The sequence below is a fragment of the Bacillus sp. SIMBA_005 genome (genome assembly GCF_046535585.1).
In the GTDB taxonomy this organism is placed as follows: domain Bacteria; phylum Bacillota; class Bacilli; order Bacillales; family Bacillaceae; genus Bacillus; species Bacillus pumilus.
In genome coordinates, this window is sequence record NZ_JAWRWI010000002.1 from 230,687 (window position 1) to 288,130 (window position 57,444).

Sequence of the window (57,444 nt, forward strand, 5' to 3'; positions counted from 1 at the left end):
ACAAGTCCTTCTGTATGGGCACCAGCTACATTAAAGTAGCGAAGAACCACGTATTCTATTCCATACGCTTCTTTAGACCACTTCAGCATTTTTTCAATCGCTAGTTTCGTTTCTCCATAAGGATTCGTTGGGTTCGTTTCATCCGTTTCAACGATCGGCACCCGCTTCGGTTCACCGTATGCAGCAGCAGTTGAAGAAAAGACGATGTGTTTCACATCAAATTCATTCATGACTTGTAGTAAAGCAGTTGCCCCACCGACGTTGTTGTCATAGTACTTAAGCGGGTCTGTTACACTCTCCCCAACAAGTGAATCTGCAGCAAAGTGCATGACCGCTTCTATTTGATGCCTTTTGAACACCTGTCTTAAAAAGACGTGATCTCGTAAATCTCCCTCCTCTAAGACAGCTCCTTCCAAAACAGCTTCTTTGTGGCCTGTCTGCAAATTATCCACTACCACTACTCGTTCGCCTTTCGCTAAAAGAGCCGCCACCGCATGACTGCCTATGTAACCTGCTCCTCCACAAACTAAAATTGTCATTACACTTCCTCCTTCGTGAGTTCTCTTGCGCCTCCTCCAATTCCAGCTGTGTAAAAAGAGGCTTGAATGCCTGTTTTCTCTTGATACATCGCACCAGTTTCTTCTATAAATGACGCCAGCATCTCTTCTTTCACAATACTGATCGTGCATCCGCCAAAGCCTGCACCTGTCATACGGGAACCAATTGTCCCAGGGTGACGCCAAGCCGCTTCTGCTAGTGCATCTAGTTCTTTTCCTGTCACTTCATAATCATTCTTTAAAGAAAGGTGAGAAGCCTTCATGAGCCCACCTAGTTCTTCCATTTTATCATCTTTCAGAAAATTTACTGCTTTCATCGTCCGCTCGTTTTCCGTCACGACATGTCTTGCACGTTTGCGGCATATGTCATCTTCTATCAAGTGGGCATGCCCTTCAAATTCATCCACAGTGAGCTCACATAGGTGGGTAATGTCAATGTCTTTTCGAAGATCATTTAAAGCAGACTGACACTCTGACCGGCGCTCATTGTATTTGGAATCAGCCAGTGTCCGTTTTTTGTTTGTATTGGCGATGACAAGCGACAGTCCCTCTTGCCGAAACGGACTATATTCAAAGGCAAGGATGTCACAATTGAGCAAAATGGCGTGATCTTCTTTTCCAAGGGCAATCGAAAACTGATCCATGATCCCGCAATTGACACCAATAAATTCATTCTCTGCACGCTGTGAAAGAAGAGCAAGTTCGACATTTGAAACGCTGAATGAATGCCATTCATTGATGAGAACAGCGGTGACAAGCTCTATAGAGGCAGAGGAAGACAGACCTGCGCCATTTGGAATATTGCCGCTGTACACAATGTCAAAGCCATCTTCTATCTTCATTCCTGCTTCTATAAACTGCTTGAACACACCCTTCGGATAATTTGCCCAGCCGTCCGACTCTACGTAAGCGATTTCAAAAAGATTGAATTCTTTCACACCATCACGAGCAAAGTTCAAGGAATACATTCTCACGCGGCCATCTGAACGCTTTGCACAGGCAGCATACGTTCCGAGAGTAAGCGCGCATGGAAACACATGTCCTCCATTGTAATCTGTATGTTCACCAATCAAATTCACTCTTCCTGGGGCAAAAAAATAGCGAAGTTCTTCCCTATCTCCAAATTGCTGGTGAAATGCCGCGCGTAACGTATCGATCATATCCATTCCCCTTTTCTCTTCTGATACTTTTATTTTAGTTGTCCCAGGAGCATCAGTTCAATGGTAAAAAAATCGTTAAAGAATACCCTTTTTTTGCTGTGAATGGTACGATGTGATATGAGGTGTAACATGATTCTAAATAGAAAAAGGTTGTTTTTTGCTGTGAAGGAGGGTTTCCAATTTGAAGAAAGAAGCATTTGCATTTCGTTTTCACCATTCTGATTTGACATTGCCGGCACAAATCTGGTCTGTTGGCTGGGAAGTTCAATCTTCTTCGTTATATAGCTGGAATGGCGTGGAGCGGAAGGATCAAGGCAAGTGCATCTTTCAGCTCACACTGTCTGGACATGGCATGATTGAAATCGGAGAGAAACGTTTCAAAGTATTGCCCGGTCAGGCCTTTCTCGTGAAAAGCCCAAGTGCCTACCAATATTATTTTCCAGAAGACAGTGAGCATTGGGAATTTCTCTATTTAACGCTTTACGGGGAAGCCTGCGATCTTTGCTTTGACCAATTTATTGACCAAGGAAAGCAGGTCATGCGTTTTCATCCGAATTCCAGACCGATCCGCCTGCTCAAGACCATTTATGATGAAGCCAGTGAAAGACGGATTACCAATCCATTTGAGGGGTCTAGCCTTGCTTATCAATTTGTCATGGAACTGTATTCATATTTGCCAAAGCTTGAGGGACAAATGGAGAAATGGCCCGAGCCCATCGTTCAAGCTGCCTTGTTTGCCAGCCATCATTTTCACGAGGAAATTGGCCCAGACGATATGGCAGCTGCGGCACGTTTATCCAAAAGTCATTTTACAAGGGAATTCAAAAAGGCCACTGGCTTCACACCTATTCACTATCTAACCAATATTCGGTTAGAAAAGGCGGAAACGTTATTGAAAACAACAAAATACTCGATTGAAGAAATCGCCATACAGTGCGGCTACAGAAATGCGAATTACTTGAATAAAGTTTTTCGAAAGAAAATCGGCATGTCTCCAAAGCAACTGCGGGAAACAAGCGATGCATAATAAAAAGCAGCCGCTTTCACAATTGGCTGCTTCTTTTACGCTTTCGTCAGGTCAACATGAATTCTCCCTTGTCTTAAAACAATGGTCATTTGCGTGTCAGGTGTCATTAAGTTTTCCAAAATGTCCGTTGCTGTTTGAAGCGCAATGTCCATTCGGTTGATCTTTTCCTTTTCTTGTTCCGAAAACGATTCTGGATGTGCGGTCAATTCTTTGACTAACCTCAGCACTTGTTCATGCTGCTTTTCTGTTTGCTGATATATGACATCATATAATTCGTCTGGCCTGCTGCTCATTTCACATCACCTATCTTTTTTCATGTGTTAAATCGCATCTTCTTTTGTTTTCTTGAAGACGAACCATTTACTGGCGACATAATTCACGACCACAATCACAAAGTTGACAAGAATTTTTGCGACAGTTTCATTGAGCGCCATTTGGCTCACAAATAAAATCATCAGCCCTAGATCTACGCCGAGAGACATGAGACGAACACTAAAAAATGAAGAAAGCTCACGCATAAGGCTTTTCGTATCACGAGCCTTTTGCTTGAAGACATACTTCTTATTGGTGATATAAGCAAAGAGAACAGCAAAGACCCATGAAACAACTGTAGCTGTTTTATAATCCATGGAAAACATCTCAACGAATAAGTAGAAGCTGACTATGTTGACGATGGTTGTACACACACCCATCACAAGATACATGACAACTTCTTGATACTTTTGAAAAAGGCTATACATGTCTTTCTTCATTCCTTCTTGGTGGTTTCTGTTTCTCTTAGAATACCATCTTGAGAAGAACTTCCCAAACGAACAATATGTACGTCCTGCACAGATGAAATTTGTTCTACTCGATGGCAAATGTCAACCTAATTGGTTTATATAAGCCAAATGTTTTAGGTCTTTTTCATTATTTTAATTTATAATCTTTTAACTGACTTTACAATTGTTTATTATTAGAAGTAAGAAATCAATATTTATGGGTTTTTTAGTCATTTTTTTAGGAACGTGGTAGGTGATAGATTTTACAAAATAGGTTAAATGTCATCATTTTTCGACAAAATCTATTTTGCGCTGTTTTCATCCACACGTACAGTTACTAGACGGTTTGTTCAAGTCATTGGTTGCAGATGAATATGTCTTATTGAACTGGAGGATATTATGGATACGCAAGTGAAAAGAAGAGTTGACGAAGAGTGGGTTTATTTGATTCAGGAAGCGAAAAAAATGGGACTAGCCATCGAAGAAATACAAGCTTTTTTAACATCCAACGGTGATCAGAAGATGATAAACAAACCGTAAATCAACGCCGTTATCCTTTGTCTTTCAGACTGCTTTGGCTAAAAGTTCTGACTTGTCAATTGACCTTTTGAAAATCCTTTCATGACGATACGCTACAGTAGAACACCCCTTCATACCAATCCCTTCCACTCATGGGGTTCTGTCTTTCTATATTAGGAGGACAGTCCGTTTCCCGTTCTTTATATGATCCCTTTTTAGCCACTATTCATGAAAATTGTCCTTCTCTCGTTATAAAACCAAGCTCCCCACCCATATATTAAGCATGAAAGCATTGAGAAAGCAGAGAGGTGGGTAGAGCGTGAGTTCAGATTCCCTTTCCTATTATCACCAAAAAAAGGATCAGTATTATCATGGCGTGAACCCGGTCATTGTCAGCCGTATCCGCGCGGAATGGACGTCTTTATTGGATATCGGATGCGGCACAGGCAAGCTTGGAAAAGTCCTGAAACAAAAGGACCGGACCATTTATGGAATTGAATCGTTTGAGGATGCAGCAAAAGAGGCTGAGCAGGAGCTAGATCATGTGCTATGCGGAAATATTGAACAGATGACGCTCCCTTACGAACAGGAACAATTTGACTGCATCATATTCGGAGATGTCCTTGAACATTTATTAGACCCGTGGGCCGTTTTAAAGAAGGTCAAACCCTTCCTTAAAAAAGAAGGAGCCATCTTGTCATCCATTCCGAATATCGGTCACATATCAACCGTTTTAGAATTATTAGCCGGCAGATTCACTTATACAGATGCAGGATTAATGGATCAAACTCATTTACGTTTCTTCACTCTTCATGAAATTCATGCACTCTTTCATTCAGCAGGCTTTCGTATTCGCGAACTCGAAACCATTCGCGTACAGCACCCTTCCTACGAGAGCGTGATGAATGATTTACATGAATTACTCATGAAGCATGGCATTCGTTCAGATTTTCATGAGGCCGCTACCGCCTATCAATATGTGGTTGAGGCGGTTCAGCTTCATGAGTAACCCCACCATCCTGTTTGTTTTATGTGTAAATGATGAGTCTATGTTTCAGGCTTGCTTTCGGCAGCTCGCTTCACTTCCCGCTCCCCATGGATATCATGTGGAGGTTTTGCCGATTAGACATGCATCCAGTATGACCTCTGCTTATAATGAAGCCATCACTCATCCAGCTCAGTTTAAAATTTATCTTCATCAAGATACATTGATTGTCAAACAGCATATGCTTCTTGAGTTGATCCCGCTTTTTTTACAGCATCCATCACTTGGGATGATTGGGGTCATAGGTGCAGAAAGCGTGCCTGACAATGGGATCTGGTGGGAAAGTTCTGATTGCAGGGGGAAAGTCATTGAATATCGTCACGACACTTATCAGCTACTTTCATTTGAAAGTGGTCGTCAACAGGCAGACGCGCAAGATTACATGAACGCTTCGGCGATTGATGGTCTTTTCATGGCGACGCAGTATGATGTGAAGTGGCGTGAGGATCTCTTTGATGGCTTTCATTTTTATGATGTTTCGCAATCCTTTGAATTCATACAACAGGGCTATGAGGTTGGCATTGTGAGGCAAGAAGAGCCTTGGTGCATCCACAAATGCGGAGATCATTTTGATGCGGAAGCGTATGAAAAAGCGAGACAAACATTTCTTGCAAATTATCGATAGAAAGCACCCTTTTCGGGTGCCTTTTTTATGATATACTGTCATAAACAACCAGATCGTCTCATATGCATTGGAGTACCTTGTCCCTAATTCGTACAAAGGAGGAAACAATGGCAGACAAAAAAGTTCATTATAAGAAGGTTGCCGCTTCAGAGGATTTTCGAAAACTTCTTGAGGAAAAACGCAGATTTATCGTACCGATGACGATTTTCTTTTTTCTCTTTTACTTTTCACTTCCGGTTGCTACATCCTACTTCACCTTTTTGAACACGCCGGCAATTGGTGCGATTTCATGGGCGTGGTTATTCGCCCTCACACAATTTGTGATGACCTGGGTATTATGTGGACTTTATGCGAGGAAAGCTGCTCAGTTCGACAAATATGTAAGCGCTTTAAAAGTTGAATCAAGAGGTGATGACAAATGAGCATGACCGCTTTTATTTTATTCATTGCGATCGTAGGGCTCACATTGGTCATCACATATTTTGCTGCGAAAAAAACGAGCAATGCGAGCGATTTTTACACAGCAGGCGGAGGTCTGACTGGGTTTCAGAACGGCCTTGCCATCGCCGGGGACTATATGTCTGCCGCTTCATTTTTAGGGATCGCTGGAATGATCGCTTTAAATGGATTTGACGGCTTTTTCTATAGCATTGGCTTTCTAGTGGCGTATCTTGTCGTTCTTTACGTTGTGGCCGAACCGCTTCGAAATCTAGGAAAATATACGATGGCCGATATGATTGCTGCACGATTTAAGCGTCCTGCCATTCGAGGGGTAGCTGCGTTTAACACAATCACAGTCTCTACTTTTTATATGATTGCACAGCTTGTTGGGGCAGGTGCATTAATCAAGTTGCTTCTTGGCATTGATTACTGGATTGCGGTGCTGATCGTAGGTGTCCTGATGACCATTTATGTCGTGTTTGGCGGCATGATCGCAACCAGCTGGGTACAGATCACAAAGGCTGTGCTTCTCATGCTTGGGACACTGATTATTTCACTGCTTGTGTTTGCGAAGTTTGATTTTAGTCTACTGAAGATGTTTGAGGAGATGAAAACAGCGACCCCGCTCGGTGGGGCATTTCTTCACCCGGGAAATAAATATGATGTGCCTTTAGAGACCCTGTCTTTGAACCTTGCTCTAGTGCTTGGGACAGCAGGTTTGCCGCACATTTTGATCCGGTTTTATACGGTGAAGGATGCCATTTCTGCGCGTAAATCGGTTCTATCCGCTACGTGGATCATCGGTATTTTCTATTTAATGACGGTATTCCTTGGCTTCGGTGCTGCTGCCTTTGTTGGAACAGACGCGATCACCGCAGCAGATGCAGCAGGAAATATGGCCGCTCCCCTGCTCGCTCAAGCCCTTGGAGGAGATTTGTTATTTGCCTTTGTTTCCGCTATTGCCTTTGCGACCATTTTGGCGGTCGTTACTGGTCTCGTCCTATCTGCTGCGTCTGCCTTTGCGCATGACTTTTATAGTCAGATCATCCGCAAAGGGAAAGCGAGCGAACGGGAACAGGTGAAGGCGGCACGCTTTGCTTCCATAGGCGTGGCCATTCTTTCTATCATTCTCGCATTATTTGCCCAATCGTTAAACGTTGCTTTCCTTGTGTCACTTGCTTTCGCAGTGGCAGCGAGTGCAAATTTGCCATTGATTATCTTCACTGTCTTTTGGAAACGATTTAATTCTACGGGTGCCATTGCTGGGAGCTTAGTTGGACTTTTGAGCGCACTGATTATCGTCTCGCTCAGCCCAAGCGTCTGGGACCCATCGGGAGCAGCCATCTTTACAGGAGACCCGCTCATCCCGCTGTCGAACCCTGGAATTATCTCGATCCCGCTCGGATTCCTTGCCGCTTACTTAGGCACGATCTTCTCCTCTGAAAAAGCTGATGAAGACACCTTTACGGAAATTCAAGTAAAGGCACATACAGGAATGCATATGGACACTGATTCATAAGGAAATGCCGGCCTCAGATTGTTGACAAAGGGCTAAAAATGATCTTGATTTTAGCCCTTTGTCTTCTTTTCAGCGTGAAGAAAACCTTTGCAGCCCTAGGAAGGACGAGTACTGGCGCGGAGCGAATTTGACATTCGTGAGCACCAGCACGCAGGACTGACACCGAATGCGAGGGTTTGTCTACACGCTGGAGCCGGCTTTTTTGTGTTCTTCTTTTCCTTAGTAAGGTATAAATTGACCCTTCAACTTATTTTTATACTTTTCTAACCTGGCAAATTTTCTACACGTAATAAGAGAGCATAAGGTGACGATGATCAACAAAATTTCATGCGTTTCTCCTCTATTATCAATCACTTTCTTCATGCCTATCCCCCTATTATTGATCTATTTCTCCTACACTACGTCATTCATATGTTATCATTTTATACACATACTGGAAATCATTTCACACGTTGAGACACTCATATTTGTACAATGATAAACTGCAAGAAAGAAGTGACATTACTTATGCTTCAGATATATTCTGCCAAGTTATTATTTGAATCCATCTCATCACCAAGCAATATGCCCGATAAAATATTTGAAGAACGAATCATTTTGGTGCGAGCCAAAAACCATCGTAAAGTAAAAGATATCGTCCAAAAAAGCTTTCCAGAAGAAACCTTTGATAATGCTGAAGGTGGACAAACGACCATAAAATTAGCAGCCATATTAGATGTCTTTGAGCTTGTAGATCACTTAGAACAAGAATCGCTGCATTTAAGTGAGGTGTACAGCCGCCACCTTATTTTTGATAAAGAAACTTCGGCGAAAGAAGCCATCGAGGCTTATTCTTTAGACAAATAAAAGAAGCCGGCTGATGAGCCGGCTTTTTAATAGCGCTGAAATAACTCTGGATTTTTCGGAACGTTTTCTAAATAAACGATCTTTCCTTTGTCGTCTAGTTCTGCAATATCAATTCCTTCTGCTGTATACACACGGCCATCCGAAAGTTTTCCACAAACGGCCCAGTTGGTTTCATACTTGCCATCTTCTCTTTTTTTCCATCCATCCCACATATGCTTGATGTCTTCATGCACGTGGAAAAATGTGTTTAAAAACTGTGTAAACGCTTGGATACCAGGCTTCTCTGCACCATTTAAGACAATCATGACATCGTCAGAAAACAATGCGAGCAATTCATCCATTTGCTCCTGCCCTTTTCCAGCTTCATCGTAGCGGCGAAAATACGTATCGAGCACTTCCATTGTTCATTCTCCTTTATTTACCTTTCATTTCGATAACAATCGAACAATTCGATTGTACACAATTGTTTCTCACCTGTCTATTTTCCCCGAAATCAGAAAAGACATGAATTGAGTCAATCCATGTCTCCTACAAATTAAAAAGATGCTTTTTCCGATGCAACAAGTGCTTCCAATTCTTCTGCTGCTTTTTTAGGATCAGCGCTCTGGCTAATGGCGCTGATGATGCTGATACCATCTGCCCCTGCTTGTATGACTGGTGCTGCATTGCCGTATGTGATACCCCCGATGCCAACAATCGGAATATGAAGACCATGATGACGTACTTCAGTGATCAGTGATACTCCTTGGACACTACGTGTATCCTTTTTCGTTTCTGTTGGATAAACTGGACCCATGCCGACATAATCTGCGCCGTCCTTCATGGCTTGTTTCACTTCATCTAAGTTATGCGTAGACACACCTAATATTTTATTCCCGATTTTTTGTCTGACGTCTTCTGCATTTGTATCTTCCTGTCCAACATGAACGCCATCTGCATCAAGATCTATCGCTAGCTGCACATCATCATTCACAATAAAAGGAACATTCGCTTCTTGGCAAAGTACTTGAAGTTGGCGAGCCAATTGTTTCTTCTCTTCTCCTTGCAAGGCTCCCTCGCCCTTTTCTCGAAATTGAAACATGGTGATTCCGCCTTGAATCGCCTCTTTCAAAACATCAAGCGGCTGCCGGCTTGTATTCGCTGTTCCCATAATAAAATAAACCGATAATTGCTGTTTGATTTGCTGTTGATCAGCCTTTGTCATGTGACATTCCCCCTATTTTCCCCAGTGTTAACACATCATCGCCAGTTGTATGTGTGAGTGCATTGAGCAATTCCATTTGAAACGTACCTGGCCCTTTATTCTGCGTGTACTGAGCTGCCTTTTCAGCTGCGACACCATAGAACAATAGAGCAGCTGCCGACGCGTGAAGCGGCCTTTCACCTGCTGCACAAAATGCCCCGATGACAGACGTCAGTAAACAGCCTGTTCCCGTCACCTTGGTGAGCCATTCATGTCCATTATAAATAGACAACACGTCCTCTCCATCTGACACCACATCGACTTTCCCAGTGATCACCACAACGGTTTGAAGTGTCCTCGCTGCTTGTTTGACTAGTGCCGATACATCTCCGTTCGCTGCTTTCGCATCCACGCCTTTTGACTCCCAGCCATCTACTTGAAGTAAATGAGCAATTTCTGCAGCATTCCCTCTGACAACGGTCATGTTCACTTGCTCTAACAGCTGTTTTGCCGCTTTCATTCGGAACGCTGTCGCACCGACGCCGACAGGGTCTAATAGAACAGGTATCCCCTTTTTATTGGCAGTTTGTCCAGCCAGAATCATGACCTCCACCGTCTCCTTGGTCAGTGTGCCAATATTCAGCACAAGCGCATCGGCTAATTGCGCCATTTCAGCCACTTCTTCTTTGGCATTTGCCATGACTGGCGAAGCGCCTAAAGCAAGCAGACCATTTGCTGTAAAGTTCGTCACGACTTGATTGGTGATATTATGAACAAGTGGATTTTCCGCTCGAACCTTCTCCAATAAATGAGATGCGCTGCTTGTTTTCATCCGTATCGTCCTCCCTTTTACTCTGCTCCCCATACATAGGATTTCGTATGCTTTAACCATTCTCTTGCCGCAAACGACAAATAGCGGTCTTTTCGCCAAATGACGCCTAAATGCCATGGGATTGACGTATTTAAGGAAATGACTTTCACCTTTTCTGGATCAAGATCACGACAGATCCGCTCAGGCAGAAGGCCAATTCCCAAGTTCTCGGCTACCATCTCACTAATGAAATCCCATTGAGACGTTTCATAAATAACATTGGGACGGAAACCCGCATTCATACATTCATTCAATATCCGGCTATGCAGAACAAAGTCTTCTCGAAAGAAAATAAAAGACTCTTCCTTTAAATCAGCTAAATCAACCTTATCTCGACCTGCCATCGGATGTGATGGATGCGTCACGAGCTTCATGTCCTCTTTAATAATGGTGTATGTATGAAAGATTTTATCATTTGCAGGCAGAACAATGACACCAATATCTAATGAACCATCTTCGACCCCTTCCTCTACTTTAATAGAGCCGTGCTCCACTAATTGAAATGTGACATCAGGATACTGCTGGCGAAATTCTCCCATAACGTTCGGGAAAAAACTCGATCCAATCATCGGCGGCAGCCCGATGCGAATATGCCCTTTTTTGACATTCATTAAATCATTTAGCTCGCTCGTTAAATTTTGAAATGATTGTGTGATTTCACTCGCCTGGGTATACATCGTTTGTCCAGCATCTGTCATTTCAACCTGCCGGCCATTCCGATAAAACAACTGCACCCCAAGCTCATCCTCGAGATTTTTGACCATCTTGGAAATGGTAGGCTGCGACACATAAAGAGATTGTGATGCTTTTGTGAAGCTTTTTAACCTCGCCACCTCTAAGAAATATGTTAAATGTCTAATGTCCACATGACTCACCCTTCCTATAGACAAAAGGAATACTAATTATTCGATATATGTATTTTACCTATAACTGAACGTGCTGTACACTTTAAAGTAAGCTAATCAAATGGAACGTTGTCATGTTTTTGTGAAACAGTGAACAATATTTATATAGAAAAAGGAGTGAACAGAAAGTGAAATTGCTCAAAACGCCGCTGATTGCTGTCCTTCAGATTATGGCTTTGTTTGTTTTTGCGAAATTGATGAATGTGCTCGCGGCCTTTTTGCATTTAAGAATTCCGGGCACGATTTTAGGCATTCTGGTCATTTTCTTATTACTTCATTTTAAAATTATTCAATTAAAATGGATTGAACTTGGTGCCGTATGGCTGCTCGGAGAACTGCTGCTATTCTTTATCCCGTCAGCCGTTGGTGTCATTGATTATGGAACATTGCTTTCTCAATCTGGTACAAGTATTGTTCTTGTCGTCTTACTGAGTACCTTTGTCGTCATGCTCTCGACTGGTATCATGACGCAAATGATTGCGAAAAGAAAGGAGCGAAAAAAGCTATGTTAATTGGCGCATTATTTCTGATCTTAACGGTTCTTTTATATCTCGGATCAAAAGCGATATATAAACGACACCCGAAGGTTTATGTATCCCCATTACTTGTGACACCGCTTGTCCTTGTCGTCTTTCTGTTAATCGTCAACATTCCTTACGACGCATACAATCAAGGCGGGAAATGGCTGACGAATATGCTTCAGCCTGCGACTGTTGCTTTTGCCATTCCCCTCTATAAGTATTTTCACATTCTGAAGAAGCATGCAGTGGAAATCATTTTGAATGTGGCTTGCGGTTCTGTCATTGCGATCCTATCTACGGCATTTATCGCGAAGTTGTTTCATTTGGATACAGGCCTAATTGAAAGTCTTGTGCCAAGGTCGGTCACAACACCAGTAGCGATGAGTGTGTCAGAAATGATTGGCGGGATGCCGTCCGTTACGGCAGTATTCGTCATTTTAACCGCACTGTTTGGGTCAATCATCGGTCCAATGATCATTCGTTATTTCCGTATTGATAATGACATTGCCATGGGCGTCCTGCTTGGTACAGGTGCACACGGGGCAGGAACATCGAAGGCATTTGAAATGAGCTCCGTCTCAGGGACGATCTCAAGTGTATCCATGATTATTTCAGCCATTATTACTTTATGTGCAGCGCCCATCCTCATGTCGTTTGCCTTATAAAAAAAGCCATTTCCTTTAACGGAAAATGGCTTTTTTCTTATGTTTGTATGAAGACAACCTTTAAATAATTTCCTTCTGGATAATTCTTCGTCGTACGGAAATCCTCAGGAAGGGTATATTCTTCAAGAATACGATAGCTTTTCCCTGATTCTTTAAAGGCCTGCGCAATAAATCCTTTGAATTTTTTCATACCAAATGCACTGCTATTCGTTGATGCCACAATGACGCCGTTCTCAGCTGTGATTTGGATGGCTTCTTTTAATAGCTTCTTATAATCCTTCGCTGCACTGAATGTGTGCTTTTTCGTGCGTGCAAAGGAAGGCGGGTCTAAGATGACAAGATCATAGGTCCATCCTTTTTTCGCAGCAAACGGAAAGTACTTAAAGACGTCCATGACTTTAATATCCTGCCCGTCCACATCTATATCGTTGACTTCAAACTGTTCAGATGTTTTTTTCAAACTGCGGTTCGCGACATCTACACTTGTCGTCCGGCTCGCTCCGCCAAGCGCTGCTGCCACGGAGAATGCACCTGTGTAAGAAAATGTATTGAGCACGGTCTTTCCTTTTGCATAACGATCTCGAATTGCTTTTCTCACATGACGTTGATCAAGAAAAATGCCTGTCATCGCACCATCATTTAAGTAAACCGCTACATTCATGCCATTTTCTTTCACGATGAGAGGGAATTCACCTTTCTCTCCCTTTACAAAATCATCATCTTCTATATACTGTCCCGACGTATCAAATCGTTTCTTTTCATAAATGCCTTTATAGTCTGGATATACATGCTCAAGTGCACCCAATACTTCCGCCTTGAATGTATACACTCCTTCGCTATACCACTGGATGAGATAGAAACCGTCATAATGATCAATCGTGAACCCGCCTATGCCATCTCCCTCTCCGTTGAACACACGGAAAGCAGTCGTCTGTGCATCACGAAATAAATGCGTTCTGCTTTTCGCTGCCTGCTCAAGCTTGGAGACAAAAAAGGTATGGTCTATTTTTTCGTTGGCATCAAAGGTGAGTACCCAGCCGATCCCTTTATTTTGCACACCATAATATCCTTTTCCTAAAAAGGCGCCTCGCTCATCCACCCATTCAATCAGCTCGCCTTCTTTCACACTGCTTACATGCGATACAGCATCTTTAGAAATGAGTGGATATCCCTTATTCACTTGTTCTGCAAATGTTTGTTTTAATGAGATTTTTTTCATTTGTGTCATCCTTATCCTAAATTGACTCTCTCTATCCTATCATATGAATGTATACGTTACTTCTATTATGATAAGATGAGGAGAAAAATATCAACACACCATTGAGGAGGCTCTTTTTTTGACGACATTACGATTAGATCATACAGGTATTATGGTTTCAAATATTGATACGTCCATTGATTTTTATGAAAAGGTCGTGGGCATGAAATTAAAGGATCGCATCACTCATACAAACGGAGTGATTGAGCTTGCATTTCTCGGCTTTAAAGATGAGGCAGAAACGGAAATTGAGCTCATCCAAGGGTACAGCAGCGACCTGCCATCTGAAGGAAAGGTTCACCATCTTGCCTTTACAACAGACAATATTCATGCTGAATTCAATCGTATTCAAAAGCTGCAAATTGAATTGATTGATGAAGAAATTACGACGCTGCCAAATGGATACTGCTACTTCTTTTTCAGAGGGCCAGACCAAGAATGGATCGAATTCTTCCAGCGCTAATATTTCCTAGGAAATGAGGCTGGCTATGCCCCATAAAAGAAAAAGAGTAAGAGCATCCATATGCCCTTACTCTTTTTTTATAAGACCTTACTAAGAAATGATTTTGTACGCTCATGCTGCGGGTTTCCAAAGAGAGCTTCCGGTTTGTCTTCTTCGACAATATATCCACCATCCATAAAGATCACGCGGTCTCCCACCTCTCTCGCAAAGCCCATTTCATGTGTGACCACAATCATTGTCATGCCTTCGACGGCTAATTGTTTCATAACTGCTAATACATCCCCGACGACTTCAGGATCAAGAGCAGATGTCGGTTCATCGAATAATAACACTTTCGGGTCCATTGCCAAGGCTCTTGCGATGGCGACACGCTGTTTTTGTCCACCAGATAATTGGTTCGGGTAGCTTTTGGCTTTGTCTTTTAAGCCGACCTTTTCAAGCAGGTCCATTGCTTTATCGACTGCCGCCTTCTTGTCTGTGCCTTTTACCTTCATCGGCGCGATCGTGATGTTTTTTAAAACGGTTTTATGAGGAAATAAATTAAAGTGCTGAAACACCATCCCCACTTCTTGACGTACCTTATTGATATTCACCTTTGGATCTGTAACCGTATGTCCGTGGACAACGACTTCACCAGCTGTAATATCTTCTAATTTATTGAGACATCTTAGAAACGTGCTTTTGCCCGATCCAGAAGGACCAATCACACACACTACTTCCTTTTCTTCGATGACTGCATTAATATCCTTTAACACTTCGTGATCGCCAAAGGATTTCTTTAAATTTTTCACCGTAATCATACTCATTTGATATCAAATCTCCTTTCTGCGTAGCTAGCCAGTAGAGAAAGTAAATAAATGATCACGAAATAAATGATTCCGACAATGAGCCAGACATTCAAAGGATCAAATGTTGCCGATGCCTGTACTTGTCCTCGCTGCATAATATCGGCAATTCCGATAATAGATAAGAGAGATGTATCCTTCAAGCTGATGATGGCTTGGTTTGTAATTGCTGGAAGCATGCGGCGGAATGCCTGTGGAAGGACGATAAAGCGCATGTTTTGCCCCCCTGTAAAGCCTAAAGAGCGCGCAGCTTCTGTTTGTCCTTTATCAATGGACTGAATCCCTGCACGAATAATTTCTGAGAAATAAGCCCCTGCATTAATTGCTACTGTAATAATCCCTGCGGGCACTCGATCAAGCGAAATGAATTCAAGTGTATTCAAACCAAAATAAATGAAGAATAGCTGTACGATAAATGGTGTGCCTCGAATGGCATTGACAAAGACAAGTGCGATGAAATTTAAGATTTTAAAAGGTGATAGACGGCATAATGCCACTATTAAACCGATGATAAATCCTAAAATGATGGCAACAACAAAGATATATAAAGTGGTTTGCAAACCGTCCATTAAATACGGGAATGCATTAATAATCGTGTCCATGTTTCTCCCTCCCTAATTCACATACGGCGCATCATAAAGAAAGCGCGCTCGGAACGCGCCTCGCTTGTATTATGACTTCAAATATTTATCAATAATTTTGTCATATTCACCATTTTTCTTTAGGTTCTCTAGACCTTTATTGATCTTTTTCAATAGGTCTTGGTTTTTCCCCTTCATCACAGAGATACCATACTGGTCTCCATTTAATCGGTCTCCAACTGTTTTCAATTTTAAATCTTGCTGTGCAATTGCATACGTAATGACAGGATAATCCTCAATTAAGGCATCTGCGTTTCCGTTTGAAACTTCTTGGAACATCGATGGGCTGTCATTAAATTGAACCACTTCATACCCATATTTATCTGCGTTATCTGATGCAAATTTTGCACCCGTCGTCCCATTTTTAACAGCTAGCTTTTTCCCCTTTAAATCATCAATTGATTTGATGCTGCTGTCCTTTTTCACAACAACTGTCAATCCAGCGTCGAAGTACGGATCTGAGAAATCTACCTTCTTCTTACGCTCATCTGTAATGCTCATTCCGCCCATCCCTACATCAAGCTGACCTGCCTGCATTGCCGGAATAATGCCTGAGAAGTCCATCGCTTCAAGTTTCACTTTGAAGTCTTGGTCTTTCGCGATGGCGTTAATCAGATCAACGTCGATTCCTTCAGTTTTACCGCCCTTTTCAAATTCAAATGGCGGATATGTTACATCTATCCCAATTTTATATGTGCCTTTGCCTTCTCCCGAACCGCTGTCCGATTTTGATCCACAGGCTGCCATGACGAGCACAACTATGAGTCCCATGATCAGTAACATCGATTTTTTCATAAAACACGCCCCCTATTGTCAGTTTTGTCTAAATATTCGCAATACAAATAATACTATACCACGCTAAAGCTATAGTGTGTGATGTTTTTTATCAATACCAAAGATCCATACAATACTAGATCAATAGTCTCTTTAAATTTTACTTTTTTGCGAATAACTCATTTTATTCTAAAAGAAGAGCGATTCACAATCATAATGTGAGATAATCTTACATAAAACGAGATATCACCATGATAACCACCGTTTTTTCTAATATACAAAAACAGACACTTGAATGATCTTCTTCTCTCTATTGATATCGTAATATATCTTCTCTAAAACCCTCTTTTTACCTAAATTTATGTAAGCGTATACAAATAGACACCTGATCCCTATTTCTTTCACAATTGGTTGAATTTACATCAAAAAACATGTTTTACAAATTGCGAGAGAGCGCTTAAAATATAAGAAGATACTGAATATGGAAAGTGAATTCAGATGAACGGAAATCGAACGAGATGGATAGATGAAGAAAGGAGGATATAAATTGGCAGAAACAGGTGTTTTGTCGTCCGTTGATGTAGCGAATATGTTAAATGACTGGTATGTCATGATGAAAAAAAGAGAAATACAAGGTGCGATCAAGCTAAAAGAAGAAATCCTTCAAGCGTTTGATCGCATGGAAGAGAATCAAGACGTCTTACTTTACTATCAATTGCTAGAGTACCGTTTTAAGGATCTCATTGAAGATACAGCTTCGCTGGATCATAGTCTTTTTGTTGATGAAAATGCAATCCGTACAGATGACATGCTCAGCTACTATTTCTATTTCTTTAAAGGGATGTATGAAATGCGCAGAGGCAATCAGGATACAGCATTTCACCTTTTAAAATTGGCAGAGGATAAATTAGATCTCGTCCACGATGACATTGAAAAAGCAGAATTTTATTATAAAACAGGGTGTCTTTACTATAATATAAGATCCACGCTCCTCTCCATACACCACTTGAAAATGGCTTCATCTATTTATGACGCAGATCCATGTTATGTGAAAAAATCAATCAGCTGTCAAATGATGCTCGCTTTGAATTATGCTGATCAATCAAAATATGATGAGGCAGAGTCATTATTTAAAAAAGTGATTCATTCACTAGAACAAATGGAAGATCCAGATTTGCTTGGTCATGCGTATTGCAATGCAGCTTTTATTAAAAGTCTTAGAAATGAATACAATGAAGCTGTGCCGCTCCTAGAAAAAGCTTTATTAATTGAGACATTTGAAACGTCTTCTCCAGGCGGCTACTTACTGGCCATGTATGCCTACACAAAAGCACTATTCAAGCTGAAAAAGCCTGGTTTGTTCCACTATTATGTACAGCTTTCACTTCAAAAAGCAGAAAATTTAAAACAACGAAACATTTCACTTAAATTATCTATTTTAGAAACACTTATGCTTCAGCAAGACAACATGATAGAGCAAATCAAGTCTTATTGTAATCAATTAGAATCTATGAATTTTCTTGTCGATCTTGAAGCCATCTGTCAGGATGCAGCTGCTTACTTAACAGATCTTGGACTTCATGAAGAATCCACTTATTTCTCGAACAAGGCGTTGTCCTTAAAAACAGATATGGAGTGATGTAAGATGAAAAAATGGCTTATCACAAGTGCGATTTTGACACTCTTGATAACAGGTGTTTCCATTGGCGTTTCCATCCAAAAAGACAGCCAATCTGCACAATCTCAAGATATCATTCAAAAGAGAGACCGCGGCACCAATCCTTAAACATGAAAAAGAGCAGCTGTGAATATCGCAGCTGCTCTTTTTTATGCGTTAATCGATTTCTCGTTTAATATTTTGCATTTTTTCATCTAAGTAATGGGCTATATCAGCCGCTTCCTTCAGTTCATCGGTTAGCTGATGAGGGACATCGTTTTGCAGTTTATAATAGATTTTATGCTCAAGACTCGCCCAAAAATCCATCGCTATGGTCCGCACCTGAATCTCAACCTTTACATGTTCCACACGATTCGTTAAGTACACAGGGATCTCCACAATTAAATGAAGACTTCTGTAGCCATTTGGTTTTGGATGTTGAATATAATCCTTCACTTCAAGGATTTTCAGATCCTCTCTTTGCCTCAATACATCCATAATATTATAGATATCTTGAATAAAGGAGCAGATGATGCGGACACCTGCGATATCATGAATATACTCCTTGGCACATTGTGTTGTGATGTCGCATCCTTTTCTTGCTAATTTATTTACAATGCTTTCAAAGGATTTGATCCGTGATTTTGTATGCTCTATTGGATTGTGCCCATGGATTAAATTATATTCCTGGCTGATGATTGAAAACTTCGTATCCATTTCATCTAATGCAAATTTATATACTAATAATTCATTTTTCCAGTCTTCCATGACGTTTTTCAAATCTTCTACATGAGTTGCTGACATATTCATTTCTATTTGTCATCTCCTTTTGGGAAACGGCGGCTGCACCGCTTTCCGTTTACTAGACGGAGATGAGACTCGAAAGGTTTTAAAAAATACGTCGTCAGCCTCGCTGTTTGTAATACGTCAACGCCAGCGCAAGCGCGAGTACAGAGCCTTTCACAATATCCATCGCGTAATAAGGGACAGACATCATCACAAGCCCATTTTGCAAAATTCCGATGAGTACAGCCCCAATAAAAGTACCAAATGCATTTGGTTTTCCTGCTCCCATGACGGAAAAACCGATAAAAGCTGCCGCTACGCCATCCATTAAATAAGGTGTGCCCGCATTTATTTCCGCTGTCATCACCCTTGATGCCAGCACAATACCACCGATTGCTGCAAATAAAGCCGAGAGCAGATATGCCGCGATTTTATATTTATTCACATGAATACCGGACAATCGAGCCGCTTCCTTATTTCCTCCAATGATGTACATAAATCGTCCGTGCTTTGTGTAGGTCATGAAAATATGTGCAAATAGCACAATGACTGCCATTAAAAGAATGATATATGGCACCTGTCCGATTTTGCTGAAAAAGGCGGGGATTGTACCCGTTGAGAATGTACCGTCAGGCAGCACCATGTTTTCAGAAATAGTCGCCCCTTTCGTATACGTTTGAGCCAAACCTTGAATGATAAACATCATGGCTAATGTCATGAGCATATCTGGAATTTTCATTTTGACAATCATCAAGGCATTGAGTAAACCAACAATAAGGGCAGCCGCTAGCGCTGATAGGATCGCAACCAACGGGTTTTGCAAAAACCACACAAACATAGAAATCACGATTGCATTCGATAACGTTGCGATTGATCCGACTGATAGATCAAAGCCGTTGACTGCCAATGAGATGGTAAGTCCCACCGCAATAATGGTCACAATGGAGATAGACCGTAAAATATTGATGATATTCCCTGTTTGTAAAAATGCTGGATTCGATGCCGCAAATACCACAATCAATAAAGCAATGGTTAAGATCGTGCCATATCGATAAAAGAAATCAAATAGATGAAAGGATGGCCGCTGTTTTTTCGTTTGCTGTACAGGGGCTGGAATTTGTTGTTCACTCATGATTGTCCTCCTGTTGAATGATATAAAAGCTCTTCCTCAGTCGTTGGAGCCGTCATTTCCCGGGCAATGCTGCCATCATACAGCACATAAACGCGGTCTGCGATACCTGCAATCTCCGATAGCTCACTTGACGCATAAATCACAGATTTCCCGCGGGCGGCAAGCTCTGCAATCAGCGTGAAAATATCTTTTTTCGCTCCAACATCTACTCCTTTAGTTGGTTCATCAAAGAGATAGACATCCGCTTCAGCAAGCAGCCATTTTCCGATGGCAATCTTCTGTTGATTTCCACCGGATAGATGCTTCACCTTCGCTTCAAGAGATGGGGTTTTAACACCAAGTCGTTTGACGATTTCGTCTGCTTTCCGCTGTTCCTTCGAACGATGTAAGAAGCTGAACACGCTTGAGAATGAACGAAGACTTGCGGCCGTTAAGTTCCAGCCCACGCTCTCTTCCGTTAGAATCCCTTCCTTTCTCCGTTCTTCTGGCACAAGGGCCATTCCAGCTCTCACGGCTTGATGAGGCGATGTGATGCGAACGATTTGATCATGAAGCTTTACAGTCCCCGTCTTTTTTTCTGAGGCGCCGAAAAGAGCTTTACACAATTCTGTTTTTCCAGCACCGACAAGGCCTGCAATTCCGAGAATTTCTCCCTTTTTCACATGAAGATGAATGTTGCGTAATTTATGCTGGTCATTTAGCTGCTTCACTTCAAGGACAATAGGTGCATCCTTCAAAGGTGTACGGGGCGGAAATTGCTCCTCTAATGGCGCACCTAGCATTTCTTCAATGATCTGCTGCGGATTTGTATTTTGAACAAGATGAGCTGCGACATCGGTTCCATTTCGCATCACTGTTAGTTCATCACAGATGGTGAAAATTTCAGGCATACGATGAGAGATAAACACAATGCCCGTTCCATTCTGTTTCAGCCGATCAATCATTGAAAATAACTTGTTTGTTTCTGTATGACTTAGCGGAGCTGTTGGTTCATCTAAGATTAAAATGCTGCATTTGATTGAAACGGCTTTGGCGATAAGCACCATCTGTTTTTCCGCAAGGGTTAGATCACTCACAAGGCGTTTTGTGGAGATGTCGATGTCCAGTTCTTTTAATCGTTGCGCTGCCTTACGGTGCAGCTCTTTCCAGTCGACAAATGTTTTTTTCTCAATCTGATGCATCATCATATTCTCACCAACACTTAAGTAGGGAACGAGAGCTGTATCCACTTCTTGATGAACCGTCTGCACACCATATGAGACCGCATCCTTTGGGGTTTGAATCGATGCCGCCTGACCATTAATTTGGATGCTTCCTTCATAGTGCGAATGAGCGCCAGAAAGAACTTTCATTAACGTGGACTTCCCAGCACCATTTGCTCCAATCAGTGCATGAACTGTCCCTTTTTTTAATGTGAAATTCACTTGATCTAACGCTTTTACTCCTGGGAATTCAATCGAAATATGTTTCATACAAACTAGCGGCGAAGTCATAGATGTCCTCCTTCTCATGATCATCATCTGAAAAACGAAACACCCTCTATAGAAGAGAGTGCACGGTGTTTATTTTGTATAATGCTTCTTCAAGGTCTTCATCCAATCTTCTTCAAAGGCAGTCGATGAGCCGAACCCCTTCACTTCGTCCGCAAGATTGACCATATTGATGGCTTTTCCTGATTGTTGAAGCTGTTTTTGTGAGATGAGAGAGGCCTCAAGGTCATAGGAAGACGGGGTTTTCTCACCCGCTATTTTCTTCGCAAGAATTCTCACGTCAACTGCGCCAATAAGCTTCGGATCTACCGCTGCTGTGTACTTCCATGGACTGTCTTTTGCTGTCATTTCTTGAAGATCAGCATTTGATACATCAATCCCATAAATCTTCACTTCTGTTCTTCCTGCTTCCTTTAGCGCTCTTGCTGCGCCAATGGCAAAGGCATCCCACGTGGCAAAAATAGCGTCAAGCTTACCCTTTGGATATTTATTCAGCATCGCTGCCACTGCATTTTGTGTTTGAACAGACGTATCAGAGGAGGCAATACCAAAGCGGTCAAGTTCCTTGATCCCTGAATGTTGTTTGAGCGTTTCTTGATAGACCTTATTCCGTCTCACCATTGGCGGGAATCCATCTACCCAGAGGTACGCAATATTTGCTTTTCCTTTAAAATCAGACACGAGTGCATCTAGTGATTTTTTCGCTAATTGTTCGTCATCTTGAGACGTGACTGTGACTCCTTTGATGTCCTTCAGCTTAGGATTTGAATCGAACGCTACGACTGGAATGCCCTTCGCTGTGATCTTTTTCACGTCAGCGACGGTCGCCTCGTCATCCCCATGAGAGATGATAAAGCCATCATAATTTTCTTCCAGCGCCTGAGAGATCGCGTCATGGAACTTCGCTGTATCTCCATTTGCGGTGTAGACATCTACCGTAAAGCCAAGCGCTTCACCTTCTGCCTTCGTCCCAGCTAAAAACTGTGCTGTATGATCATCTCCTCCGATTTTACGGATGACTTTAATTTTCGCTCCCTGTCCCTTTGCAAATCGCTTCGGTACATTGTCAAAGGAGACCTTTTCGTTCGCATTTGCCTTTGAGCCTGCACTTGATCCAGTGCCGCATCCTGTTAATAGGACGGTCAATACCGTTAATAATATAAGACATGAAGTAAAATACTTACGCTTCATTGCTGTTCCTCCTCAAGTTGTTTTTTATTTTTCACATCGGAAAACTAGGTAAAAATGTGGGAAAACGCCAGTAAACTGTTCTTCCATTTGAAAAAGAGACGAAAAAAAGCCTCTCTTGGAAAGAGAGGCGTGATCACCGTTGCATGAATCATGTATCGGGAATTCTTCCTCTCTTATCTGTCAAAGCTGTCACAGCTTTGCAGGAATTAGCACCAATTTCTATAGTAGAAACGGTTGCCGGGCGTCATAGGGCCAGTCCCTCTGCCTCTCTTGATAAGAGATCCGTTATGAAATTTTGTTTCAGTTGAAATGTCTTCTTTACTTTAATGTGATGTCACATCAATGTCAATGATTTTTTTGAAAATTTAAAACAATAAGCTTGTGGCTCAGACATGCTTAACTTCCGATGATTTTCTTAGCAGGTGATGATTTCTTCAGGCGAAAATCATATTTTTTCTCATTCACAAATTGTGGATTGAGGTGTGCTGATCCTTTATCTTGGCCGCTTTTAGAGAGATACGTTTTGTAGCCTTCCATCCATTTCCCGCGCCATACCCACTGTGATGCCTTCGCACCTTTGCGGTCATCATATACGTTCTTTTCGAAGGTATTCTTTTGGTTCACTCCATAAAGATTCACAACTAAGTAATGCGAGGCACTCGCTGTCATGATATTGCTCTTGATACGATTGTTCACGGCTTGATATTGCATCAACAATTGACCGCCTTCTAAGCCGGCTGTGTCATTTTTGTATAAAATATTATGTGAAATCGTCGTATTTATTGTTCCGCCTCGCTTTTTATCATAACCGCCAATTGAAATGCCTGTATAACGGTTCAAATACACTTGATTGTGTTCAATTCGAATACGATCTGCCATTTTTCCTTTATGTTCACTTGTGACTTCAATCCCAAGGTCATTGTGATGTGTGATGTTATGATCAATCACAATGTCCTTCCCGCCATCGACATAAATTCCACCAGCGGAGATGTCTTTGCCATAGGCTGGATTTCCTACACTCGTAATCTCATACACTTTGTTTCTTGATACAACACCATTTCTGACTTGATCGTACTTTTTAGAAGGTGCTACGTTTTCAAAACCAATTAAATCAATCCCTATATTATCAGTATGGCGGACGGTGTTATGTGTCACACGGAACTTATTGACGTTCCCATTGAGCACAAGCGCTTCACTGAAGCCAAGCTTTAATTTTTCAACAGTGTTTCCTTTGATTTCAATGTCTTCAATAGCCGCAGGAGCTTTTGTTCCATAGACCGCAATACCGTGCGCATTCCCATTTTTGTGTGTCGTCTGAATATCATACACTCGGTTGTTGAGCAGTTTGACGCCTTTCCCGCTTCCTTTGATAAAAATACCGACTGGAGTCAGATCTTCCTTATTTGTCTTGAGATGTCCCACCGTCAGCCCTTTGAGGGTAATGTAACTTTTTTGATCGATCGTGACAAGACCACCATCTGCTTGATTTCCTTTTAGTGAAGCCCCGCTAATGACAGGTTTTTCTTTTCCGTAAGCTTGAAAGATAACAGGTGCTTTCTTTGTACCTGAATGGCGGACAATCAATTTTTCTTTGTATGTACCGCCTCTCACGTATATAGTTGCCCCGGCTTTTGCCATACTTGATGCCTTTTTCAGCGTGCGAAAAGGTTTTTGCTTCGTTCCTGGGTTTTTATCGTTTCCGTTTGTCGCTACGTAATAGGCTGTGCTTTGCTTAGCGCCCGCCTCCTCTGTCATCGCTTGACAGCCGAAGCTGATCACGGTCATGAATAAAATAAGGAAAATGCCTGGTATCGCTCGTTTCATCTTGTTGTTTGCTCCTTTCACTTCTCTTCTTTCTTTATCGGTTAAAAAAAAGAGGATTAAAATATGAGAATGCCCCTTGCAATGTACTGGTCAAAAGGTGTATGGTTGAAAGAATATCTTACAGGAAATTTATCCGCTTTTAAATTGTCAGATTAATCAGTTAATAATGTATTTGGATTTTATTTCTTTATTAAAAAGGGGTGACATGAGGCAGACTGACGGCAGAGAGAAGGAAAGCGCTTTAACAGATTTTTCTTGTCTGAATTCCAGAAAACCTATTGCTAATATTTTGTGAAGGTATAGAATAGAATCATAATTATTTCATATTATTAGAATTTTCAAATAATCAAACAGCAAGGAGATTTACGATGCCAAAACAACCCATCCGCGTTGAACTTAGTTCAACAAAAAAACCAAAACCTCAATCTGATCAACTTGAATTCGGAAAAATCTTCACAGATCACATGTTTGTGATGGATTATTCCATTGATCAAGGCTGGTATGATCCAAGAATTATCCCTTATCAAGCCATTCCAATGGACCCAGCTTCGATGGTCTACCATTATGGGCAATCTGTTTTTGAAGGCTTGAAGGCTTATGTTTCTGAGGATCAGAAAATTCTCTTATTCCGTCCGGAAAAGAATATGGAACGCTTAAACAGATCCAATGACCGCCTGTGCATCCCACAAATTGATACAGAAACGGTTTTAGAGGGCTTAAATGAACTCATTCGCATTGATAAGGATTGGGTACCTGATGCAGAGGGCACTTCCTTGTATATCCGTCCATTCATTATTTCCACTGAACCATATTTAGGCGTTGCGCCGTCAAGCACATATAAGCTGCTTATTATCCTATCTCCAGTGGGATCTTACTATAAAGAAGGCATCCATCCGGTCAAAATTGCCGTTGAAAACGAATTCGTCCGTGCCGTTAAAGGCGGAACAGGTAATGCCAAAACAGCTGGAAACTACGCCTCAAGCCTCAAGGCACAGCAAGTTGCTGAAACCAAAGGTTTTTCACAAGTTCTTTGGCTTGATGGAGTTGAGAAAAAGTACATTGAAGAAGTCGGGAGTATGAATATCTTCTTTAAAATCAATGGCGAAATCGTGACGCCTGAATTGAACGGCAGCATTCTAGAAGGCATCACACGTAACTCTGTACTCGAGCTATTAAAACACTGGGGAATTCCAGTGACAGAGCGTAAAATTTCGATTGATGAGTTAATTGAAGCACATCAATCAGGCGAGCTTGAAGAAATCTTTGGAACTGGAACGGCGGCCGTCATCTCTCCTGTCGGGGAATTAATTTATCACGATCAGCCATATGTGATTCAAGATGGTCAAACAGGTGAAGTATCGAAGAAATTGTATGAGGCCATTACGGGTATTCAAAAAGGAACACAGCCAGATATCTTCGGCTGGACAGTAGAAGTCGACTCGGTCGTCAAACAAGCTTAAGCATGTAAAAGAACCTTTCAATCATGAAGGGTTCTTTTTTTGTTTATTTACCTCTCCAATATACCTTATAATGGTAATCACACATATAAGGAGTGATGGTATGTTTTTTACTTATCTACTAGCGTTTTTTGGGATTTGCATCGGATCGATGATCATCGCTACAGGTTTCGACGATTCACCGTTCCACACCCGTGTTCTATTTAAGTTTCTCGGAATTTCTATCTTTGTTCTTTCTATTACTTTTGTAAAGGTGAGACGAAAAAGGTTACGCAGTAAAAAGGCGAAATAGACTTAGATGTCCAGTCAGCCTCCCATCAAATCGTGCACCAAAATAAGACCGATACCCCCACAATCGCCCCTGCATATATCCACTGTTTCCCTTTGATGCTCCGCTTTCTTTCAATTAGTAAAAAGATCTCTGGTAAAAAGACGATGATGATTTCTATGAAAAAGACAAGATAATAAACAAACGGCATCGGCTGAAAATCAAAGTCTCTTTCATCTCCACCAATTGTTGCGAAATACATCAACAGGTTGGTTACTGGAATGGTAAAACAAACGAGCAGGCGAAGAACATACATCCACACATACTGTCTATGACGAATAAGACCAATAAATGAAGCGATGATGCCATACAAAAACAAGACCACTGTGCCATAACTCAACAGAGGTTGAACGACAAAACCGTAAAGAATTAAACCAATTGCAACCATACTCAAACCGTCCCTTCTTTGAAGCCATACATGTTGTTTTTTACTATCATACACTTCTTTCTTGAATTTCCATATGGGGCCATGATAAAAAAACGACCCCATAAAGGGGCCATTTTGTTTTATGCTTTGACTGATTTGAAGAATTGCGGTAAATATTCACGATGCGCTTCGAGCATTTCATCTAAAATTTGCTTTGCAATTTCGTCAGATGGGACAAGCGGATTGATCGTCATTGCTACAAGAGCCGTCTCGTAATCTCCTGTGACTGCCGCTTCTGCTGCCACACGCTCGAATGATTTGATTTGTTGAACGAGCCCTCTCACAGCCACAGGCAGATCACCCGTCGCAATTGGTTTTGGTCCGTCCTTCGTAATGATACAGTTTACTTCAACCGCTGAATCAGCCGGAATGCTGGCAATCGCCCCTCTGTTTACTGTATTGACTGGTTGGATGTCATGCTTATCATTATAGATGGAGCTGATTAAGTTACATGCCGCATCACTGTAATATGCCCCGCCTCTTTTTTCGAGCTGCGGTGGTTTAATCGATAAATCAGGATCTTTATAGAGCTCAAATAATTCGTGCTCAACCTGCTGGACTACCTCTGCTCTTGTTCCTTTTTCTTGGGCTGCCTTTTGCTCTTCTTCCAGCATATCTTTTGTTTTATAGTAATAGCGATGATATGGACATGGGATGACCCCTAAGCCTTTCACAAAAGAAGGTTCCCAGTCTTTCGCTTCAATGTTCTTCATAGACCACTGACTATTCGGATTTCCTAATTCTTCGAGCACTTGATCCATAATGCTGACCCCGTCTAAATACACATCTAATCCATAGACCATGTGATTGAGGCCTGCAAACTGTACCTCGATCCGTTCAACATTTACATCAAGCGCCTTGGCAATCCCCATTTTTATCCCAATTGGGACATTGCATAGTCCGACTACTTTTTTTAGATTCGTGTAGCGCAGCACAGCTTCTGTGACCATGCCGGCTGGATTTGTAAAGTTCACAAGCCATGCATCTGGACAAAGCTCTTCCATATCCTTCACGATGTCTAGAATGACTGGGATGGTTCGAAGACCTTTAAATAAGCCACCTGGTCCGTTCGTTTCCTGACCGATGACACCATATTTAAGCGGGATTCTCTCATCCTTTGCCCGTGCTTCCAGCAGTCCTACACGAAATTGTGTTGTCACAAAATCTGCGTCCTTCAGGGCTTCCCTGCGGTCGAGTGTCAGGTGTACCTCAATCGGAAGCCCGGCTTTTTCGACCATGCGTTTCGCGAGAGCACCCACGATGTTTAACTTTTCCTGACCCGCTTCAATATCCACGAGCCATAATTCCTTTACAGGCAATTCATGATATCGTTTGATAAATCCTTCGACAAGCTCAGGCGTATAGCTCGATCCTCCGCCTATTGTGACAATTTTGATTCCATCTTTCATGAATTGACACCTCCAAGTTGCTTCATTTTTTCATGGAGCTCGATGATTTCCGCCGCAAGCTCCTTAACAGTCATTGCGTTCATGAGATGATCCTGTGCATGGATCATTAAGAGACTGATGTCGGTCTTTTCTCCTCTAATTTCTCCTTGGATCAGCTCTGTCTGTGCGTGATGCGCCTCATTTAACGCGTCTTGTGCTTCCTGCAATTTTTGCTTCGCCTCATCAAAGTTTCCTTCCTTTGCACATGTAATGGCCTCCATCGCGGAGCTTCTGCCATTCCCGCCGTGTAAGATGAGTTGAAACACAATTTGTTCCATTTCCATCGGCCGCATCCCCCTTGTTCCCTCTATTACATGCTGACGACATTTTCATCAGTTGTTGCTTTTGTTTCTAGTTCACTTTCTTCTTTTAATTTCTGCTTATCCCACATTCTAAAGAATGGGTAGTATAAAGCGAATGACAACGCCAGGTTAATCAGCTGCATGACAGCGCCAGAGATTTTGCCTCCTGTGGCGAGATAGCCTGAAATGATAGGGGGCATCGTCCATGGAACTGCAATCCCCGCCGGTTTTGCCACAAGCCCTGTGCTCATTCCGATATATGTGGTAATGATCATCATGATTGGCGTAAGGATAAACGGAATCAAAAGCATTGGGTTCATGACAATCGGCATTCCGAAAATGATCGGTTCGTTGATGTTAAAGATGGCTGGCCCAATGGCAAGTCGGCCAAGCTGTTTCATTTGTTTACTTCTGGCACGTAAGATCATCGTCAGCACCAAGGCAAGCGTTGCACCGCTTCCGCCGACATTGATGAAGATTTCAAAGAACTGCGCTGTGAAGATATTTGGCAGCACTTCTCCTGCTTGGAATGCGAGACGGTTCTCATCCATCGCACCGAGCCAAATTGGTCCCATGACGCCGCCGACAATGGTTGCTCCGTGAATACCACAAGCCCAGAGGAGCATTTGCACGCCTATGGCGACAATACTTCCGCCTAAGCTTCCACCAAGAATGGAAAGCGGTGTGCCAATTAAGACCGTGATAATATTATGAATACTTTCAAATGGTGTCATCTCAATCAAAAGTCTAGCGACCCAGATCAGTGTGATGACCACAAAACCTGGAATAAGTGCGATAAACGATTTACTCACTGCTGGCGGTACACCATCAGGCATCTTAATGACGATATTCCGCTGGACAATGAATCGGTAAATTTCAGTTGAAAGCATGGCAATAATCATGGCAACGAATAACCCTTTACTGCCCATCAATGTGACTGGAATTCCTCCACCTACTAGGATGGCTTCTGTTGAGCCCTCAGGTGTAAAAGGAACTTGATATGGTGTCGCCAAAAGAAATGCTGCAACAGCGATTGCACCAGATGATAGGGCATCCACTGCATACTTTTCAGCAAGCCTGTAGGCAATCCCGAAAGTTGCAACAAGTGCCATAATGTCAAAGGTTGCATTAACAGGATAGGATAATTTCGTGGCCCATTCTGCTCCGAAGATACTTGCCATAAAATCGCTGTATCCTGGGATCGGAAGGTTGGCTAAAATGAGAAACAGTGAACCGACAATAATGAGAGGCATGGTTAAAACAATTCCGTCACGCAATGCTTGTAAATGTCTTTGAGCGGCAATCTTCCCTGCAAACGGCATGACCTTCTCTTCTAGAAATCGGTTGAATCCATTCATCCCTTCCGCCCCCTTTATCCGTTCACTAACTGTTCAGCAGATTTTAAAACCTCAGCCCCATTACATACGCCATAATGCACGGTATTGATGACGTCGACTGGAATCCCTTTTTCTTCTCCGAGCTTTTTCATTTGTGGTAATAAATATCGAACCTGTGGTCCTAATAAAAGCACATCGGCTTGATCAATATGATTTTTTGCTGAATCTCCAGATACTGCCCAAATACGATAGTCTTTTCCTTGTTCTTGTGCGCTTTTCTCCATTTTTGTGACTAGTAAGCTTGTTGACATACCTGCTGCACAAACCAATAAGATGTTCATGTGTAAACGCCCCCTTTTGAAAGTGTGTAGCTTTTCTTTACACATTCATCATATTATGAAACCGCTTTCATAAACACCTATACTTTTTCCTTTAGGAAGCGGAAAAAGTTAAGATCACACAGTTAATTCTTGTACGAAGGGGTCTTTTTATACATGATATCGAGCATGTCTTCAAATGTATCACAGGCGATGAGGTGCTGAATGAATTTCACATTGTGCACAAGCTCGCCCAGCAGACGGTACATCCCTTTTAAATCTTTTGCATTCTCTTTTTCGACACAAAGCAAGCACACAAATTGAACTTTTTTCTCTCCCCATATGATCGGTTTTTCTAATGTACATATCGCCCAAAACGTCTCTTCTGTCAGCGGCGTCATAGGGTGCGGAATGGCTGTATAATGCCCAAAGGATGTGGGAGCAGCCTCTTCTCTTTCCATCACATAAGATGTAAGCTCTGCTGATGCTAAGCCCATGTCGATGACTTTTTCCGTGAGAAAGGTGATGACCTCTTCCTTTGTTTGAAAGGCGCGTTTTGTAAAAACCAATTCCTTTTTCATATATTGAGAGGCCAATGTCACTCTTGTTTCACTCGTCAGGGCTTCTTCAATTTTCAAAAAGTCGCCGCCTCCCAAAATCGTATTCACTTGTATGACGGGAATCGGTATATCCATCTGAATCGGGACCGTTGTAATAATCAAATCAAGCGCATGTAAAGAGACATGCGGAAGCGAATAAAGCTCTGCTGTGCCTAAAATGGTCAGCTTCGACCCAAATTGTGACCGCAGACGATCTTGAAGCAGTCTTGCACTTCCTGCACCAGACGCACAGACGATGAGACATCGCTTCGGTGGAATCTCCATCTTTCTCCGTTCTAAAGCCGCACCAAAATGAAGCGCCATATATCCGATTTCATTCTCATGAATACATAGACCCGTTTCTTCTTCAATCACCCGGCTGGCGATAATTCCTGCTTCAAAGGCAAGTGGATACCCCGCCTTTATTTCATCCAGCATCGGATTTCTTAAGTTCATCCCATATTTACACCGGGTCATGGCTGGCTTTAAGTGCAGACTGAGCCCAATCAGCAATTCCGCATCTCCCGCTAAATTCAGCTGCAATTTTTGGTCAATGGCTTTCAGCATGAGCTGAACAAGACGGCTCGTGTCATCATCCACAATTTGTTTTTGACCGCTCGATGAAAAGGACTGTACCATTTTGGCTGTTCCTAATAAATGAATGGCGATATAGACGATTTCCTCTTGTGGAAAAGAAACGTCCAGCAGTCCTTCAAGGCATTCCACTATTTTTTTAGCGACCTTGTATTCCTTTGCCTGTGGAATCTCATTGATTTCCTCTGGCAAGACAGATACATAGTTCCCGTGCCTAATCCGCTTGCAGGCAATCGCAACATGAACGATTAAATTATTCATGCAAATGTCTGATAGATTCATTCTTTCTTTATTGATATAATCAATGATTGTTTTCTGAATCAATTCCAATTCATGTTTCGGCAAAATGGTCACTGCTGTGTTCAGCATCGTTTGGTAAGATCGCCGTTCACTGAATAGATATTCTGACATACAATAACGGATTTTCATCTCCGATCCTTTGAGCCTGCAGCCTTTATTCGGCTTTGCTTCTAGCTTCAGATCAAAAGGCTCAAGCTTGCGTTTGACCCATTTCATATCGTTACTCATCGTCGATTTACTAATAAACAGCTGTTCCTGTAAGTCTTCCAGTTTCACATAAGACTCTGCGAGAAGGAGCTTTTTTAAAATAAACCGAACACGCTCCTCCGGCAGAACAGCCAGCGGCTCTTCCTGTTCGACCTCTTCTTTCATAAAACGGCGAAAGGCATTCTCATCGTTGATCAACAGCTCATAACCAGCTCCTCGAACAGCTATTACAGACGCTTGATAAGGAGCGAGACGGTCGTTCAGTTCCTTGATGTCTGTACGAATGGTGCGGCTTGTCACTTGTAAGCTGACAGAAAGCGCAGCGCTTGTGAGCGGGTTCTCCGCTGCCATTAACTGACTTAAAATGTGCGCCAGTCTTTTACTCAGCATCAGATCGGCCTCCTTATGTAAGGGTGGAGAATCTGCCTTGTCTGGACAGGTTGTATACGCTTGCAGTTCTCTTCATTACTCATATTCTACTGAAAAGAAATAAAAATTGCCAACTCATTTATATGACAAACGCCCCTATTTATACAACAAACTATTTCTAATGACCTATGAATCTTTTTTTGTAGGACCGTTTGGAAGAAATGAAAAAAAGGCGCTGCACCTTCGTGTCATCGCCTTTTTTATGAAGAGGTCAGCTGCGTAAAGACAACCAATCTTTTTTCGTGAGTTCCTGCTGCATGATCAAATGTCCCTGTACATGTGATTAAATTGAGATTCCGTGTAAAGGCATACCCGAAAAATGCATGTGGCTTTTCTTCACGTGGATAACTTTGCACTTTGATGACTTCAAAGGTTCGCTTTTTTCCTGATGAGGACGTCACGATCACCTTATTTCCCTTTTTTAGCTCCTTTAGTCGATAAAAAACAGAAGGTCCCCATTTATTATCAACATGACCATTCATGACGGCATTCCCTTTATCTCCTGGTTTTGGACCATCTTTAAACCAAGCTGTGTTGTCCGTATTTTTTGGAACGCCCATACTGCCATCCTTAGATAAAGTGGTTTTCTCTACTTTTGCTTTGACATCAATCGCTGGAATCGCAATTTCAGCTGGAACAATACCGGACGGTTCGTCTTTTAACATGCTTTTTGCATGAGACTGTTTTGCAGCTTGGTTTGTTGTCATTTTTTCAGGAGATGTGGTTGTTTTTGCAGATGACGAATCATCCATTGTTTGTGATGCGCAGCCCGTGATGGTGAGCAGCATCAGAAGACCAAACACCCATCTTTTCAAATCAGTCTGCCTCCTTTTAAAGAAAGGAACGGCACAAATGTGCACGTTCCCCTTTAGTTTTTACGAGCTTAATTTGATGTCTTGCGGCGAATAAGGAAGAACGCACCCATTGCACCACCGGCTAGGATCAAGCTAGCGATTAATCCCGCAAAGGCTTCATATGACATACCTAGAGGACCGGCTGTACCTCCCATACCTGTTTTAGGCATTTCATTAGGCATCTTGGATTTGAACATTTCAGGATGCTGATCAACAATTGCTGATGCGACATCCTGTCCAACCATGAACATATGACCGTACGCCTCTCGCACTGTTGGATAAAGCTGATCATAATCGCCATTATGGTATGACGTATATGTTTTGATCAGTTCATCAATATGCATTTTTAAGCCAGCTTCTAAATCTGCTGCCTTCAAACGTCCATCTGTCGCTTGATCTAAAAATTTCGCTTGCTTCATTCGATACGCATCTAAGTTTTTCATAGCTTTTTCTTTCGCTTCTTTGTCTCCTGATGCATCCGCTTTGACATAATCAACTAAATAACCGATATGGCTTGACCAAATGTCTTTAAATTGTTTTCCTGCATCCTTGCCATAAACAGAGGCAATCGCATCTGATAAATCATTTGTGTTTTCGTTCAAAGCTGCAGCTGCTTGATCAAAGTCCTTGCTGCCATCATTTCCTTTTTGCATAGCAACGACCGCAAGCGCCAAATGCTCTGAGAACAAGTAGTTTAAATCTTCACGAAGGTCTGCGGCTGGTGTGTCGACTGATTTGTGATCAAATTTCCCAGGAAATTGATCTGTGATCGCCCACGATACGCCTTTGCCTACTTCAAACATATGATGAATAGATTTTCTAACCGTTTCATAGGTCGTATCAAAATCCTTTTCAGTGTAGCTATCAAACGCTTTTAACAGTTCATTGACGTGCATTTTTAAGCCTTCTTCTAGTTCGCTAGCTTTCAATCTGCCGTCTGTTGCTTGATCGAGCATATCGGCTTGTTTCATGCGATATTGGTCAAGCTGCTTCATGGCTTTCTTTTTACCTGCTTCATCTTTCTTTGCCGTTGCTTGCACATAGTCAACAAAGTAGCCGATATGACTTGACCAAATGTCTTTAAATTGTTTCCCTGCTTTTTTTCCGTACACAGAGGCGATGGCATCCGATAAATCATTTGTGTTGTCGTTTAGCGCTGCCGCTGCTTGATCAAAATCTTTACTGCCATCAATTCCCTTTTGCATCGTGATGACTGCTAAATAAGCGTGCTCTGAAAACAGCTGGTCTAGAGCTGCTCGAAGATCGGTTGCTTTGTTTGACACCTCTTGTGACGAAGATGTCTTCTTTGCCTCTCCATGCATATGCCCTTCGTGTGCACTTGCGCTATGAGCTGCCGGAAATAGTAATGCTGCGCTAAGCGGGATGGTTAAAATCGCTTTTTTCATGTTCATCTGTTATTGCCTCCTCTTTCCGTTTGTTATGTACTTAACGGAGTGAGGCATGACTTGGATCATTCAAATCTATCTTTTTTTTCATTCATTGCGCAATTGGTATGTATGCATAAAAAAAAGCCGGATTATCCGGCTGATACGTTACGACGTTTAGATGCTTTCCGCTCTTTATATATTTTTCTCACCACTGGATAAATCACAGGTGCCCATTTAAAAATTTGTTTCAGCCATTTTTTCATTTCTCCCGCGCCTCCTTATTGTCATTCTTACAAGGAAGATTCCCCATCTTGTCATGAAATAAACAGGTGCGGGAGAGCAGGAGTTAAATCACGCCTTGTGCGATCATCGCATCTGCCACTTTGCGAAATCCTGCAATATTTGCTCCTACTATTAAGTTTCCAGAGTGTCCATATTCATCAGCTGTCTCTGTACACTGACGATAAATCGTCTGCATCATTTGTTTCAGCTGATCATCTACTTCCTCAAAAGTCCAAGACATTCTTGCACTATTTTGCGCCATTTCCAGTGCTGAGACACCTACCCCGCCAGCATTCGCCGCTTTTGCCGGCGCAAAAAGAATATCATTCTGTTCAAAAACTTTGACTGCCTTTAGAGTAGAGGGCATATTGGCTCCTTCTCCTACCGCAATGACACCATTTTCCACAAGCTGCTGTGCCTGCATCTCAGATATTTCATTTTGCGTTGCACATGGAAGCGCAATGTCACAAGGAACAGACCAAATTTGTTCGCAATCTTCAATCAATTCAGCATGCGGGTGAATGTCTATGTATGCCCCAATTCGTTGATTGCTTCCTTCCTTCAGCTGTTTCACTGTTTCTAATGAAATGCCTTGTGGATCATAAATCGTTCCGCTTGAATCACTGCACGCAACGACCTTACCGCCTAGCTCCATGACCTTCTCCATCGCATAAATAGACACATTTCCTGAACCAGACACAACAACTGAACGTCCTTCAAATTGAAGTCCATGCGCTTTTAACATTTCTTCCATAAAGTACACCAATCCATAGCCTGTCGCTTCTTTTCTCGCTAAGCTGCCTCCAAATCCAGGGCTTTTTCCTGTAAGCACACCTGCCTCATAAGCACCACGCATTTTCTTGTACTGCCCGAACATATAGCCAATTTCGCGTGCCCCTACGCCAATATCACCTGCTGGCACATCTTGATCAGGTCCAATATATCGGCTGAGTTCACTCATAAAGCTTTGGACGAAACGCATGATTTCTCCATCCGATTTTCCTTTAGGATCAAAATCTGATCCACCTTTTCCTCCACCGATCGGCATACCAGTCAGTGCGTTTTTAAAGATTTGTTCAAATCCTAAAAACTTAATAATGCTTGCATTGACAGATGGGTGGAAACGAATGCCTCCTTTATAAGGACCGATGGCACTATTGAATTGAACCCTAAATCCCCGATTGACTTGTACTTTCCCCTCATCGTCTACCCATGGTACGCGAAATACCACAAGCCGCTCAGGCTCGATGAGTCGTTCTAAAATGCCTTGTTTTTCATACTCTGGATGCTTTGCAAAAACAGGAACGAGTGATTCTAGAATTTCTCTTACGGCTTGCTGAAATTCCTCCTCACCAGGATTTCGTTTTTCCACCTCTTCTAACACACGGTCGATGTAGCTTTGTGCTGTTTGTGCTGCTCGATCTAAGGTCAACATGTCTCATCTGCCTCCTTTGTATATCTTCACACATTTATCCTGTTAGATTTTCTAACGCATATTGAGATTAATTTAACACCATTTGTAAAAACTGATCAATACTGATAACAGATGAAAATGATGCCGATTTGAGATGGATCAAGCAGCCGCCGCAATCGTTTTTAGAAAGTATCTCTTACAGAATGACTATTGAGCTAGAAATCATGATTTAGACGTTATATATCCCGCACTCTTTGACAATTAGATGAACCATGAATGATTTCTAGTTGATCTTCAACACGAAAAAAAGGCCTAAAGTTTTATAGGCCGTCTGCTCAATCTTTTCGGATCTTCTCCTCTTTTTTTCGATCAGGGTACACGACACAAAGCCAATATAAAATAGAAGACGATGGGAAGTTAATTAAACCGACAATGCCCCAAAACCACTTATAACGTCCTCTTTTCTTTGCATCCATAAATAAAAGAAAGCCCTGCGCAAATAGTAACGGCAATGCGCACAATAAGATGATCATCTCCGTCTGACTCATAAGGAAGACCCTCCTTTAATATGTTGATATTCCTTGATGCCGACAACGACGCAGAGCGGCACACTCACTACTTGAAGAAGAATGAAGATGATAGGCATATGGGTGATGGCAGCGACAAATAGTGCCAGAATGGTCAGACTGATGAGAACGTACGCCAGTACTTCTTGTTTAAAACGCCTTTTCTCTTGTTCCTTCGCCTGCTTCAGCATGATCATGACAGCCTGTTCACTTGGCTCTTTCACTTCAATTTGTTCATCTAGCTGCTGTAACTCTTCCTTTAAACGTTCTGTGAATTGATCTTCCTTCACTGAGACCACTCCTTTCGAATTTTCTTTAATCCATGATGAACCCTCGACTTCACAGTGCCTTCTCTCATCGCGAGCATTGAAGCAATCTCTGGATAAGTAAAGCCATAATAATAGTGCAAAATAATCGGTGCTCTCTCCTCAGCCTTCAATTCGTTTAGAGCATCCCACATCTCATGCCATGTATAGCCCTTTTGCTGAACCTCCCATTTAAAACGGCGTATCGTCTCTTGATTCGCCTTTCCTTCCCTCAATTGTTCACGTTTCCTTTTCTTCTGGTGATCCAAAAATTGTCTAGATGCAATGGATATGAGCCATGTTGAAAATAAGGAATCTCCTCTAAATGAAGAGAGTTTCATGTACGCTTTCAGCATCGTTTCTTGCATGATTTCTTCTGCAAGCTCTTGTTGAAGGGTGAGCTTCATTATATAACGGTAAAGAAAGGAATAATGATGACGATATAGGGCTGTAAATGCAGCATCATCCCCCTGTTTTGCCCGCTGAATCAATGTCTCTTCTGTCTGCTCCAAACACACCCCTCCTTCCTTTTTCTTCTCTTATTCATGAGACGACACGTATGACGATATCGTTCAAAATACACTTTATTTTTTTAGCTTGTTGTATTTGAAGCATTGAATAAACAGTTTTTTCTTATGTAATGATTATGACATTCCTTCGTCTCTAACAAAATGATGCGTTCTGATTTTCTATCAAGCGGAGATGCTCTCCCCCATAATCACTAGGTCATCCCAATACCTATCGTCAATGATCCTTGTCTCATTTAGTTGAAAATAAAATAATCATGGCCTTAGTTTTCTAGAAAATCATGGAATACACAGCGCCAATTCTTAGCCGATGATACCTTTTTGCATGCTATGCTCTTCCTACATTCCGAAAAAGGCGATACAAGCGAAGAAAGGAGGAGCAGTTGAATTGCAGCTTATTTTTGGAAACGTTTACATTAAAACAAAAATGAATGGAGATGTTGACTTTGAAGAAAAAAGTTCCAATGTTAGCTGGTGTGTTAGCGGTTGGTCTCGTGACTTCATTATTTGCACCAAATGGGGAGGCAAAAGCGGCAGCAAAGTATCCCGAAAGCCCTTCTATTATGGCCAATTTTAATCAACAAGGATTCTCCACATTAAATGGCGGTACAACAGGCGGTGAAGGCGGTAAAACCGTCACAGTCAAAACTGGAAATGAACTATTGGCTGCCCTCAAAAGTAAAGGAACAAACGAAAAGCTAAAAATTGTTGTCGACGGGACGATAACCCCTTCTAATACATCTGCCAATAAAATCGATGTGAAAGATACAAACAATGTCTCGATCGTCGGCAAAGGCACGAAAGGTGAATTTAATGGAATTGGCATTAAAGTATGGCGTGCCAATAACATCATCATCCGCAACCTGAAAATCCATCACAGCAACATCGGTGACAAGGATGCCATCGGAATCGAAGGCGCTTCTAAAAACGTATGGGTCGATCATAATGAATTGTACAATACATTAAACTCTGGTAAAGATGATTATGATGGATTATTTGATGTGAAAAATGACTCCGACTATATTACCTTCTCATGGAACTATGTTCATGACAGCTGGAAAACGATGCTCATGGGCAGCTCTGATAACGACAACTACAACCGAAAAATCACATTCCACAACAACCGTTTTGAAAACCTGAATTCTCGTGTACCATCTATGCGCTTTGGGGAAGGTCATGTGTATAACAACTACTATAAAGGTATCCATACGACAGCGATCAACTCTCGCATGGGCGCAAAAATGAGAATTGAGCACAACGTATTTGAAAATACAAAAAATGCGATCGGCAGCTGGGACAGCCGCCAGGTCGGTACATGGCATGTCATCAACAACTCATATATTAACAGCTCAGGCAGTCTGCCAACGTCTTCTACAGGTACGTACAACCCTCCTTATAACTACTCTTTGCTTAACGTGAACAATGTCAAATCAGAAGTGGTATCAAATGCTGGTGTCGGAAAAGTAAACCCTTAAAACCACAAAACGTTCGGGCAGAAATCTCTGTCCGAACGTTCTTGTCATTTCATCTATTTATATTGTAGAAAACGGACGATCCATCTCATACAATTTTTGATAGCGTGGGTTTTCTTTCAGTAAATCCTGATGCTCCCCCTGCATTTCAATTTGTCCATCTTCAATAAACATAATGCGGTCACATGCCTCACAGCCAGTGAGATGGTGGGTAATCCAAATGACCGTTTTTCCTTTTAACACACGGAAAATGGTTTCAAGCAGCTCACGCTCTGTGCGTGGGTCAAGTCCAACGGTGGGTTCATCTAATACAACAATCGGGGTGTTTTGCAGCAAAATCCGTGCTAACGCCATCCGTTGTCTTTCTCCGCCTGAGAAACGAATTCCTGTCTCCTGCACACCGGTGTGATACCCCTCTGGCAATGATTCGATTGTATCGTGAAGCTGTACTTGTCTCGCTGCTTCTTTTACTTGCTCCTCTGTCGCATTTGGAGAGCCTAAGCGAATATTGTTTAAAACAGAGGTATCGAATAAATACGGCTGTTGATTGAGTACTGACACATAGGTGGACACGTTCTCTCGAATGCTTTCGACCGGTTTCCCCTGGATACTGACAGCTCCTTGATTTGGCACGACAGCTCCTTCTAACAACTTCAAAATAGTCGATTTTCCTGCACCGCTTTTTCCTAAGAGAGCGAGTGATTCTCCTTGCTTCAATGAAAATGACAGGTGCTTTAGCACGTGTTGGTGCGAATCATACCCAAAGGACACTCGATCAAAAGAAACAGCTTCATTTTGAGAAACAGCTGACTGATCCGCTGTCTTGCGCTCAGATTCTCCTTCATACGAAAGCTTTTCATAATGATGTAATCTGCTGACAGCATGCTGATAGACTGGAATATCACCTGCTGCATCTGAGAGTGGAAGAAAGGCTTCTGTTAACGGAAAAAGCACAAGCACGAAGGCTGCAATCAGGGTGTGTGACATCGAGCCTGACTGCACAACTGAACCGCTCCAATACACGACAAGCACGACAGCTCCTCCAATGATAAGCTGTGCCATAAATTGGCGCAGACGGATAAATCGGTGCTTGGCTGCTTCAAGCGCTAACAGCTGCGCTTCTTTCTGTTCATATTCATCAACAAAATCTTTCTGCCTGCCGCTAAACAACCAGTCACTCACACCCATGACGGCATCTGTTAAATGGCTGTACAGTTCATTTCTGCCTTTTTTCATTTGAATTTGTCTCGCCCGGTTCACTAGCACTGTGACGTATGGAAAAACAAATACGAGAAGTGCCATATAAAGCAGCATCAAGCCAGCAAAAGGCCACGAGAATAGACCAAGTGCCCCAATGGATGCAGCATATAAAAGCAGCGCACCGATGGATGGAAAGATGGTTTTTAAATAGGCGTCCTGCAGTCTCTCAACATCATCTGACAAGAGCCCAAGCATTTCACCTGTACCTAGCTTTGTCTGTTTCGCACTTCGTTCAGCCATGTCATACAGACGGACACGCATTTTTTCAATCATGGTCAAAATGAGCTGGTGGCTCGCCAGTCTTTCTGCGTAGCGGGCAGCTGAGCGCGAAATACCAAAGGTACGGACAGCTACAATTGGGACGTAGACCATAAGTATATTCTCAGGTCTTGTGGCAGCTTTTGAAATGAGAAATCCTGACGTATACATCAGCATAGAAGCAGAGAATACTGCAATTGCCCCTAGAAATAAAACCAGCGCAAACAGCTTTTGATTCTCCTTGATATAAGGTATAAACCAGCCTTTACTTACCATGTGTGACCGCCCCCATTTGCTCCTGTACCAATTGATAATACACGCCTTTTCTTTGCATTAATGATTCATGTGTACCCATTTCTGCAATCGTTCCTTGATCCATGACAATAATCTCATCCATGGCTGGCATCCAATGGAGCCTATGTGTCGCTAAGAACACAAGTTTATCTTCAAACAGTAGAAGCATTGTTTTCTTCAATTCATACTCTGTCTCAATATCGAGATGCGCCGTTGGTTCATCTAACAGCATAATGGACCGCTTGCCCAGCACCGTTCGCGCAAGCGCAATTCTTTGTGCCTGTCCCCCGCTTAGCCCTCTTCCCTGTTCTCCAATGACCTCATCGAGCCCATTTGGCAGCTGCGCTACGAGCTGAGATAAGCCAGCTTCACTGGCAGCTCTTTCCACTTCTTCATCTGTTGCATGCGGCTCATAAAAACGAATGTTTTCTCTTAATGTCATGTGAAATAAATAAGGGTGCTGCGGCATATAGACGACTTCCTTTTGCCATTCCTTCATCTGTAAATGAACAAGCGGCTGGCCGTTTAGCGTGATTTGACCTGAGGTCGGTTCAACAAAGCCGCCGAGCACATCGGTCAACGTCGATTTCCCTGAACCACTGGCACCAATGATCCCGATTTTTTTCTTCCCTTTGACAGTGAGGTCTACATCCTGAATCGAATAAGGGGCATGCTCGTCATGCTGGACACTCACATCTTGCAGGGTGAGCGCAGATTGTTCATTCCACTCGTTCAACTGCACTGATTGTGTCTCCTGCATGCGGAAGCCCTTTTCTTCTAAAATGACCTGCATCGCCTCATTCGCTTCTTTTCCATTTAGTGTGGCATGATAATCATTCCCCACTTCACGTACTGGCAGGAAATATTCCGGTGCCAGCATGAGCGCCGTCAGAGCCGGCAATAACAGAAGCTCTCCTTCAATCAATCGCAAGCCAAGAAAGACAGCGACGGTTGCAATTGATAGCATGGAAAAGAAATCAAGCGCAAACGATGAAAGAAATGCGACCTTCAGCGTGCTCATGGTCGCCTTTCGATATCGCTTTGACACTTCTCCGATATTGCGGGAGTGTTTTTTGCTAATGCCTAAGTAACGAAGCGTTTCAAGGCCGCGGAGAGAATCAGTGAAATGATTGGATAATTTCTCATACGATCTCCATTGTTTGGCCGCTTTACGCTGAGCGACAAGACCTAGCAAAATCATAAAGACAATTAAAATTGGCAGCGTCACGATTAAAATGACGGCAGATGTTTCGTCTAATGTCCAAACATAGATGAGAACCATTGCCGGTATCACAGCCATGTTCACCATTTTCGGTAAAAACAGCTGTAAATACTGACGATATTGAGCAATCCCCTCCATCGCTAATGTGACAAGCTTTCCTGTACCCTTTTTCTTTGTGAAAGCAGGACCTAAACGAAAGAGTTGGTCTAACAGCTGTTTTCTGACGTCTGCTCCAATTCGGGAAGAGTAGGTAAACATGACCTTCTCCCGAATCAAGGTGAGACCGTGCCGCACCAGAAAGGCAGCAAGAAACAGCAGGACATAAGGCGTTGCCTGCGAAAGGCTTTTCCCGTCAAACAGCGTAGTAATGGCATGTGCCAGCCACTGTGCTTGGAAAATAATACTTGCTCCTTGGATGAGTGACACAATACCTAAGAGGGCAAGAAGCCCTCTCATTCCTTTTAATTGAAGCAAACGTTTATCCATTAGTAGGTCATTGGCTCCTTACCGCTTACACGTTTACGGAAGACGTAATAGCTCCAAATTTGATACCCAAGCACAAAGGGCAGCAAAGAAATGGCAACAATCGTCATGACCGTTAGTGAGTAAGATCCAGATGCAGCGTTTTGAATGGTCAGATCAAATGTATGGTTGATTGAGCTAATCATGACGCGCGGGAACAATGCAGTGAAAAGCATCGTCACTGTCACCATGATGCCCGCACCTGTGAATAGGAATGTCCAGCCATCACGTTTCTTTTTCATAAAGAATAGAGCCGCTACGTAACAAACCACAATGAGGACAGTTAACGGAATGGTGATGATCGGGCGTACCGTATAAATGTCTGTCTCCATGATAGATACACCAACAAATAGGACAAGAACTGGCAGCGCAATAAGCAGGACACGCTTGCCAAGCTTTCTCGCACGATCTCTTAAATCACCCTCTGTACGAAGTGTAACGAAAATCAATCCGTGCAGAAGGCAAAGAACCGTTACAGCTAACCCGCCAATCACTGAATAAAGGTTCACAAAATCCGTAAAACCAGCGTACATGTTCATGTCTTGATCAATTGGCATCCCGCGTAAAATACTTGTGAAGAGCACACCGAGTAAAAACGGCGGCAGCAGACTGCCAAAGAAGATGACCCAGTCCCATGCTTTGATCCAAGAGGCTTTCTCAACCTTCCCTCGGAATTCAAAGGCGACACCGCGCCCGATAAGTGCTAAGAGGAGAACCGCAAACGGTATATAGTATCCACTGAACATCGTGGCATACCAGTGAGGGAAAGCAGCGAAAATAGCGCCCCCAGCTGTAATCAGCCAGACCTCATTCGCATCCCAGAAAGGACCAATCGTGTTAATTAAAATGCGGCGTTCGTGTGCATCCTTTCCAAGCAGCTGCATGGACATCCCAACTCCAAAATCAAACCCCTCTAAGAAGAAAAATCCAATAAACAATACTGCGACAAGAATAAACCAAATCTCGTTAAGATATGCCATGATATGCGCCTCCATCAAATGGATCTGTAGACAGGTCCGTTTCATCCTTTTGATCTGTATCCTCTTCCGAATGTGCACCCTTTTTAATTTCTCGAATGAATAGGTAGGCAAGCAAGATGGCAAGAATCAGATAAATCGTCGTAAAGCTAATGACTGAGAATAACAGCATGCCGTACGATACGTTTGGCGAAATCGATTGAGCCGTCGTCATCATACCAAAGACCGTCCACGGCTGACGCCCAATTTCGGTCATAATCCAGCCAGCTGAGTTCGCAATAAACGGGAACGCAATCATCCCTACCATGAAGCGTAAAAACCATTTGTTCGTTTCGAGTTTTTTTCTAAAGCTCAAGTACAAGCCCATCATACTGGCAAAAATCATCAACATGCCGGCACCAACCATGATTCTAAAGCTCCAGAAGGTTGTTTTTACTGGCGGAATATAGTCTCCAGGACCAAACTTTGCTTCATATTCTTTTTGAAGTGTCAGCATGCCTGGCACATCTCCACTAAACTTCGAATAAGCCAAGTAACTTAAAGCAAACGGAATATTGATCTCCGCAGAGTTTTCTTTTTTATCTGTATCAATGTTGGCAAATAGTGTCCAAGCCGCTGGATCTCCACTATCCTTCCAAAGGGCTTCACTTGCCGCCATCTTCATCGGCTGTGATTCCATTAAGTGCTTCGCTTGATCATGTCCAGAGAACGCCACACCTAAGCCAGAAATTAAAGCGAGAACCATGGCAATCTGGAAGGACTTTTTGAAAAAGGAAATTTCTTGTTTTTTGATCATTTTATAGGCACTAACTCCTGCAATAAAGAATGCACCTGTAGCCAGCGCACCAAACAGAACGTGCGGGAATTCAACCCAAAGCTGCGGGTTTGTTACAAGTGCGCCAAAGTCATTCATTTCTGCACGGCCATTTTTAATGACAAACCCAACTGGCTCTTGCATAAATGAGTTGGCGAGTAAAATCCAAAATGCCGAAAAGATCGTACCAAGGGAAACAAGCCAAATACACAATAAATGAATCTTCTTCGGCAGACGATCCCAGCCGAATATCCAAAGTCCAATAAATGTAGATTCAAGGAAAAAGGCAAGCAGTGCTTCAATGGCAAGCGGTGCACCAAATACATCACCGACAAACCTTGAATAATCTGACCAGTTCATCCCAAATTGGAATTCTTGGAGAATCCCTGTCACTACACCTACTGCAAAATTGAGTAAGAATAGATGACCCCAAAACTTCGCCATTTTTTTATAAATCTCTTTTTTCTTGACAACATAAAGGGTCTGCATCAATGCAACGATAAACACCAAACCTATTGACATAGGAACAAAAATAAAATGAAATAATGTCGTTGAAGCAAATTGAAATCTTGCTAAAAACAGCTCACTCACAGCCTTACATCCTCCCTTACTTTCACATGCCGAATGATTGGAAACGCTTATGCTCATCACTTCACAAAATATTCACTATTTGTTCAATGGTTCACAAATAATAGCCTATTTGAAATGATTTACTCGGTGAAATTTTACTCTTGCTTTTCATTCGGTTAGTTATTTATACCTGTACTTTACACCCATACGCTTCAAAAATAAAGTAAATTTTACCTAAAAATTGGATGGTATTGTGTCAGTTGTTTGAATACTTTGTCAAAAATATGTGACAGAAAATAAAAAATAGCGCTGCACGTGAGCTGCAGCGCTGTGTTTCTTTTTTAGGCTTTTTTCTGTAAGGCTGGTCTAGTGACTTGCACTTCATAGTACGTAATTTTATTTTTTAATAGGCCTTCAGGTTTCGCTTTTCCATGAGCATGCGCATCACCAAATGCCTGAGATTTTGTCCAATTCACAAAGTCTTCTTTTCGATTCCAGCGTGTATGAATAGTCACTTCATCGTAATCGGTTGTCTGCTGTGTGACCCATACTTCCATACCTAAAAATCCTTCCATGAATTCTACTTGTCCCTGCTTGTTAAAACGCTTGACGAGGTGGTCGGCACTGCCTTTTTCTACTCTAACCTGGTTGTTTACAATGATCATGTTTTGTTCATCTCCCTTTTGTTGTTGGATCGAAGCGATTGGAATAATCAGCGGGTGCTCACCGTCTAAGTGAACGTCAGCCTGAATCTCAAAAACCTCTTTGAAAAAGCTTTCTGTTAATACTTCTTTTGGTGTCCCTATTTGATAAACCTGACCACGTTTCATCGCAATAAGGCGGTCACAATATTTTGCTGCCTGCTGCAGGTCGTGAAGAACCATTAAAATGGTGATTCCATGCGTCTTATTCAGCTGTTTGAGCAGCTCTAGTAAATCAAGCTGATGCGCAATATCTAAGTAAGTCGTCGGCTCATCCAGAATAATCGTCTCTGTCTTCTGAGCGAGTGCCATCGCAATATACGCTTTTTGCCTTTCTCCGCCAGACAATGTATGCAGCATTCTATTTTCATTGATACGGCTATTGGTCACATCAAGCGCCCACTCAATCGCTTCTTGATCTGTCTTCGAGCTTTTTTTCCAGATCGAACGATGCGGGCTGCGTCCAAGTGCGACCAGCTCCCGTACGGTCATAGATGGAATGGCTGTTCTCGTCTGCATGAGAACGGCGATTTCCTTTGCAATCTCCTGAGCTGTCATCTCTTTTTGCGGTATATCGTGAATGTATATCGTGCCGCTTTCGATTGACGTAAGACGTGCGGCTGCTTTGATAAAAGTCGACTTCCCTGATCCATTTGGTCCAATAATTCCTGTCACGCTTCCTTTAGGAACAGCTGCTGATATAGAGGACAACTGAAAGCCTCCTTGACTGAGACTCACGTCATCCATAGCGATCACATCCAACTTAACCCCTCCCTTTCTTTTTTAATAAATAGAGGAAGAAAGGTGCACCGATGCAGGCAAGCAGGATACCGACAGGCAGTTCAACTGGTGTAAACCATACCCTTGCCGCTGTATCTGCAAAAACCACAAGCACGCCTCCGCCCAGCATCGAGATCGGCAGCAGATACCTATAGTCATCTCCAATTAAAAGACGGATAAAATGAGGAACGACCAGTCCGACAAAGCCAATTAGGCCGCTCACACTTACTGCTGCACCAGCTAAAAGTGCCGCCAGTGCAATTAAGAAAAACCGGGTGCGCTCTACTCTGAGACCGAGCAGCTGAGCTGATTCATCGCCAAGTAAAAGAAGATTTGCCGGCTTGATGGCAAAAAAACAAAGGCACAGCCCAACAAGCGCATAAGGCGACACGAAGGTTAGATGATGCCAGCTCCGTCCATTTAATCCTCCTGATAAAAAGGGCAGGACTGCCTGCACACGCTCACTATAAAGCACCATAAACCCATTCATCACCGCCCCAAGCAGGGCATTGACTGCCACTCCCGCCAAAATCAGCTTCAGCGGTGAAACCCCTTGATCAAATGAGAGCATATACACCACAAGTGCCGCTAATAAAGCGCCAAGGAAAGCAGCGGCTGGCAGCAAATACGTGAATTGCGGAAACACAATCATGCTGAGCACAGCAGCCAATCCGCCGCCAGCCGTCACACCGATGATGCCAGGGTCAGCGAGTGGATTTCGGACGACTCCTTGTAAAATCGCCCCTGATGCCGCGAGACAGGCCCCAACGATGAAACCGATGAGAACGCGCGGCAGGCGTAAATCCATCACAATTTTCTCATGGATAGGCTGACCTGATCCCGTCAAAGCAGCGAATAAATCTTGCAGTGATAATTGAACAGAACCTAATGCAAGCCCTAGGCATGCACCTACAACTAACGAGATGAATAGTCCGGGTATCAGCCATCTTCGCCTCGACTGTCTTTTTTGAAAATCTAATTCTGCATTCATTTTCATGATGACAATCGCTTCAATCTTTTCTCTAGCTCATCAATCGCTCTGATCACATCTGCGCCTGGATTCGTTCCAAATAGATCACTAGGCAGAATCTCGACGTGTCCATGTTTGACGGCTGATACATCGTGCCATGCGGCATTCTGTTTCATTTCACTCATAAAGCCCGCTTTCACATCTTCAGGATTGCTATGGGTCATGAGCAGGATAAGATCAGGATCAGCTTCGATGACCTTTTCTGCATTGATTTGAGCGTATTGAGGGAATTTCTCGAGTGCTGGTTCATTCTCAGCAATGTTCGTCCCTCCAGCGATGTGTAGTAAATCTCCGCTTAAGGATTGAGGAAGAGCCGCCATATATGTGCCAGGTGCCCCGTACACAACGAGTGTCTTCACTTTTTTCTGAGGCTGTTTGACCTGCTTTTTCCGCTGATCGATTTGCTCGTTAAGCTCTTTTGCCTTTTGCTGCTTCCCTAGCAAATCTCCGAATAACGTAATTTGGCGCTGGATGTCCTTCACAGAATTGGCACTTGTCAAAAGAAGCTGTGAACCAATTCCTTCTATTGTAGAGATGTCCTTGCTGTTTAATTGTTCATTCCCAAGTACAACATCGGGCTTTAAGCTTGTGATGAGCTCTACATCAAATTGATGTGTTGTACCAATTGTTTGGACTGATGCAGCCTGTTGTAAGCTGTCTGGTAATTCGGCGGCCGGACGACCGACCACCTCACCGCCTAAGGCATATAGGATGCTCATGTCCCCAGTGGACAATGAGACAATACGCTGAGGGGATTCTTCAAACGACAGCATTCTGCCGGCAAAGTCCTTAATCTTCAGCGCACCTTGACCGCTCCCTTTCTCTACAGGTGCTGCCTGACTGCATCCGCCGAGGAGAAGCATCAAGACAAGTCCCATGAAGATCACATGTGAAAATTTCAACCGCCTGTCTCTCCTTTTCTAGTAAACTTTCTTTAGCTTTGCCTGTACCACGAGACGCCCGTTTTTCGGTGCAAGCACATGATCACAGGTCGATAGAGTGAGAATGAGATCATCTGTGGACACGTCTGTCTTCGTTTGGTAGATTGATTTTTTTCGCACAGATTGCAAGTAGTGCGCATATTCGCCGAGATCTTGAAAATCAGTTTGTATATAATCAAAGTCCACCGTTGTTTCATACACGGCAAAAATCTCCGCCTCATAGCTTTGATACAACGTATCGTACTGAAATGTCCGATGCTCATCGAAGAAATCCTTTTTTAAATAGTTTGTGAGTCCAGCGAACATGGACCCATCCCTCATTCGATGCCCGTACACCACAGTATTCGGGCTTTCATGCAAGACGTCATTGCGATAATCCATAAAAATACTGCCTGCCCTGGTGTCGTTTTTTAAGTAATTACGGGTTAAGTAGAACGCATTGTCGCGAGATTGGACAATTGGGTACTGGATCATCGTGTCCTTCATATTGATCCAACCGACAATGTCGTCGTTTACCTTCCGCAGTTCATCAAATGACGTACGAATGGTCCCCGGCTCCCGATTTTCATTCATTCCTTGCTCATGTCCATACATCGTCTGAGCCTTTGCTAGCACCTGACGATTTTGATAATAGCCGAACAGTTCTAAGCCAATGGCCGAACCACTATAAATGAATACACCTAAACAGACAATTGTCAGCACACGCTGCCAGACCCGTTTTCCTCTTTTCACACTGCCTCACCTGCTTTTTGCACAGCTTATATCCCAACAGGCACGATGTACATCCCTGTTTCTGCATCCTGTTTAATCGTGACAGACACATCATAAATGTGCCGCACATTCTCTTCTGTTAACACATCGCTTGGCTGTCCTTCACTCATAATCCGGCCATTCTTCATCGCAATGATGACATCACTGTAGCGGACAGCCTGGTTCATGTCGTGCAGCACCATAACGATTGTTAGTCCATGTAAGACATTGAGCTCACGGATCAGCTCAAGAATGTCAAATTGATAGTAGATATCCAAATAGGTTGTCGGTTCATCTAAGAAAAGGATTGGTGTTTTTTGCGCAAGTGCCATCGCGATCCATACTCGCTGCCGCTCACCACCTGACAATGAGGCGAGCGGCACCTTTCGTTTTTCCGTTAGCTTTGTACTGGAAAGTGCCCACTCTATCGCTCTCTCATCCTCTTCCTTGTCTCCACCTCGCATCGTCTGGTACGGCGTTCTGCCGAATGCCACGACCCTCTCGATCGTTAAATCAAGTGGCGCTTCGTTTTGCTGATGGACGACCGCCAGCTTTTTTGCCAGCTCCTTTGGCTTAAACGCATTCAACGCTTGGCCGTCTAAATGAATCTGCCCTTTGTTTGGCGCATGGTTATGCGCCATTAATGAAAGCAGTGTGGATTTCCCTGAGCCATTCGGACCGATAATGGTTGTGATTTTTCCCTTTTCAATCTGTGTTGTGACCGATTGAAGGATGTCCTTCTGCTGGTCATATGAGAATGACACCTCACGAATGTCCATGGAGACGATCCCCCCTTCTTAGTAAAAAGATCAGAAATGGCCCGCCAATCACGGCCATGATCGTAGAAGCAGGAATTTCATTTGGCGCGACAAGCGTCCTGCCGAGCGTATCAGCCGTCAGAATCAGCAACGCCCCGCTTAACGCAGAAAATGGAATGAGTACCCGGTGATCCGACCCGACAAGTCTTCTTGAAATGTGCGGGATAAGCAAACCGACAAAGGCAATCACGCCCGCTACCGCTGCTGTCACCGCCGCAAGCAATACAGCTGTGATGGAAATCAAAAGGCGCATTCTGGTCACACGCAATCCTAAATTTTTCGCTGTCTTGTCCTGAAGAGCCAAGAGGTTACACCATCTGCTAAAGAAAAGGGCTACGACAAGGCCGACGACGCCATAGACTCCGATTAAACGGACATCCCCCCACGTTTTCATCGTGAGATTCGACTGTCCTGACTGATTGATCGTGATATTGAAATAACTGCAAATGGTCACAAATGCTTCAGCCATTCCAGTAAACATGGCATTGATGGCGATCCCAACCAAAATCATACGGATGGGGCTTAATCCACCCTTCCAAGACAGAACGTATACGAGGAAACACGCAATGGCTCCGCCTAACACCGAAAATAAAGGAGAGTAGAAATAAAATTGAGGAAGTGCTGTTATTGCCATTAAAGAAAAAAAGCTGGCTCCTGATGAAATTCCAATGACGCCGGCATCAGCTAATGGATTCCTCATGACCGACTGCAGCAGTACACCGGAGACAGATAAGGCGGCCCCTGTAAACATGGCAATGAGTATGCGAGGAATTCTGAGATCTTTAATGATTTCTACCTGTGCATGTTGACCGGTGATGAGCCCTTCCAATAATTCAATCGGGGTGACATGAATGCTCCCAGTAATGGCGGAATAAATAAACACGCACACCAGTAAGACACTGACTGTCAGAAATAAAATCCCTGTTTTTTTCATCTTAAACGTCCTTTTATCATTCAGATTCGTCACTTATAACGGATACAGCATACGCGTTAGTTCATCTAATGCTTCAGCTGCTTTTAAATTGCCCGTTGTCCCAAATAAGCTTTCTTCGAGGTCATACACTCGATCTTGCTTGACTGCATGAAAATGCTTCCAAATGTCATTTGTTTTAAATTCTTGATCAAACATGCGGACGACTTCATCTGGCATCCCATGTGCGGCCCGGAGGATGATATCTGGATTGGCTTTTTGTAAATACTCCGTATTGGAAGCCAAGTACTCCATTTTCTCACCTTTGACAATATTCTCCCCGCCTGCGATACGTACAAGATCACCAATATATGAATGCTCTGTCGCCACCAAATAACTGCCTGGTACACCAAGCAAAATCAGAACGGATGGCTTTCGTTTTCCCTTCGTCTTCTCTTGTATGTCTTTCTTTTTTTGCTCAAAATCAGACACAATGCGCTCAGCTTGTTTCTTTCTGTCATACTGATCTCCGAGCTTCGTGATCGCCTTCTCCATGTTAGCCATGCTCTCGAGATTTAAGTATGTGGTAGGGACACCTGCTTGCTGAAAGGGTGTCTCTAAATCATATTGAAGGGTTGTCACAGACAGGACATCTGTCGGTTGAAGTGATTGGATGATTTCCATGTCCGGGCTCATTGGATTGCCGACTTCCGGCAGTCCTTTATAACGAGCTGGCAAGGATTTTTGGCTTGTTGGCACCCCGACAAGATCGATCTCTAAGGCATCCATGATCTCCACAGCAGCTACAGTTGTTGCCACAATGCGTTCACTTGATTCTACGCTTTTTTTGCCTTTTGCTGAGCTTGCAGCTGACTGTGAGCAGCCCGATAAGATCACGCACACACTAAGGGCAGCGATCAAGGCACATAACATTCGATGCTTCAAAAACAAAAGCCTCCTTTCGAAAAAAGAGAGTGGATGCGTCGATGATCTCGGCGCATCTCACTTCAACTAAACCATCTATCTTGTTCTTGTTTGATACTTTCTGACGAGTACGAATAATGACCCGCCGAATAAAAGAATATACACCCAAAGAAGAGAGGTATCTCCTGTTTTTGGATTCAACTGTCCAGTCTCAGACTTGGTTTGGTCATCTGATGGAGTAAATGTTAGCTGCTCTGCGCCTGTTTCCTCTGGCGCTAAATTCTCAAGTTGATTTGGTTGATTTGATTGAGAATCGCGATCATTTGGATTTTTGACAAAGCCGATACTCTCATCGTCTCCGATGATCGATCGAATCCCACTTCCTTCACCAAGAGCAATTCCTTTTGTGTCATAGATAAGTTTGACATCGTACTGCTCATGATAATTCGCAGCTGGAATATCAATTTTCACGCGTGCTGCCTGAGCCGTGCTTAAGCTTTTGGCTTCGTATTGAATCACTCGTGTATCTGATTTTTGATCTGTTTTTGCAACAAGCGTCTCTTCAAACTTTCCACCTGATCCTACTTGGAAGGACGTGATAGCTGAGCTATTCTTCACTGTATAAGAAACGAAATGGCGGCCATTTTTCACAACCAATGTCGCAGGGCTCACGACGTAATCGTTCATACGAGAAAGCTCATCCTTGTCTGCTTTCTTCATTGAGAAAGGAAGCTTGTATACACCATCTTTAAGCTGAGCCGTCTCTTGAGGAGCTCCGCCGTTATTTGTTTCTGGTGATGGTGTGTTTGGTTTTGGTGTTTCTGGTGCAGCAGGTGTTTCTTCCTCTACCTGTCCGCCTTTAAGTGGCGCGATACTCTTTGCATCGAATTGAAAACGAATATCGTAGGTTTGCTCATAGTGAGCGGCTGCTACTACAACGTGTACTTTTCCTTTGACCGCTTTTTTCAAATCAGCGACATCAAATGACACCACTCTTGTGTTCTTTGCTTTATCTGTGCTGACAGTCTTCACTTCTTGAAAAGAACCGTTTTTCTCTGTTTTCAAGGAAGCGACAGATGTATCGTCCTTCACCGTAAAGGAGATGGTTAGCTTCCCATTTTTGATGGTTAAGGATGCAGGATGTGAGAAGTATTGGTTCATCCGAGATGCCTCATCCTCATCCCCTTTGAGCACACTGTAATTGATGCGGTACTCGCCATCTTTCAGTTGATTTTGCGTAGGTTCCACTGGCTTTGTGCCATTGTTAGTGCCTGGTGTTGTCTGCTGATCGTCTGGCTTTGTGCCATTTTGATCATCCGGCTTTGTTTCGTTATCATCTGGCTTTGTTTCGCTATCGCCTGGCTTTGTGCCATTTTGGTCATCTGGTTTTGTTTCGTTATCATCTGGCTTTGCAGGTGTAACGAGCGTTAGGCTGCTTTGATCGAATGCAAGCTGTACGTCATATGCTTCGTCATAGATAAGGCCGCCTAAATCCCAGTAAATTTTCACCCAGCCGTTTAATTTGGCTGATAAGTCGGCAACATCAAACTTGATTACACGTGTATTGGCAGTTTCATCCTCACTGACGGTTTCAGTGGTGACAAGGGCGCCATTTTGTTCAACCTTGAAATCTGTAATCTCTTTGCTTTGCTTCAGTGTGACATAGGCAGTCGTCTTGCCATTTTCCACAATCAGCTTAGCTGGCTTTTCTGTATACGTATCCATCATGGACGCTTCTGTACTGCCATTTTTTAAAATGGTGAATCCGACCGTGTATTCACCATCAACAAATGATGCAGCTTGAGCCGTTCCTTGAGGAATCTGAAATGCAGTAAATAAACTGAATAAAACGAGCAGAATGGCTGCCTTTAGATGAAAAAGACGTTTCAAATGGTGACACTTCCTTCCTTAATGCTTAATGATCCACTTTCTTGCTAAAAATCCGCCTGAGCATAGAGCAAGCACAAGGAGCCACCCTGTCTGGTTTGTATCACCAGTTTGAGGATTCTCTTCTTGTTTTGTCGTGGATGAATCAGATGTTTTCGTTGATTCTTTTGATGGCTGCTGCTTTTCTGCTTCACCCGCTGTTTTGTTTGTGCTGTTAGACGAAAGTGATTTCATGCTGCTCTCATCAAATTTCAGCTGAATGGTATAATCATGATCATAATCAGCAGATTTTACAGTGACATGAATTTTTGATTTGATTGGTTTAGACAAGCTCTGAGCTTGGAACTGAACAATCCTTGTGTTGGCTTTTTTATTGGTTGAGAGAACCGTTGTATCGACATAGCCGCCATTTCCGGGAACTTTAAATTCCGTCACCCAGCTGCTATTTTTAATGGTCATTTGTACTGTCAGCTTCCCATTTTTTGCAATCATTTTTGCTGGCTTCAGCCAGTAGTCATTTGCCATGGAGACCGCATTTCCTTCAGCCTTGAGCACAGTATAGTTGACGGAGTATGTACCATCCTTTAACGTGGCAGCCTGTGCGTTTGAAAAAGGCAGCATGAGTGCCAATAATAAAGCGGTCATGAAGACTGATAGCCTCATCATTTTTTTCATCAAGCGAATTTCCTCCCTTTTTATTGAACAGATGCTGCATCAAACTTGAGACGGATGTCGTAATTACCTGTATATCCAATGACCGGTACAGTCACGCTCACTTTTGCTGGTACGACTTCCGTCAGGCTGTTCACGTTAAATTCTACTGTTCTCTTATTCGCAGCTGTGTTTGTACTGATCACTTTCGCATCTTTGTAGACACCTTGTTCAAGTGTTTTAAAGCTAGTGATCCAAGAGCTATTTGTTAACGTGACTTGTGCTTTGATTTTTCCATCCTTCACGACAAGCTTTGCTGGTTTTTCAAAATACGTATTTGCTGTTGAAGTCGAATCGCTATCTGCCTTCCATACCACATATTGTGCCGAATGTTGACCATCTGCTAAGCCTGCTGCTGAGGCTGAGCTAATCGGAGCTAGAGCAAATAATAGAACAAAACTAAAGAACAATAATGCGTGTGATGTTGAACGAATGACTTTCATGTGAACCCTCCTAAATGATATTGATAATTATTCTCAACAGACAATAAAAAAAATAACCTTCATAAGCGCTTGAACACACTTATAGATGATTATGATAATCATTATCAATTGAGTTGAAAAAATAAATCTTTGCTTCCTAAAAGCCAAAGATGTCTGTTTCTAAATGATGATTTGACACGTGTTTTAGGCAATCTGTCCCATTCATGATTCCATGGCATGACCTCCATTCCATTACAGGGAAAAGAACCCTCTTCTTCTTGATCTTATATGATGGGTGAATTTATTGTCAACATCATTTTTCATACTATTGACTTAGATTTCTGGAAAATCGCACAAAAAAATTTCGATCAGACAGACTGATCGAAATCGATTAGGAAGGAACATGTTCCACTTTTTTGCTATTTTTACGTTCTAAAGACCAAGCATACATTTCACGAATAATCGGCTCTATTTTCTTCCCTTGCGCTGTTAATTCGTATTCAATCCGTACTGGAATGTCAGGGTATACGTTTTTCTCAACGAGTCCTTCAGCCTCTAAATCCTTCAGCCTTTCAGATAATAATCTGCCGCTGATGTTCATTTCATTTTCAAGCTGACAGAAACGCTTAGGGCCTGTCAGAAGCTGATTGATGATGAGAATGACCCACTTCTTGCCTAGAATCTCCATGGCATCTGTGATTGGACAGCCATCTACTTGAGCCATACCTTACTCCCTCCCGCTTTTCTCTCTTTTTTTCATTATAACATAATTAATTACTTGAAATAAGTCACTAACTATTATATAGTTTAGTTACTAAAAGTAACAAGGTATTCATTTTTATCAATTTTCAATAAACCATTGAACATGCAGATGCATATAACATGAAGGAGATGACCGAGCTTTGAATACAATAGAGCAGGTAAGATTAGGTGTAACAGAATTACATGTATCCAGCTTTGAGCGTTCTTTGCCTTTTTATACAGACATTTTAGGTTTTACTTTATTAGAACAGACGGAATCCACCGTCACTCTTGGAAGCAATGCAAAGGAACCAATCCTTTTGTTAAAAGAAGATGCACAGCTCAAGGAGAAGCCTGATCATGAGCCAGGCCTTTATCATTTTGCTGTTTTATTACCTACCAGAAAAAACCTGGGCACATGGCTGGCACATGTGATCAAAAAAGGCTATCCTTTAATTGGAGCAAGCGATCACTTTTTCAGTGAAGCCATTTATTTAAGTGACCCTGACGGCATTGGCGTAGAAATATATGCTGATCGCCCTGAGGACGTTTGGGTAGGTGAGCATGGAGAACTGAAAGGTGGCGGAAATGCACCTCTTGATGGAGATGGTCTCCTGCAAGAAGCCGCTGATACGACGTGGGAAGGAATTCCAGCTGGGACAGTCATGGGACACTTACATTTCCATCTGAACCCAGAAGAAGCTGATTCCTTTTATGTCAATACGCTCGGTTTTCATATCCGAATGGCTCCCACAGCAAGCTTATTCATTGCAGGTGGCGTCTATCATCACCACCTTGCCTTTAATGCATGGGGACGCGGAAGAAAAGGAGCCATTGATCCACGTTTTTCAGGAATTAGAAGCTATACACTCGTATTCCCACAAGAAGCAGACAGACAGTCCGTCGTTGAGCGCCTAACAAAAGCAGGCACTCAAGTGAAAACAATAGGGGAAAGTAACGAATTTGTTGATCCATTTGGCGTTCTCGTTCGTTTACAGATTGAAGAAACAGACAAAAAAGAAGGTGCAGAATATGGACAAACACACAGATCTTAAAACAGCCATTTTAAAAGATAAAATCAAACGAGTACAGCAAGAAGACGGGTATATATATATCACTGGACCCATTAAACTGCCAGTGAATTTAGACGGCAGAACGGTGATGTTCAACTGGTATTCATGGTTAAAAGACGACGGATTAGAGCCATTGTCAGATGAAGCTTTAATCGAAAGCCTCTCGTCCCGCCAGCTTGCCGATCATCAGCAGTCAAGCGTGCTAGTGTATGGAGATTTCGAGCACGCTGACGAAGCTCTTATCCGCATGCATTCCATCTGCCATACTGGTGATATTTTTGGAAGCAAGCGCTGCGACTGCGGATTCCAATTGAAGCAGTCCATGCGAATGATTGAGGACAATGGTGCAGGTGCCCTGTTCTATTTAGCCAACCATGAAGGCCGCGGTATTGGACTTTTCACGAAAGCCATGGCTTATATCCTTCAAGAAAATGGCTACGATACAGTAGAAGCGAACGAAGCTCTCGGCTTTGAAGATGACACGCGTCAATATGAAGAAGCCATTGCGGTTCTTCAAACACTTCGTACAAAGCCAGTCAGACTCATTACCAATAATCCGAAAAAGACAGATGCCATTAGC

Annotated in this window: 61 protein-coding genes and 1 riboswitch (2 of these 62 only partly in view); of the genes, 16 read left to right on the plus strand and 45 right to left on the minus strand. The window is 42.7% G+C overall.

From position 1 onward, the window contains the following. Both galE and SB660_RS03830 read right to left on the minus strand, forming a co-directional pair. A protein-coding gene (gene galE, locus SB660_RS03825) for a UDP-glucose 4-epimerase GalE (RefSeq protein ID WP_410581432.1) crosses the window boundary here: on the minus strand, positions 1-539 show its 5' portion. It extends 454 nt beyond the left edge of the window; 539 of the gene's 993 nt are visible here — the first part of the coding sequence; the start codon lies at positions 537-539; its stop codon lies beyond the left edge, outside the window. Next, complete coding sequence (locus tag SB660_RS03830; RefSeq protein WP_410581434.1) at positions 539-1,717, minus strand: galactokinase; 1,179 nt, start codon at positions 1,715-1,717, stop codon at positions 539-541. The genes galE and SB660_RS03830 overlap by 1 nt, the downstream gene beginning before the upstream one ends. Before the next feature lie 181 nt (positions 1,718-1,898). Here SB660_RS03830 and SB660_RS03835 point away from each other — a divergent pair, with 181 nt between their 5' ends. After that, positions 1,899-2,744 (plus strand): helix-turn-helix domain-containing protein, encoded by an 846-nt coding sequence (locus tag SB660_RS03835; RefSeq protein ID WP_410581436.1) that lies wholly within the window; start codon positions 1,899-1,901, stop codon positions 2,742-2,744. A gap of 35 nt (positions 2,745-2,779) precedes the next feature. On the opposite strand, the gene SB660_RS03840 is transcribed toward SB660_RS03835, so the two are convergent. Further along, positions 2,780-3,037, minus strand: a complete 258-nt coding sequence (locus SB660_RS03840) for a hypothetical protein (protein WP_410581438.1) — start codon at positions 3,035-3,037, stop codon at positions 2,780-2,782. Between the two features lie 27 nt (positions 3,038-3,064). Next, complete coding sequence (locus tag SB660_RS03845) at positions 3,065-3,448, minus strand: GtrA family protein (protein ID WP_012011676.1); 384 nt, start codon at positions 3,446-3,448, stop codon at positions 3,065-3,067. Positions 3,449-3,904: 456 nt separating this feature from the next. On the opposite strand from SB660_RS03845, the gene SB660_RS03850 reads away from it, so the two are divergent. From SB660_RS03850 to SB660_RS03875, 6 genes are all read left to right on the plus strand, one after another. Next, positions 3,905-4,045 carry an anti-repressor SinI family protein gene (locus tag SB660_RS03850; RefSeq protein WP_058013382.1) on the plus strand — a complete coding sequence of 47 codons (141 nt, stop codon included), beginning with the start codon at positions 3,905-3,907 and terminating at the stop codon, positions 4,043-4,045. Between the two features lie 298 nt (positions 4,046-4,343). Continuing rightward, the gene (locus tag SB660_RS03855; RefSeq protein ID WP_144461534.1) at positions 4,344-5,033 is read left to right on the plus strand and encodes a class I SAM-dependent methyltransferase; all 690 of its coding nucleotides are present in this window, start codon (positions 4,344-4,346) and stop codon (positions 5,031-5,033) included. After that, positions 5,026-5,694, plus strand: coding sequence for a glycosyltransferase family protein (locus SB660_RS03860; protein WP_058013380.1), 669 nt, complete (start codon positions 5,026-5,028; stop codon positions 5,692-5,694). The genes SB660_RS03855 and SB660_RS03860 overlap by 8 nt, the downstream gene beginning before the upstream one ends. A gap of 107 nt (positions 5,695-5,801) precedes the next feature. Next, a complete protein-coding gene (locus SB660_RS03865; RefSeq protein ID WP_180309875.1) occupies positions 5,802-6,116 on the plus strand; it encodes a DUF485 domain-containing protein in 315 nt (104 codons plus the stop codon). Beyond that, positions 6,113-7,654, plus strand: coding sequence for a solute symporter family protein (locus tag SB660_RS03870; RefSeq protein WP_058013379.1), 1,542 nt, complete (start codon positions 6,113-6,115; stop codon positions 7,652-7,654). Before SB660_RS03865 ends, SB660_RS03870 begins: the two co-directional genes overlap by 4 nt. A 507-nt stretch (positions 7,655-8,161) precedes the next feature. Next, positions 8,162-8,500: a DUF4288 domain-containing protein gene (locus SB660_RS03875; RefSeq protein WP_058013378.1), complete on the plus strand. Its 339-nt coding sequence runs from the start codon at positions 8,162-8,164 to the stop codon at positions 8,498-8,500. Between the two features lie 26 nt (positions 8,501-8,526). Here SB660_RS03875 and SB660_RS03880 read toward each other — a convergent pair whose 3' ends face one another. The 4 genes from SB660_RS03880 to cidR all read right to left on the minus strand — a co-directional run bounded on the left by SB660_RS03880 (position 8,527) and on the right by cidR (position 11,420). Continuing rightward, positions 8,527-8,901, minus strand: coding sequence for a nuclear transport factor 2 family protein (locus tag SB660_RS03880; protein ID WP_060597556.1), 375 nt, complete (start codon positions 8,899-8,901; stop codon positions 8,527-8,529). Between the two features lie 134 nt (positions 8,902-9,035). Continuing rightward, on the minus strand, positions 9,036-9,704 hold the full coding sequence (thiE, locus tag SB660_RS03885) for a thiamine phosphate synthase (protein WP_144461528.1): 669 nt from the start codon (positions 9,702-9,704) through the stop codon (positions 9,036-9,038). After that, on the minus strand, positions 9,691-10,515 hold the full coding sequence (gene thiM / locus SB660_RS03890; protein ID WP_410581443.1) for a hydroxyethylthiazole kinase: 825 nt from the start codon (positions 10,513-10,515) through the stop codon (positions 9,691-9,693). Before thiM ends, thiE begins: the two co-directional genes overlap by 14 nt. A gap of 17 nt (positions 10,516-10,532) precedes the next feature. Continuing rightward, positions 10,533-11,420: a cidABC operon transcriptional activator CidR gene (gene cidR / locus SB660_RS03895; protein WP_003214744.1), complete on the minus strand. Its 888-nt coding sequence runs from the start codon at positions 11,418-11,420 to the stop codon at positions 10,533-10,535. Positions 11,421-11,587: 167 nt separating this feature from the next. Between cidR and SB660_RS03900 the strand changes: the two genes are divergently transcribed. After that, positions 11,588-11,971 carry a CidA/LrgA family holin-like protein gene (locus SB660_RS03900; RefSeq protein WP_012011691.1) on the plus strand — a complete coding sequence of 128 codons (384 nt, stop codon included), beginning with the start codon at positions 11,588-11,590 and terminating at the stop codon, positions 11,969-11,971. Then, positions 11,965-12,645: a CidB/LrgB family autolysis modulator gene (locus SB660_RS03905; RefSeq protein ID WP_144461526.1), complete on the plus strand. Its 681-nt coding sequence runs from the start codon at positions 11,965-11,967 to the stop codon at positions 12,643-12,645. The genes SB660_RS03900 and SB660_RS03905 overlap by 7 nt, the downstream gene beginning before the upstream one ends. A gap of 37 nt (positions 12,646-12,682) precedes the next feature. On the opposite strand, the gene SB660_RS03910 is transcribed toward SB660_RS03905, so the two are convergent. Beyond that, a complete protein-coding gene (locus SB660_RS03910; RefSeq protein WP_410581446.1) occupies positions 12,683-13,864 on the minus strand; it encodes a class I SAM-dependent rRNA methyltransferase in 1,182 nt (393 codons plus the stop codon). Positions 13,865-13,982: 118 nt separating this feature from the next. On the opposite strand from SB660_RS03910, the gene glxA reads away from it, so the two are divergent. Further along, positions 13,983-14,366, plus strand: coding sequence for a glyoxalase GlxA (gene glxA / locus SB660_RS03915; RefSeq protein WP_012011694.1), 384 nt, complete (start codon positions 13,983-13,985; stop codon positions 14,364-14,366). Between the two features lie 77 nt (positions 14,367-14,443). Here the strand turns inward: glxA and SB660_RS03920 are convergent, their stop codons facing one another. The 3 genes from SB660_RS03920 to SB660_RS03930 form a co-directional block, all read right to left on the minus strand. Further along, the gene (locus SB660_RS03920; protein WP_410581448.1) at positions 14,444-15,172 is read right to left on the minus strand and encodes an amino acid ABC transporter ATP-binding protein; all 729 of its coding nucleotides are present in this window, start codon (positions 15,170-15,172) and stop codon (positions 14,444-14,446) included. Continuing rightward, a complete protein-coding gene (locus SB660_RS03925) occupies positions 15,169-15,813 on the minus strand; it encodes an amino acid ABC transporter permease (RefSeq protein WP_410581450.1) in 645 nt (214 codons plus the stop codon). The genes SB660_RS03920 and SB660_RS03925 overlap by 4 nt, the downstream gene beginning before the upstream one ends. Before the next feature lie 69 nt (positions 15,814-15,882). Next, a complete protein-coding gene (locus SB660_RS03930; protein ID WP_034620276.1) occupies positions 15,883-16,647 on the minus strand; it encodes a transporter substrate-binding domain-containing protein in 765 nt (254 codons plus the stop codon). A gap of 526 nt (positions 16,648-17,173) precedes the next feature. Here SB660_RS03930 and SB660_RS03935 point away from each other — a divergent pair. After that, positions 17,174-18,265 carry a Rap family tetratricopeptide repeat protein gene (locus SB660_RS03935; protein WP_410581452.1) on the plus strand — a complete coding sequence of 364 codons (1,092 nt, stop codon included), beginning with the start codon at positions 17,174-17,176 and terminating at the stop codon, positions 18,263-18,265. Between the two features lie 6 nt (positions 18,266-18,271). Further along, positions 18,272-18,412 carry a hypothetical protein gene (locus tag SB660_RS03940; protein WP_180309867.1) on the plus strand — a complete coding sequence of 47 codons (141 nt, stop codon included), beginning with the start codon at positions 18,272-18,274 and terminating at the stop codon, positions 18,410-18,412. 48 nt (positions 18,413-18,460) lie between these two features. Here the strand turns inward: SB660_RS03940 and ywaC are convergent, their stop codons facing one another. From ywaC to SB660_RS03965, 5 genes are all read right to left on the minus strand, one after another. Next, entirely contained in the window at positions 18,461-19,093 is a 633-nt protein-coding gene (ywaC, locus tag SB660_RS03945) for a GTP pyrophosphokinase YwaC (protein WP_003215004.1), read from the minus strand. A gap of 94 nt (positions 19,094-19,187) precedes the next feature. Beyond that, positions 19,188-20,201, minus strand: a complete 1,014-nt coding sequence (locus SB660_RS03950; RefSeq protein ID WP_410581455.1) for an ABC transporter permease — start codon at positions 20,199-20,201, stop codon at positions 19,188-19,190. Beyond that, positions 20,198-21,694 (minus strand): sugar ABC transporter ATP-binding protein, encoded by a 1,497-nt coding sequence (locus SB660_RS03955; protein WP_410581457.1) that lies wholly within the window; start codon positions 21,692-21,694, stop codon positions 20,198-20,200. Before SB660_RS03955 ends, SB660_RS03950 begins: the two co-directional genes overlap by 4 nt. A gap of 69 nt (positions 21,695-21,763) precedes the next feature. Further along, complete coding sequence (locus SB660_RS03960; RefSeq protein WP_410581458.1) at positions 21,764-22,882, minus strand: sugar ABC transporter substrate-binding protein; 1,119 nt, start codon at positions 22,880-22,882, stop codon at positions 21,764-21,766. A 170-nt stretch (positions 22,883-23,052) separates the two neighbouring features. Next, positions 23,053-23,162: riboswitch (SAM riboswitch) on the minus strand. Positions 23,163-23,278: 116 nt separating this feature from the next. Beyond that, entirely contained in the window at positions 23,279-24,706 is a 1,428-nt protein-coding gene (locus tag SB660_RS03965) for a DUF1565 domain-containing protein (protein ID WP_058013367.1), read from the minus strand. Between the two features lie 368 nt (positions 24,707-25,074). Here SB660_RS03965 and SB660_RS03970 point away from each other — a divergent pair, with 368 nt between their 5' ends. Next, complete coding sequence (locus tag SB660_RS03970; protein WP_003215056.1) at positions 25,075-26,166, plus strand: branched-chain amino acid aminotransferase; 1,092 nt, start codon at positions 25,075-25,077, stop codon at positions 26,164-26,166. A 314-nt stretch (positions 26,167-26,480) separates the two neighbouring features. Here SB660_RS03970 and SB660_RS03975 read toward each other — a convergent pair whose 3' ends face one another. The 13 genes from SB660_RS03975 to sigY all read right to left on the minus strand — a co-directional run bounded on the left by SB660_RS03975 (position 26,481) and on the right by sigY (position 37,772). Continuing rightward, entirely contained in the window at positions 26,481-26,879 is a 399-nt protein-coding gene (locus SB660_RS03975) for a hypothetical protein (RefSeq protein WP_410581647.1), read from the minus strand. Between the two features lie 119 nt (positions 26,880-26,998). Further along, positions 26,999-28,327: a 6-phospho-beta-glucosidase gene (locus SB660_RS03980; RefSeq protein WP_410581461.1), complete on the minus strand. Its 1,329-nt coding sequence runs from the start codon at positions 28,325-28,327 to the stop codon at positions 26,999-27,001. Continuing rightward, a complete protein-coding gene (locus SB660_RS03985) occupies positions 28,324-28,650 on the minus strand; it encodes a PTS lactose/cellobiose transporter subunit IIA (protein WP_058013363.1) in 327 nt (108 codons plus the stop codon). Before SB660_RS03985 ends, SB660_RS03980 begins: the two co-directional genes overlap by 4 nt. A 26-nt stretch (positions 28,651-28,676) precedes the next feature. After that, positions 28,677-30,026 (minus strand): PTS cellobiose transporter subunit IIC, encoded by a 1,350-nt coding sequence (celB, locus tag SB660_RS03990; protein WP_058013362.1) that lies wholly within the window; start codon positions 30,024-30,026, stop codon positions 28,677-28,679. 14 nt (positions 30,027-30,040) lie between these two features. Then, complete coding sequence (locus SB660_RS03995) at positions 30,041-30,346, minus strand: PTS sugar transporter subunit IIB (protein WP_003214824.1); 306 nt, start codon at positions 30,344-30,346, stop codon at positions 30,041-30,043. A gap of 122 nt (positions 30,347-30,468) precedes the next feature. Beyond that, on the minus strand, positions 30,469-32,412 hold the full coding sequence (locus tag SB660_RS04000; RefSeq protein WP_339164442.1) for a BglG family transcription antiterminator: 1,944 nt from the start codon (positions 32,410-32,412) through the stop codon (positions 30,469-30,471). A 239-nt stretch (positions 32,413-32,651) separates the two neighbouring features. Beyond that, positions 32,652-33,266: a class F sortase gene (locus tag SB660_RS04005; RefSeq protein WP_268497387.1), complete on the minus strand. Its 615-nt coding sequence runs from the start codon at positions 33,264-33,266 to the stop codon at positions 32,652-32,654. Positions 33,267-33,334: 68 nt separating this feature from the next. Next, a complete protein-coding gene (locus tag SB660_RS04010) occupies positions 33,335-34,717 on the minus strand; it encodes a copper amine oxidase (RefSeq protein WP_339164445.1) in 1,383 nt (460 codons plus the stop codon). Between the two features lie 125 nt (positions 34,718-34,842). Then, a complete protein-coding gene (locus tag SB660_RS04015; protein ID WP_003214702.1) occupies positions 34,843-34,956 on the minus strand; it encodes a hypothetical protein in 114 nt (37 codons plus the stop codon). 83 nt (positions 34,957-35,039) lie between these two features. Beyond that, positions 35,040-36,410: an NADP-specific glutamate dehydrogenase gene (gdhA, locus tag SB660_RS04020; protein WP_410581466.1), complete on the minus strand. Its 1,371-nt coding sequence runs from the start codon at positions 36,408-36,410 to the stop codon at positions 35,040-35,042. Between the two features lie 314 nt (positions 36,411-36,724). Continuing rightward, entirely contained in the window at positions 36,725-36,937 is a 213-nt protein-coding gene (locus SB660_RS04025; RefSeq protein ID WP_058013357.1) for a hypothetical protein, read from the minus strand. Next, on the minus strand, positions 36,934-37,245 hold the full coding sequence (locus SB660_RS04030) for a YxlC family protein (protein WP_058013356.1): 312 nt from the start codon (positions 37,243-37,245) through the stop codon (positions 36,934-36,936). Before SB660_RS04030 ends, SB660_RS04025 begins: the two co-directional genes overlap by 4 nt. Further along, complete coding sequence (gene sigY / locus SB660_RS04035) at positions 37,242-37,772, minus strand: RNA polymerase sigma factor SigY (RefSeq protein ID WP_323639726.1); 531 nt, start codon at positions 37,770-37,772, stop codon at positions 37,242-37,244. The genes SB660_RS04030 and sigY overlap by 4 nt, the downstream gene beginning before the upstream one ends. Positions 37,773-38,224: 452 nt before the next feature. Between sigY and SB660_RS04040 the strand changes: the two genes are divergently transcribed. After that, positions 38,225-39,262 carry a pectate lyase family protein gene (locus SB660_RS04040; protein WP_058013874.1) on the plus strand — a complete coding sequence of 346 codons (1,038 nt, stop codon included), beginning with the start codon at positions 38,225-38,227 and terminating at the stop codon, positions 39,260-39,262. 57 nt (positions 39,263-39,319) lie between these two features. On the opposite strand, the gene cydC is transcribed toward SB660_RS04040, so the two are convergent. The 15 genes from cydC to SB660_RS04115 form a co-directional block, all read right to left on the minus strand. Next, positions 39,320-41,053, minus strand: a complete 1,734-nt coding sequence (gene cydC, locus SB660_RS04045; protein ID WP_339164451.1) for a thiol reductant ABC exporter subunit CydC — start codon at positions 41,051-41,053, stop codon at positions 39,320-39,322. Beyond that, entirely contained in the window at positions 41,043-42,779 is a 1,737-nt protein-coding gene (gene cydD / locus SB660_RS04050; protein WP_339164453.1) for a thiol reductant ABC exporter subunit CydD, read from the minus strand. Before cydD ends, cydC begins: the two co-directional genes overlap by 11 nt. Continuing rightward, positions 42,779-43,795: a cytochrome d ubiquinol oxidase subunit II gene (gene cydB / locus SB660_RS04055; protein WP_169055973.1), complete on the minus strand. Its 1,017-nt coding sequence runs from the start codon at positions 43,793-43,795 to the stop codon at positions 42,779-42,781. Before cydB ends, cydD begins: the two co-directional genes overlap by 1 nt. Further along, positions 43,782-45,197, minus strand: coding sequence for a cytochrome ubiquinol oxidase subunit I (locus tag SB660_RS04060; protein ID WP_410581470.1), 1,416 nt, complete (start codon positions 45,195-45,197; stop codon positions 43,782-43,784). Before SB660_RS04060 ends, cydB begins: the two co-directional genes overlap by 14 nt. A 320-nt stretch (positions 45,198-45,517) precedes the next feature. Next, a complete protein-coding gene (gene isdG / locus SB660_RS04065; RefSeq protein WP_410581472.1) occupies positions 45,518-46,639 on the minus strand; it encodes a heme oxygenase in 1,122 nt (373 codons plus the stop codon). Position 46,640: 1 nt separating this feature from the next. Then, positions 46,641-47,654 carry a FecCD family ABC transporter permease gene (locus tag SB660_RS04070; protein ID WP_169055976.1) on the minus strand — a complete coding sequence of 338 codons (1,014 nt, stop codon included), beginning with the start codon at positions 47,652-47,654 and terminating at the stop codon, positions 46,641-46,643. Continuing rightward, positions 47,651-48,589 carry an ABC transporter substrate-binding protein gene (locus tag SB660_RS04075; RefSeq protein WP_410581474.1) on the minus strand — a complete coding sequence of 313 codons (939 nt, stop codon included), beginning with the start codon at positions 48,587-48,589 and terminating at the stop codon, positions 47,651-47,653. The genes SB660_RS04070 and SB660_RS04075 overlap by 4 nt, the downstream gene beginning before the upstream one ends. 18 nt (positions 48,590-48,607) lie before the next feature. Beyond that, the gene (gene srtB / locus SB660_RS04080) at positions 48,608-49,360 is read right to left on the minus strand and encodes a class B sortase (RefSeq protein ID WP_169055978.1); all 753 of its coding nucleotides are present in this window, start codon (positions 49,358-49,360) and stop codon (positions 48,608-48,610) included. Between the two features lie 26 nt (positions 49,361-49,386). Beyond that, on the minus strand, positions 49,387-50,157 hold the full coding sequence (locus tag SB660_RS04085) for an ABC transporter ATP-binding protein (RefSeq protein ID WP_323639736.1): 771 nt from the start codon (positions 50,155-50,157) through the stop codon (positions 49,387-49,389). Further along, positions 50,144-51,130: a FecCD family ABC transporter permease gene (locus tag SB660_RS04090; RefSeq protein WP_058013346.1), complete on the minus strand. Its 987-nt coding sequence runs from the start codon at positions 51,128-51,130 to the stop codon at positions 50,144-50,146. The genes SB660_RS04085 and SB660_RS04090 overlap by 14 nt, the downstream gene beginning before the upstream one ends. Positions 51,131-51,163: 33 nt before the next feature. Then, the gene (gene isdE, locus SB660_RS04095) at positions 51,164-52,051 is read right to left on the minus strand and encodes a heme ABC transporter substrate-binding protein IsdE (protein WP_061410005.1); all 888 of its coding nucleotides are present in this window, start codon (positions 52,049-52,051) and stop codon (positions 51,164-51,166) included. A gap of 75 nt (positions 52,052-52,126) precedes the next feature. Further along, complete coding sequence (locus SB660_RS04100) at positions 52,127-53,920, minus strand: NEAT domain-containing protein (RefSeq protein WP_410581478.1); 1,794 nt, start codon at positions 53,918-53,920, stop codon at positions 52,127-52,129. Between the two features lie 18 nt (positions 53,921-53,938). Then, positions 53,939-54,592, minus strand: a complete 654-nt coding sequence (isdC, locus tag SB660_RS04105) for a heme uptake protein IsdC (protein WP_410581480.1) — start codon at positions 54,590-54,592, stop codon at positions 53,939-53,941. 20 nt (positions 54,593-54,612) lie between these two features. Next, positions 54,613-55,071, minus strand: a complete 459-nt coding sequence (locus SB660_RS04110; protein WP_061410009.1) for an NEAT domain-containing protein — start codon at positions 55,069-55,071, stop codon at positions 54,613-54,615. 370 nt (positions 55,072-55,441) lie between these two features. Then, positions 55,442-55,774: a winged helix-turn-helix transcriptional regulator gene (locus SB660_RS04115; protein WP_058013341.1), complete on the minus strand. Its 333-nt coding sequence runs from the start codon at positions 55,772-55,774 to the stop codon at positions 55,442-55,444. Positions 55,775-55,952: 178 nt separating this feature from the next. Between SB660_RS04115 and SB660_RS04120 the strand changes: the two genes are divergently transcribed. Together SB660_RS04120 and SB660_RS04125 are read left to right on the plus strand one after the other, a co-directional pair. After that, positions 55,953-56,846 (plus strand): VOC family protein, encoded by an 894-nt coding sequence (locus SB660_RS04120; protein WP_058013340.1) that lies wholly within the window; start codon positions 55,953-55,955, stop codon positions 56,844-56,846. Then, positions 56,824-57,444: the 5' portion of a GTP cyclohydrolase II gene (locus tag SB660_RS04125; protein WP_012011730.1), read on the plus strand. 141 nt of this gene lie beyond the right edge of the window; 621 of the gene's 762 nt are visible here — the first part of the coding sequence; the start codon lies at positions 56,824-56,826; its stop codon lies off the right edge, out of view. Before SB660_RS04120 ends, SB660_RS04125 begins: the two co-directional genes overlap by 23 nt.

What these genes read in the sequence shown, in the direction of transcription:
- SB660_RS03920 (WP_410581448.1), bottom strand. Translation starts at nt 15,172, where the DNA reads ATGAGTATGATTACGGTGAAAAATTTAAAGAAATCCTTTGGCGATCAC.
- cydC (WP_339164451.1), bottom strand. Translation starts at nt 41,053, where the DNA reads ATGGTAAGTAAAGGCTGGTTTATACCTTATATCAAGGAGAATCAAAAG.
- SB660_RS03930 (WP_034620276.1), bottom strand. Translation starts at nt 16,647, where the DNA reads ATGAAAAAATCGATGTTACTGATCATGGGACTCATAGTTGTGCTCGTC.
- SB660_RS03880 (WP_060597556.1), bottom strand. Translation starts at nt 8,901, where the DNA reads ATGGAAGTGCTCGATACGTATTTTCGCCGCTACGATGAAGCTGGAAAA.
- thiM (WP_410581443.1), bottom strand. Translation starts at nt 10,515, where the DNA reads ATGAAAACAAGCAGCGCATCTCATTTATTGGAGAAGGTTCGAGCGGAA.
- SB660_RS04090 (WP_058013346.1), bottom strand. Translation starts at nt 51,130, where the DNA reads ATGAAAAAAACAGGGATTTTATTTCTGACAGTCAGTGTCTTACTGGTG.
- SB660_RS03850 (WP_058013382.1), top strand. Translation starts at nt 3,905, where the DNA reads ATGGATACGCAAGTGAAAAGAAGAGTTGACGAAGAGTGGGTTTATTTG.
- SB660_RS04015 (WP_003214702.1), bottom strand. Translation starts at nt 34,956, where the DNA reads ATGAAAAAATGGCTGAAACAAATTTTTAAATGGGCACCTGTGATTTAT.
- SB660_RS03905 (WP_144461526.1), top strand. Translation starts at nt 11,965, where the DNA reads ATGTTAATTGGCGCATTATTTCTGATCTTAACGGTTCTTTTATATCTC.
- isdC (WP_410581480.1), bottom strand. Translation starts at nt 54,592, where the DNA reads ATGAAAAAAATGATGAGGCTATCAGTCTTCATGACCGCTTTATTATTG.
- cydB (WP_169055973.1), bottom strand. Translation starts at nt 43,795, where the DNA reads ATGGCATATCTTAACGAGATTTGGTTTATTCTTGTCGCAGTATTGTTT.
- SB660_RS03965 (WP_058013367.1), bottom strand. Translation starts at nt 24,706, where the DNA reads ATGAAACGAGCGATACCAGGCATTTTCCTTATTTTATTCATGACCGTG.
- SB660_RS04000 (WP_339164442.1), bottom strand. Translation starts at nt 32,412, where the DNA reads ATGCTGAGTAAAAGACTGGCGCACATTTTAAGTCAGTTAATGGCAGCG.
- SB660_RS04040 (WP_058013874.1), top strand. Translation starts at nt 38,225, where the DNA reads ATGTTGACTTTGAAGAAAAAAGTTCCAATGTTAGCTGGTGTGTTAGCG.
- SB660_RS03995 (WP_003214824.1), bottom strand. Translation starts at nt 30,346, where the DNA reads ATGAACATCTTATTGGTTTGTGCAGCAGGTATGTCAACAAGCTTACTA.
- SB660_RS04110 (WP_061410009.1), bottom strand. Translation starts at nt 55,071, where the DNA reads ATGAAAGTCATTCGTTCAACATCACACGCATTATTGTTCTTTAGTTTT.
- ywaC (WP_003215004.1), bottom strand. Translation starts at nt 19,093, where the DNA reads ATGAATATGTCAGCAACTCATGTAGAAGATTTGAAAAACGTCATGGAA.
- SB660_RS03860 (WP_058013380.1), top strand. Translation starts at nt 5,026, where the DNA reads ATGAGTAACCCCACCATCCTGTTTGTTTTATGTGTAAATGATGAGTCT.
- SB660_RS03840 (WP_410581438.1), bottom strand. Translation starts at nt 3,037, where the DNA reads ATGAGCAGCAGGCCAGACGAATTATATGATGTCATATATCAGCAAACA.
- SB660_RS03845 (WP_012011676.1), bottom strand. Translation starts at nt 3,448, where the DNA reads ATGTATCTTGTGATGGGTGTGTGTACAACCATCGTCAACATAGTCAGC.
- SB660_RS03950 (WP_410581455.1), bottom strand. Translation starts at nt 20,201, where the DNA reads ATGAGTGAACAACAAATTCCAGCCCCTGTACAGCAAACGAAAAAACAG.
- SB660_RS03910 (WP_410581446.1), bottom strand. Translation starts at nt 13,864, where the DNA reads ATGAAAAAAATCTCATTAAAACAAACATTTGCAGAACAAGTGAATAAG.
- SB660_RS03980 (WP_410581461.1), bottom strand. Translation starts at nt 28,327, where the DNA reads ATGAAAGATGGAATCAAAATTGTCACAATAGGCGGAGGATCGAGCTAT.
- SB660_RS04025 (WP_058013357.1), bottom strand. Translation starts at nt 36,937, where the DNA reads ATGAGTCAGACGGAGATGATCATCTTATTGTGCGCATTGCCGTTACTA.
- SB660_RS03870 (WP_058013379.1), top strand. Translation starts at nt 6,113, where the DNA reads ATGAGCATGACCGCTTTTATTTTATTCATTGCGATCGTAGGGCTCACA.
- thiE (WP_144461528.1), bottom strand. Translation starts at nt 9,704, where the DNA reads ATGACAAAGGCTGATCAACAGCAAATCAAACAGCAATTATCGGTTTAT.
- celB (WP_058013362.1), bottom strand. Translation starts at nt 30,026, where the DNA reads ATGAATGGATTCAACCGATTTCTAGAAGAGAAGGTCATGCCGTTTGCA.
- SB660_RS03975 (WP_410581647.1), bottom strand. Translation starts at nt 26,879, where the DNA reads ATGGTTGCAATTGGTTTAATTCTTTACGGTTTTGTCGTTCAACCTCTG.
- SB660_RS03940 (WP_180309867.1), top strand. Translation starts at nt 18,272, where the DNA reads ATGAAAAAATGGCTTATCACAAGTGCGATTTTGACACTCTTGATAACA.
- SB660_RS04010 (WP_339164445.1), bottom strand. Translation starts at nt 34,717, where the DNA reads ATGAACATGAAAAAAGCGATTTTAACCATCCCGCTTAGCGCAGCATTA.
- SB660_RS03875 (WP_058013378.1), top strand. Translation starts at nt 8,162, where the DNA reads ATGCTTCAGATATATTCTGCCAAGTTATTATTTGAATCCATCTCATCA.
- SB660_RS03955 (WP_410581457.1), bottom strand. Translation starts at nt 21,694, where the DNA reads ATGACTTCGCCGCTAGTTTGTATGAAACATATTTCGATTGAATTCCCA.
- SB660_RS03960 (WP_410581458.1), bottom strand. Translation starts at nt 22,882, where the DNA reads ATGAAGCGTAAGTATTTTACTTCATGTCTTATATTATTAACGGTATTG.
- SB660_RS03985 (WP_058013363.1), bottom strand. Translation starts at nt 28,650, where the DNA reads ATGGAAATGGAACAAATTGTGTTTCAACTCATCTTACACGGCGGGAAT.
- SB660_RS03970 (WP_003215056.1), top strand. Translation starts at nt 25,075, where the DNA reads ATGCCAAAACAACCCATCCGCGTTGAACTTAGTTCAACAAAAAAACCA.
- SB660_RS04115 (WP_058013341.1), bottom strand. Translation starts at nt 55,774, where the DNA reads ATGGCTCAAGTAGATGGCTGTCCAATCACAGATGCCATGGAGATTCTA.
- SB660_RS04070 (WP_169055976.1), bottom strand. Translation starts at nt 47,654, where the DNA reads ATGAAAATGAATGCAGAATTAGATTTTCAAAAAAGACAGTCGAGGCGA.
- SB660_RS03830 (WP_410581434.1), bottom strand. Translation starts at nt 1,717, where the DNA reads ATGATCGATACGTTACGCGCGGCATTTCACCAGCAATTTGGAGATAGG.
- SB660_RS03865 (WP_180309875.1), top strand. Translation starts at nt 5,802, where the DNA reads ATGGCAGACAAAAAAGTTCATTATAAGAAGGTTGCCGCTTCAGAGGAT.
- gdhA (WP_410581466.1), bottom strand. Translation starts at nt 36,410, where the DNA reads ATGTTGACCTTAGATCGAGCAGCACAAACAGCACAAAGCTACATCGAC.
- cydD (WP_339164453.1), bottom strand. Translation starts at nt 42,779, where the DNA reads ATGGATAAACGTTTGCTTCAATTAAAAGGAATGAGAGGGCTTCTTGCC.
- SB660_RS04085 (WP_323639736.1), bottom strand. Translation starts at nt 50,157, where the DNA reads ATGGACATTCGTGAGGTGTCATTCTCATATGACCAGCAGAAGGACATC.
- SB660_RS03925 (WP_410581450.1), bottom strand. Translation starts at nt 15,813, where the DNA reads ATGGACACGATTATTAATGCATTCCCGTATTTAATGGACGGTTTGCAA.